This is a genomic window from Enterobacter cloacae complex sp. 677-3DZ2D5B, assembly GCF_004136695.1.
GTDB classification, from domain to species: Bacteria; Pseudomonadota; Gammaproteobacteria; order Enterobacterales; family Enterobacteriaceae; genus Enterobacter; species Enterobacter hormaechei_C.
On record NZ_QFLS01000022.1, the window covers coordinates 1 to 55,167 of the forward strand.

Sequence of the window (55,167 nt, forward strand, 5' to 3'; positions counted from 1 at the left end):
TGGTGGCGCGAAAGAGCTGCTTCATGAATGGGGAAGCGTGGCCGCAATGGTACGCGGCATTAACGACGGCTCCATTGTCATCAACAAAGGTCGCTATAAGACGGCATTCAACAAGCTGGCAAAGAACGCCTTCAACGAGAAGACGGGCTGCCGGATGCTCGAAGCCTTTAAGCGCAACATGATGCTGATGAACCTTATCGACACAAAATTCCCACCCAGCGAAATCGAGTCGATTAAAGGCGCACGCGACATGAATGCCTTCGAACAGATGTGTTACGAGCTGAATTTCCGGTCGTTTCTGGAAGATCTGGAAGTGTTTGTTCTGCCATTTGAGAGGTACTGCTGATGCTGAAATCCATCATTAATGGCGGGGCAACTACGCCAACCATGCTGGCTAAAGAGATTGTCTTCTGCCACGGCGAGCACGCTGTGGTGGCGCTGCCGAACATTCTGGGCGCTGCTGGCATTTCTGCTACTGAGCGTGAGTTCGCGCTGGTCAGCGAGCAGGTCGTGAAGATCATCGCTCGCGTCGCCAAACACCTGAACCACGACGCAATCAAGTTTGACGAAGCCGCTGCTTCGAAGCGAATCAACGAATCAAAAGGAGCCTAATCATGGCAAAAGGCAAATCCGCACTGGCACTGGCGCTGAAAAAGAAAATCGGCAGCAATGACGAGATCCAGAAGGTCTCCCACTGGATTGACTCCGGTTTCCCTCCACTGAACAAAGCCATTTCCGGACGTTACGACGGTGGTTTTCCGTGTGGGCGTATCGTTGAAGTCTTCGGGCCACCAAGCGCCGGTAAAACCTTTTTGGCGACGGCTGCAATGGTGTCAGCACAGAAACAGGATGGTCTGGCCGTGTTCCTTGACCACGAAAACAGTTTCGACGTTGGTCTGGCGGTAGCGAACGGACTGAACGCCGACGAAGACGACGGTCAGTGGGTTTACAAACAGCCGGATACCTTCGAAGACTCGGTAGAGCTGATCGGCACAATCCTCAAACTGGTACGCGACGAAGAGCTTATCCCGGAAACAGCCCCTATCTGCATCGTTGCCGACTCTCTGGCGTCGATGGTTCCGAACTCGAAGGCTGAGAAGTTCGACAAGATGGCAGAAGGCACTGCGAAGGACAAAGATCAGCTGAACATGAACGACAACACGGCGCTGGCGCGCGCGACGAGTGCGAACTTCCCTACTCTGGCGCTTTGGGCGCGTAAGTACAACGCGTGCATCATCTTCTTGAACCAGGTACGTACCAAAATTGGCGTGATGTTTGGCGATCCGACTACGTCTCCGGGTGGCGACTCTCCGAAGTTCTACGCGTCGGTGCGCATCCGTCTGGGCGCATCCGTTATGAAAGATGGCAAAGAGAAGATCGGACAGGACGTTGGCGCCGAGTGCATTAAAAACAAAGTCGCACCTCCGTTTGGCAAATGCTCATGGAAATTCTACTTCGACCCGACTCGCGGGCTGGACGTCATCGAATCGCTGGTTGAGTACATGCTGGAGGAAGGATACCTGCCCAAGAACGCCAGCGGACGTGTGGAAATTGGCGATAAGAAATACACCAAATCGCAGATCGTCGAGATGTACCGCGAGAAGCCACTTCCGGAAATCATCGCAGCACTCCAGGCGATAGACGAACGGCGAGCGAAAGAGTCGTCCCCAGCAGAGACAGAAGAAGCGTAATCACAAGGCGTCCGTTGGACGCCTTTTTTATACTTGAAAATATATAAGTACTTACTTATCATTTCTACACCAAAACGACAAAAGGAAACACATGATCAAGGGTTATCTCATGGCTGTTTCAGCGGTGATATCAGTCTGCTTTATCTACGGTTTACTGGTTCCATCGCTTATCTCAGCTAAAAGCGATCTGGCCTTATTTATCGGACTTGCCATCGCTGTAGTCTTCCCGGTTGCCTTGTTAAAAGCTGGCCGCAGGTATATCAACTCACTCAATAAAACTAAGGAGAAGTAAGTAATGAAGAAAGGTTTACTGGCGGTGGTTTTGGCTGCTATTTGCACAATGGGTCTGACCGGCTGCGATCGCGTGGAACCGGGATACGTTGGCATTAAGGTAAACAAATTGGGTGAAGACAAAGGTATCGGTGAAGTTGTCGGCGTTGGCCGTCAGTGGACTGGTCTGAATACCGAGCTGTACACCTTCCCCACTTTCAAACAGATGAAAACCTACGATGAGCCGTTCACATTCCAGATGAGCGACGGTACAGCCATCGGCCACAAAATTGGTGTGGCATATCTGGTTAATCGCGACAAAGTAACTACCGTATTCCAGACCTATCGCAAAGGTGTTGATGACATTACCGACACTGATCTGCGCCAGAAGATTGCGGACTCACTGAACCGTCTGGCCAGCCGCATGACTACCGACACGTTCATCGACGGTGGCAAGGCGTCTCTGCTCGACAATGCGCTGAAAGACATTCAGGCAGAAATGTCACCGGTAGGTATTGAGGTTATTAGCCTGTCATGGGTGGGCAAACCAGACTACCCGGACACTGTCATCGAATCTATCAATGCCAAAGTGACCGCGAACCAGAAAACGCTCCAGCGCCAGCAGGAAGTTGAGCAGCGCAAGGCAGAAGCGAACATGCTGCGTGAACAAGCCGAAGGTGAAGCCGACGCTATCCGCAAGCGTGCTCAAGCAGAAGCTGATGCCATCAAGTTGCGCGGTGAAGCATTACGTCAGAACCCGAACGTCATGGAGCTGGAAGCCATCAACAAATGGAATGGTCAGTTGCCTCAGTACATGACTGAAGGGGCTAATACTCCGTTTATCGCGTTGAAGTAACAGCCTTTTCAAAGATACGGCGTCCACTTGGACGCCTTTTTTATTTCCGTATTATCACCAACAAGAAAACAAATTGGTTACTAATACGGAATTACCATCCGTAGAAGTACAAAGTGACAACGCCACATAGTTGTTCGGCAACGGATGAGAAGGAGATCGGGAATGAAAAATTACAGCGAGATGACGGACTTTGAGATTAACTGCCTAGTCGCGGAAGCCACCGGCCATCGACCGCTTATCTCACAATATGGCTGGAAAGGCTCACAGGAAGGCGATTACACCGCAGTGGTCGCCATCGGCCCGAACGGAGCCGGAACCTTCGACTGGTGTAACGATCCGGAAGATGCGTGGGACATTATTTACCGACACAGAATCGGCGTAATCCCCGCCAGACAGCCAGGTGAGTGGAGAGCGGCCCACAGAAAGGTGGATAGCTCAACGCCACAACATCTGATCCAGAACCCTAACCCTTTCAGAGCGGCAATGACCGTGTTCCTTTTAATGCAGGAGAAAAAGCGTGAAGAAACTGTATGACGCGGCCAACGCTGCGCTGGATGTCGTGGATACCGAAATTGCCCAGGGCTTCCCGGAGCCAGAATGGGCGACGCAGCTGCGTGAGGCAATTGCAGAGATGAACGCACCGGAACCTTCAGAAGATGAAGCCGACTGGCAGCGTTTCATCAGAATGTACGCGGAAGAGATTGGCCCGACGCCAACCGCTGAACAGGCCATGCTGCTCAAGTACTTCAAGGAGGCTGGAGAGAATCTGCCGGTTGATGATACACCGCACTGGTTTCACACCGCCTGGCGTAAGTTCGACGTGATCTACACCCGCGGTCTGGGAAGCAAAGATATGGTCGTCTGGCATCTGATGCACATTGATAAAGCTGTAGACCGCACGCTGGAGAAGTTCTTTCCTCCAGCCTGAACACAATGATTGTGCGCCGCATGGTGCACATTAATATAAATAAGTACTTACCAACAAGGAGAAAACACATGAAGATTTTGGTTCGCATTTCAGCCAGCACCGACTATGACGTTTACCCGTTGTTCATGGTCAAGAGTGATGGGCTGAACGATGAAGAAATTCAATCGGCAATTGAGCGCAATCTCGTTGAGTACACTGGCATGGATGCAGATTCTGTGTATGTCGATGATGACGGTGTTTGTTGGCACAACGGTAGTTGCTGGTACGTCGACGACACGATGCCGGTAAGCGATGAAGACGCGGCTCATCTTGAGCGTATCTTAGGCATCAGCACTTTTGAGTGATATTTACAGCAAACAATGTATAAGTTAGTATCTACCTATCATGAAAACTGTATTAGACACTTTATTACTTATTGTCTCGATAGCTTTTGTGCTCGATTGCATCTTCACCGGAGCAATCCGTAAAGCGCTGGCGCCTGTTAATGGCGCGATGGTTAATGCGCTGGCCGTAGTGCTGGTATTCGACTCAGCATTCGGCGTTATCAAAGGAGTCGTGGCATGAAGAAACTAGCCCTGGCTCTGGCGCTGCTCTCCCTCCCTGTATACGCGGACACGCACGTCTATGAGTGTGAGATGTCAGTGGCCGAAGTGAAAAACGACGTGATCCGCAATGTCGTCAAAGCCAGCTACGGCGCGATGGTTGTGGACAGCGGCGAACAGTTTTATGTTGTGCGCGATGATCGCGTCCTGTCTTCCCCCTATCTCACCAAACGTAACGGCAAACTGTCTGGCGTGGGTGAAGATAAGTTCGTTTACAACAAATCAGGTGATGTCTACGGCGTTCACGCGAAGAACGCCAGCTACCTTTTCGATGACTGCAAGGAGGTTGGTTGATGGCGGTTACACTGGCAGGTCTGGAAATCGAAAAAACAAGCGGCTACTGGCGTGCCAAAGGGTTTAAGCAACCCGGCGTGCTGGAGCGACTGGAACGTGAGGACGGTGTCATTGTCCACCAGCGTCGCGAATGGCGCATGTACGATCCGGAAACAGGTAAGCTCACGACGAAGGCCGGGACACTCTGGGGTCTGCTGAAGAAAATCCACTGACAACCCTAACCACTGCGGTGAGTAGCCAGCTCACCGCGTGCGTATCCGGCCCATAACCACTGTAGTGAGTAAAACGCCTGCCGTGACATCCGGTATCCACTGTAGTGAGTAAAGTGGCGATTATCGACGTCGCTATCCACTGTAGGGAGTAAACAGGCGTTCATCCGCAGCAAACAACCACTATAGAGAGTGATGGAATGCGTTCTCCAGCGGGTATCCACTATGGAGAGTAAACCTTCACTGTTTTCAGCGGATATCTACTCACTACAGTGGTTAGCAAATCCGGCCAACCGATTCTGCTCTCCACAGTGGATAGCCAATAACGACGGGAACAACGATAACCACTATAGAGAGTGGATTTAACAAGATACCCAGTGACCACTAACCTCGCAGCCCTTGTTTCATCTGGGTTTGTAACCACTAACATTTATTTCGTTATTTGAGCGCTACTGCCTACAGTGGTTACTCTTCGGTTGTTGTTACTCACTACAGTGGATAGCGGATTTCAGATAAACAAAAGGCTCACTACAGTGGATAGTGAGCCTTTCTACTCTCTACAGTGGTTGGGCTATTTGCGAGCTTTTGCCTTGCGTAGCTCTTCGAGAATCGCCAGTTCTTCCTTGCTCAACATGACCATCTCACCGTCTTTTTCTTCAGGAACAACATCGATGATGTCCTCCTGATCATCACCAGGCAAGCTATCTTCCTGCTCTTCTGGTTCTTCCGGCGCAGCTTTAGCTGGTGGCAATGCCGGGCGTAACTTCGGCCGCCTATAGTGGATGATGAAGTAGACCGAGCTGCCGCGCTTCACTTCGGTGTAATCGAGATAGCCGATCTCCCGCAGCTGCTCCATCGCCTTCCTGACTGTCGCGTTCTGGGTAATGGTGCGGCTGGTTAAGTTAAGTCTGGCGCGTAAGCGGGCCAACGAGATTGGTGCCGGGTCAGGTGGCAAACTTTCGATGAAGGTGTAGAGCGCCTGCGCGGATTCTTTTCTGGAGAGTTCGTTAATTGCCCGGAGTTGCAGAAGAACCTTTTTGTCGAACTGGTAAAGTTCGAAAATCTTAGGATCAGCCTGCAGCGAGACCGTGTCGTTCTTTGTGCTGTACTTTGCTGTCTGCACAAGGTGCGTCACGTAATACTCATCAGAGCCTTTACTGCGGAATGAGATAGTGTTTGTGGCAATACGAGTTAGAGAACTGTCCAGGCGCTTGCGTAACTTCGCGGACGATCTGGCCGTTGGTATGCCACAGAGCCTGACGAACTCGACGAACGGTAATGTGACAGTGTCGCCAACAACCTTGTGCTTGGCGAACGCGTGGATGATGCCTACCCACGTTTTGAAGTCGTTATCCATATCCAGACGAACGCCGGAGATCCTTATGTCCTCGTACCCTTCGGCTTTGGCCAGAGACAGCTGTTTGAGTTCAGCAGAGGCGTCCATAGAGACCATTTGCCCCTTTCTGCCCCTGGCGGTCGATTTCAGCGTCGGAACGAAGAGACCAAGACGCATCAGAGCAACGGGCTGAACTGTGTTGTTGGTGTTAGGAACTAACGTAACAACTTCACCGGTCTTTTTGTCTGTTTCTGAGAATGCTTCAACGATCGCTATGTTTTTATTGCCGTTTTCGCTCATTCCAAGTATCTCTTTTTATTCGACCGCTTTGGTGGCCTTTACTGATTACAGTGGATAGTAGCACTCATCGCAGCGGTTATCCTACCGCCTATAGTGGTTTTTCTACTCTCTACAGTGGTTGGTTTACTCTTCATAGTGGCTGATCTTCTCTCTATAGTGGATATCGATCACCTCTAAAGCCATGTGGCACAACGGTTTGCGGGGTGCGGGGATCTTTTTGGGTCTTTGTGGGTCTCTTTGGTTCTCTTTGGGATCTGAATTACTGGATCGGGCCTGTGTATAAAAATCAGGTAATTGCAAAACCAGCCATCACTCCCCTTCTGGGGATAATGTGTGGTCGAAACAAACACGCCTGAACGCAAAACTTCCAACATCTCTATGAATATCAGCCACCTGCGTAGAAAAACAGGCACTGAGTTATCCAGTTAAGACAATGTCTCCTACTCACTACAGTGGATACCGACCACTCTCCAGAGAGGTTGTTTTGCTCTTCATAGCGGTTATTATGCTCTCTACAGAGGTTACTTTCCTCCCCATAGTGGATAGTAACCCCCTCTCAGGCCAGTAACCGCAACGGCTGGAGACGATCGGGGATCTCTTTTGATCTTCTGTAGGATCTCTCTGGGGATCTAATTATTGGATCGGTCCTGTGAATAATGGGTATAAGTAAAACAGGCATTTGCAAACATCGGTGCGCCTTGTCAGTTATCGTTGCCCCGGACAAAACTATTTGAATAAGAATTATGGATCTCAAACGCACGCGCTGGGTTCGCCGTCTTGAAGATGGCTCCTACACCATTGAATCGAACACTAGCCTGAACAAACAGAAGTTGCTCTGCGACCTGTGCGGCATTGCGTCGAAGTGCCCGATTAACGAAACCCGGCTCAAACTCCACGACGCCGGTGCGCACTTCCACCTGAACAGCTGCATACGTTACGTGCCACTGCTGGCATTTCGTAAACCGATCATCGGATTAGACGCACCCTACTTCAACACACTCCGCTCTGGTGTAACATGGCGAGACCGGGTCGAACCTGGCAAGCTCGTCTGTCTGGTTGAAGCTGATACTGGAAATATCATCCGGTTCGGGAGAGTCGATAAGGTCTACTCCGGCCCGGTGGATGAGATGCTGCGGAAACACAGCCGGTTTAACCATCTCTGCATGGGTGGAGAGAAGATCGAGAAGGTTGGCGAAGTGATCCGCAAATCCTACGGACACTTCCTGAACGACGACAGCCTTCTCACGGCCATCTACATTCGCCATGTCGATCGGGAGTTCGATACGGAGTATCACAGTGCTGAAGAGTTGAATCTTGTCGACCCTCGCCCAAAAGCTGGGGTAATCGACATCAGCGTAGCGCGTCAGAAGCCCCCTGAGACGTTTTAAACGTAAACTCATGGTTTTACCGGGGCATAAAATATGGTGTCTTAGAAAGACACTGAGAGCTTTAGGGATTAATACATGAGTGAATTTTATTCAAGGGCAGCAACTGTGGCAGACATGCCATTTATCATGGGTGAGTTCGAAGACGGCGCACGCAAGGGTCACTTCTACGAAGAGATCCTCACATCAAAGGGGGGTAAAACCTTTGAGAAGCAGACCAGGCTGGCCATCCAGACGAACGAGCAGGGCTAATCTGGTTCTGTGCCGCACTCGATCCAACCGGTACGCCACGACTTGAACTCCGTGCCGCCAGTATCGTCAAAGAGCTGCGCGGGAAAGGCTATGGGTCACTGCTGGTGTCCGACATGATCGATTCAAACCCGAGCCAGCCGATGATGGCGAAGTGCTACGTCAAATCCTCGCAAATGGCCGACATGTTAAAACGCAGAGGTTTTCACCTTTTCGACACGTCACCCAAAGGCACGCAGATGCTGTTTCGCGATCCAAAGTAAAAAGCACCCCATATGAGGTGCTTCTGAAGAATTAATCGCAAGTTGTTTTGCCAGTGCCGTCTGGGTATACGATGGATTCGCACGACTTGCCGTCCAAGAAGCTGTAGCTGCGAATAGTGCCGTCCGGATCGCGTTCTGTGTAGGACTCCAGCTTCTTCGGATCAGCGTTCTTACGGCGCACTTCTTTCAGCTCATATTGGGCCTTGTACATCTCCTTGTAGGCTTCCTCTATGCGCTTCATCTTGATCTCCTTTGCCTCTTTGCTGCCGAGATAAGCGGCCATTTCAAGATCACAGTTGAAACGGATTTTTGGGAATGAAGGCGCGTATTTACCCATGACTTTGGTTAAATCATTGTCGTTGGAGACATAATAGGCATGGCTTCCACACAATTTGTCGGCTCTGTCCTGGGCAATAGCTACGCTTGAAGTGGAATAAATATCAACGTACCCGCCAGCTGACTTTTCATCTTGAGGCGGTTTTGGCACGCATCCGATCAGAGCAATGGCCATCGTCCCTATAATTACGTGTTTCACCGTCCGTTCTCCTTTTTCGTTTGGTTGTCATCAATGAGTGACTGCGATTATAGAGTGGCTTGTAACATTTAGAAATCTATGCTGCTCCATAAAATAGGTACTCACTTACTTATATATTTTGTCATAATCATGTGCCTGTATATTTTCTTCTGTGCCGTGTTGTCTGGGTTGTTCGCCTCTCATACACGCTTAAAATCTGTATCAAAATAACCACAAAGGAAAAGACACATGACATTGCCATACGGGGTGATATCAGATCCCCATTATCATCGTTGGGATGCTTTTGCGACAACAAACGCTGACGGGCTGAACTCTCGACTGGAGATCCAACTGGACGCCACGAAAGAAGCAGCCAAAGCTATGAAAGCTGCGGGCTGTAAGTACATGCTGGTGGCTGGTGATACTTTCCATGTTCGTGGTGCTATATCACCTTCCGTCCTACATTTCGTGACTGAAACTTACGAGTGGATCATCAAAGAGTTGGGCCTCGAAGTGGTTATGCTGGCCGGCAACCACGACCTCGAAACCAACGATTCCGTATACAGCGCCAATGCAGCGGCCTCTCTGCGCTCAATCGGTGTGGAAATTGTCTGCGGCAAACGTCCTCACTCCATCAAAATGGGCGACGTAACCGTCCACCTGATTAGCTGGCGTAACAACCACGCAGAGCTTATCAGCGACCTCAAAACACTGCGTTCCGGGCTGGATGGCGACAACCACGATGTTGTTGTGCATACCTCGATCAACAAAGCGATCCCCACCATGCCTGATGTCGGCATCGACGCACAGGAACTGAAAGATATCGGCTTCCGTTTGTTGCTGTCCGGACACTACCACAACCACAAAGAAGTGCTGCCTGGAGTGGTTAGCATCGGGGCGCTGACGCACCAGAATTGGGGCGATGTTGGCTCGCTGGCTGGCTTCATGATCGTCAACCCTGACGGCACATTCACCCACCACGAAACCTCCGCACCCAAGTTCGTCAACCTTGAGGACGATGTGGAAGACGACCAAATTCGCGGTAACTACGTGCGCTTCCGTGCCGTTGTGGAGAGCGATGAAGAGGGCATCAAAATCCAGAACGTCCTGAAAACAATGGGCGCGAAGGGTGTCGTCTGCAACTTCATCCGCAAGGCATCGATGATGGAAGGCACTGCCAGTACTGCGGAGACCAGCAAAATAGACAGCCTGGGCGAGTCCGTCGCGGCGTACTGCAAGATTGTTCACGACACTGACGGCGGCTTCGACCTGAGCAAGCTGGACATGCTGTGTCAGGAGATCCTGACCGAAGCGGAGAGTGCGGAGGCAATGTGAGTACGAGCCATTCTGGGAGCTTTCGGGACTTCATCTCCACGATGAAAAGACTTGAACGAGGCCAGACGGTGATGTTCCACAAGCCCTACCCACCCAACGGAAACCCTGTGGCGTTTTATCTGGGAAGACTGAGCAAACAAGGCGTACTGAAACGCCGATCTTTCCCATCCCACACGGAGTTTCAACTGCGAAAAGGCCAGCATTTTAATCAAAAAGTTAGAGGCAGTGTATGAAATTTCTAAAGCTCCAGGTTGAGAACTTCATGGCGTTAGCCAGCGCCGAAGTTGAGTTAGACCAACGCGGTCTGGTGCTCATTCAGGGTGTTAACAGTGGCGACTCTTCCGCTGCCAGCAATGGCGCGGGCAAATCGACTTTGATGAACAGCCTGATGTGGTGTCTGTATGGCGAAACTGCGCATGGCGTCAAAGGTGACGACGTGCTCTCTACAGGCCACGAGAAAAACTGTCGCGTGATGGTGACTGTTGAGGATGAAGGAAAGCGTTACGCCATCATTCGCCACCGCAAACACAAAGAGTTCAAGAACCGGCTGATCGTCCGTGGCGAAGACGGTGATATGACCAAAGGCAAAGACACACTGACGCAGGAGTTCGTTGAACGCCTGATTGGTGCATCGAAAGAGGTGTTCATGGCGTCCATCTACGCCAGTCAGGAAGCAATGCCTGATCTGCCGGGTATGTCCGACAAGAACCTCAAAACCATCGTTGAAGAAGCCGCTGGCGTCGACCGGTTAACGCGAGCCTATGCCATTGCTCGCGAGCGTGCTAATGCAGCTGCCGCACGCATGGATGTTACCAAATCCAAAATGGACGCCTGTCTCACGCTTATCGAGACCGCGCAGTCAGAGATTGAGGCGGCCAAAGCGTCCTCTGATAGTTGGGAGCGCGATCGCGGCGAACGTCTGGACAAGGCCCGCGTCGATTTGGCTGGCGCGGAGGTAACGCTGTCCGAAGTCGTGATGGAAATTCGCTCGCTGCCGGAACAGATCCGGGATACGGAAAACGCGATTGCTGGCGAACGCAGCAAGCTGGCCTCCAAAGAAGAGCATGACGCCAAACTGCTGAAGGTGCGCGGTGCGATTACGGAGATCCGCTCAAGCATCCGCACTTCAGAAGCGGCACAGAACGAGTCCATGAACCGTGCTCGCTCGTTTAAAAGCAAAGCAGAAGAGGTCAACACAAAGGTCGGAGCACCTTGTGTTACGTGCGGAAAGCCCTACTGCGAAGAAGATTTGTCCACCGTGAAGGAGAGTTTCATTGAACAAGCGCGTAATGAGATCGGCCAGGCGCAGGCATCAGCAGCGGCAGTGGCTCAACACAAAGCTCGTCTTGAGAAAGCGCTCGGCATCGAGTCTGCACTGGTCGCAGCCACACCCGACGTCTCAGAAATCATCGCCAGAATCGAACGCCTGACCAATGAGCTAAGTGCGCTGCGTCATCGCGAACGTGAAGTTGTGGCCGTCGAAGCGATGGTGGCGCGGGCGCGTGCCGACATGAATCGCATTATGGCAGAGGTAAACCCATTTCTGGCCGTTATTAAACGTCATGAAGACAACCTTGCAGCCAATAAATCTAATCATTCAGTACTTAAAAATGAGTTAAAGAGTATTCAGGAGCAGGCTCTGTTGCTGGAGAAAGCTCGCCAGGTTTACTCCCCAGCTGGTGTGCGTTCACACATCCTGACCTCTGTTACGCCTTTCCTGAACATCAGAACTGCGGAGTATCTCAACACGCTGTCGGACGGCAACATCGTTGCCGAATGGTCGACAATGGAGACAACGAAGAAAGGCGAGTATCGCGACAAATTCAATATCAGCGTAACCAAAACAGGCTCCAGCAAATCCTTCCAGACGTTGTCTGGTGGCGAGAAGCGTAAGGTACGCATTGCGTGCTCTCTTGCCTTGCAGGATCTGGTTGCCAGTCGCGCCAGTAAGAATATTGAGTTGTTTATCGGCGATGAAATTGACGACGCGCTCGACACAGCCGGTCTGGAGCGTCTCATGGGGATTCTGGAAGCCAAAGCGCGTGAACGCGGCACAGTGATGATCATCTCCCACAAAGAGATGAAATCGTGGTTCCGGGAAACCATCACAGTCGAAGTCAAAGAGGGTCGCAGCTATGTCGTTTAACTTGAGCCGAACGCAGTTTTTGCAGATGTTTGCCGTGATGCAGTCTATAAAGCTGATAAACCACCATACGGCAAAAGCAGCTGCGCCTGCACTTTTGTGGAAAAACGAAAACATCAATGACGACCAGTTCTCGGTATTAACCAGTCTGCTGTCATCGACTCCGTTGATGCCGAGTTTGTCTATGCTGCCGTCAGGAAGCACTGCGCCGATCCTTATTAATCCATTTACGGAAGGTGGATATCTCCCACATTCTGGGCCGGGGTTCGTTGTGATTCCTGAAACCGGAACGCTGAACATCCAAGAAAATGCGCTCTTCAATGCGATGGAGACGCACATCAGCACCGCATTCACTAATCTGATTCGACACGCTAACGCACGCGCGGATCACGTTGCAATGCCGGGTGCTGCTTTCGCCAGCTTATCTGTTGACTATGACCGGCACGCGCCAATTTCAAAGCGGGCGAAACTCTGCTTTTACGAGGAGGGATGTGAAGTAGCGATTATTGAAGTACTTCTCCCCCATGTATTCAGCGCGAATGAAACGGCTGCACGCCATCTAATCGACATCATGCGGCATTTCATAGGCCAGAGCATGATCGATGCGGACATTGCTGCAGGCGTTCTAACCAATGATAGCATTCACGTTGTTAGCGACATTCCGAAGCCGCCAACTCGCGAGCCGGAAAAGACACTTGAACAGAAACTAATGGAATGCCCAACCTGGGCTACGTGGTAAGGAGACCAAAAATGAGTAAAACCATTCGTGTGGTCGGCGTCGACCCTTCAATGAGCAACTTTGGCCTGGCGATTGGCACGCTGGATCTGGAAACGGATAAGCTGGACATTTATGGCCTGACATTGGTGGAAACCAAAGCTGGCGGCAACAAGAAGACGGTTCGCGTAAACAGCGACGATCTGCGCCGCGCCAACGAAATCTGGCGTACAGCCAAGCCCATAATCGAACAGGCCCATATGGTGTTTTGTGAACTTCCGGTTGGTAGCCAGTCCAGTCGCGCACAAACCTCATACGGCATCTGTATTGGCGTACTGGCGTGCGTGGATAAGCCACTGATACAGGTCACGCCAAACGAGATTAAGCACTATGTCGGGAATAAGCTGACCACGTCGAAGGAAGAGATCATTCAGTGGGCTACGCAGAAGCAGCCAAACGCCCCGTGGTTGCGCCGTAAGCAATCTGGTAAGGAAGTGCTGGTGAATAAAAACGAGCACCTTGCGGACGCTGTCGCGTCGATTTACACCGGTATGCAAACTGATCAATTCCGTCAGGTTCGCGATGTTCTTGCAGGATTTTATAAGTCGGCAATTGATAGGTAAGTGCTTATCTATTAACATGAGGCCACTATATTTAGTGGCCTTTTTTATTGGGTGATACATGATAAGCATCGTAAAACGTAACGGTTCCACAGAGCCGTTGTCAGAGGAAAAATACAACCGCGTTGTGATGTGGGGAGTCGAAAACATTCGCAACGTTAGCGCGTCTGCTGTCGCTATGGGCGCCGCTGCCAGCATTTTCGACGGAATGACCACCTGCCAGCTGCATGAAGCGCTGGTGAAGTCCGCTGCCGATCTGATCTCTCCGGAAACCCCGAACTACTCGCAGGTTGCCGCGCGACTGAGCCTGTTCAAGATCCGCAAGGACGCCTTCGGGCAGTATGACTACCCGAATTTCTACAATCACATCGTCAGCAACGTCAGCCGTGGCGTTTACGATGAAGACCTTCTCAAGTACTACTCTCAGGAAGAAATTGCCGAGCTGGGCGTGTACATCAAGCCTAAGCGCGACGAATACTTCGGCTATGCCGCCACCGTGCAGCTGGCGAGCAAGTATCTCGTTCAAAACCGTGTAACTGGCGCTATCTACGAAGGGCCACAGCAACTCTATATGCTGGTCGGCATGTGCCTGTTCCAGAATTGGGAAGATGGCTGCGCTGGTAAGACGCGTCTGGAGATGGTTAAAGGCTTCTACGATGTGACCAGTACATTCAAGCTGTCTCTGCCAACGCCAATTATGGCCGGCGTGCGCACCCCTACTCGTCAGTTCTCCAGCTGCGTGCTGATTGAAGCTGCTGATAGTCTGAAAGGGATTAGCGCTGCGTCTTCCGCAATCATTGACTACGTGTCACGTCGCGCGGGCATTGGTATTGGCTTTGGGCGTCTGCGTGCGCTGGGAAGTGAGATCCGCAATGGCGAGGCCACCCACACTGGCGTTATTCCATTCCTGAAACACTTCCAGACGGCGGTGAAATCCTGCTCTCAGGGCGGTGTTCGCGGCGGCGCTGCTACAGCGTTCTATCCGATCTGGCATCTGGAAGTTGAAAGTCTGCTGGTGCTGAAAAACAACCGTGGCATTGAAGAGAACCGCGTTCGTCATCTCGACTATGGCGTGATGATTAACCGTCTGATGTATCGCCGCCTGGTGCGCAACGAAAACATTACGCTGTTCAGCCCACACGATGTGCCGGGCCTGTACGACGCGTTCTTTGTTGATCAGGACAAGTTCGAAGAGCTGTACCTGAAGTACGAAGCCGACGAGAGCATCCGTAAGAAATCTATCCCGGCCGTCGACCTGTTCTCTACGCTGATGCAGGAGCGTGCCTCTACTGGTCGTGTTTACATTGCCAACGTCGACCACATGAACGATCACGGCGCATTCGTTCCGGAAATTGCACCGGTACACCAGTCCAATCTCTGCATGGAGATCACGCTACCGACCAAGCCACTGGCGTTCACTGACGATCCGAACGGGGAAATCGCGCTTTGCACTCTGTCTGCGTTTAACCTGGGCGCGATCCGCACGTTGGACTCACTGAAAGACGTGGCGTTCTACGCTGTGGCGGCACTGGACTCTCTGCTCGACTATCAGGACTACCCGATGGCTGCTGCAGAAATCCCGGCTAAAGCACGTCGTAGCCTGGGCATTGGCGTGACCAACTTTGCCTACTATCTGGCGAAGAACGCCTTTAACTACTCTGACGCTGCGGGCAACCAGCTGGTGCATGAGACCTTCGAAGCCATTCAGTACTACCTGCTCGATGCGAGCTGCCGACTGGCCGAAGCGAAAGGTGCATGTGACTGGTTCTCCCACACCAAATATGCACAGGGCCAGCTGCCAGTCGACCACTATCGCAAAACGCTGGATACCAACCCGGAGACCTCTTTCGAGCTGAAAATGCCGTGGGAAGAGCTGCGTGGACGTATCCGTGAGCATGGTCTGCGTAACTCCACTCTGACCGCTCAAATGCCGTGCGAGACGTCCAGTCAGATCACCAACTCCACCAATGGTATTGAGCCGCCCCGCGGCCCTGTGTCAGTGAAGTCTTCCAAAGACGGCATCGTGAAGATGGTCGTTCCGGACTTCGCGCAACTGAAAGACCAGTACGAGTACCTGTGGGATATGCCTGATAACCGCGGCTATCTGACTAAGGTGGCCATCATTCAGAAGTTCTTCGATCAGGCCATCTCTGCGAACACCAACTACGACCCGACTCGCTTCCCTGGCGACAAGGTTCCAATGATGAAGCTGCTGGAAGATCTGCTGTTTGCGTATCAGCAAGGTGTGAAGACGCTTTATTACCACAACACGCGTGATGGCGCTGGTAAGCGTGATGACGACGATCAGGTGTCAGAACCTTCCGCTGCGGAGGTTGTTGAGCCAGAAGATGAGTGCGATGGCGCGTGCAAAATCTGATGAGCGTGGGGAGAAATCCCCACCTTTTCATTTAGTTGAGTATCTTGTTTAAACCCATAAGATAACAATTTGTTTAAAGCCACTCGATAACATTCAGAGGGAAACACATGACTTATTCTACTTTCCGTTTGGGCGCTAACGACGCAACGAAGGAACCTATGTTCCTCGGCCAGTCTGTCAACGTAGCACGCTACGATCAGCAAAAGTACCGTGACTTCGAAAAGCTGATTGAGAAACAACTCTCGTTCTTCTGGCGCCCTGAAGAAGTCGACATTACCACTGACCGCATCGACTTCAATACCAAGCTGCAAGAGCACGAACGCCATATTTTTCTGAGCAACCTGCGTTACCAGACGCTGTTGGATTCCGTTCAGGGTCGCAGTCCAAACGCAACACTACTGCCGCTGATCTCCATTCCTGAGCTGGAGACATGGGTTGAGACCTGGTCGTTCTCTGAGACGATTCACAGCCGCAGCTATACCCACATTATCCGCGGTATGGTGGATGACCCGAGCATCGTTTTCGACGGCATCGTCACGGACGAAGAGATCATCAGCCGGGCTGTAAGCATCTCAAGCGAATATGACAGGCTGTACGAAATGTCCTGCGCTCGCCAGCATCTTGGCGAAGACGAATTTGAACGGCTGTATGTCAGCGAGTTTGATGGCAAGCCCTACCCTCTCCAGCGCCAGCTGTTCCGAACACTGGTGTCGGTGAATGCACTGGAGGCGATTCGCTTCTACGTGAGCTTTGCGTGTACGTTCGCCTTTGGTGAGCGGAAGCTGCTGGAGGGCAACACGAAGATCATGCGCTTTATCGCGCGTGACGAGGCTTTGCATTGCGAAGGTACTGAACGCATGATCCGCTTTATGCGTACCGGTCGTGAAGGTCTGATGTGGAAGATGATTGCCGCAGAAGAAGATAGCTTCATCTATCAGACCATGATGGACGTGGCCGGGCAGGAAATGCGCTGGGCTGACTATCTGTTTAAAGACGGCTCAATGATTGGCTTGAATGCCGACATCCTCAAAAGCTATGTGAAATACCGCACCAACCTGGCAATGCGTCGTCTTGGGCTGCGACCGCTGTTCCCGGAAATCAAAGACGATCCACTGGTATGGATGAACAAATGGCTGCTGTCAGACACCCTGCAGATCGCTCCGCAGGAAGCTGAACAAAGCAACTACCTCGTTGGCCAGATTGACTCCGCTGTCGATCGCTCCGGCCTGAGCCAGTTCGCAGACCTTTAAGCCGAGTTTAACCACTTTGTGGCCTGGCGCTGCTGGGTCACAATTGACGTATCAAATGAAGTCCAAAGGAAAGAAAGAAGACATTAAATTTACGAAACTGACCGATCATCTGAAACTTGCCGCAGACAAACTCGTGGGATTTAAGCCAGAGCCTTACGAGTTGAATCCCGGTTTTGGCAAGGCAACGGAAAGCATCTACCTGATGGTTGACCAGTTCCACACACTGTTTCAGCACCCACGCCGTGCCATTCCAGATCCGGCACTACTGCGTCTGCGTGCCAAGCTGATCCACGAAGAAGCTGTTACCGAGGGCATCACGGCAGCTAAAAACGGGGACATGACGGCGCTGCTGGATGCGATGGCTGACTTCCTTTACGTGGGCGTCGGCACAATGGTGGCCATCAAAGGCGGTATCTCTACAGGCATGAGCTACTACACCCAAGAGCAGAGTGTTGATCGCTTCATCCACACCATCATGGTTCCAGGCAACACGGTCTTTGACGACATGGCCATCCCGTTTGAAGAAGCAAAAGAAGCTGCATTAATGCTGAATGCGCTGGCTGACAAACTCGAAGCGAAGCCGATTAGCGATTCCGAATTGGTGCAGGAGCTGCGCCGCGTGATGAATAAAATCTACGTTGCCTGCATGATGACCTACCGCCTGGCTGATTTTCTCGGTATCGATATTGTTGAGCTGGTGGCAGAAATCCATCGTTCCAACATGACCAAGCTGTGGCCGGCTGACGCCGAAGAGCGTCGTGTGGCGGTAGAGAATTGCAAATACGACAAGGAAGATCTGGGCTTCCGCCACGCTGAAGGGACTGACATGATGATTGGCTTCAGAGTTTCTGATGGCAAGATCCTCAAATCCCCAACCTACAGCGATGTGGATCTGACTCGCTTTGTTGAGAAGGCGAAGTCCTCATCTCTTTACGAGATGCTAAAAAATAATTGTAAGTGAGCACCTATCATTATATATTGCCTGAGCGTGTTTTATTGTCCAAGTTCTTAATTGCTCATTGCAATGGTGGCCTAAGAGCCACCATTTTTTTTACTCCCCTCCTAGCCTTACACACTTCTGACAGATAAACTTGTATAAAATAATATGTATGTACTTACTTATCTTGTGTGAGGTTGATTTTGTCTATCCTACTGAATCGAGACTTTACGAACGGTCAGTTTGCCAGTGGTTCGTATGCCAAAGTGGTTGAAACGGTGCTCAACACTGGCGTTCACGCGGGTGATCGTACCGGAACCGGCACAAAAAGCGTTTCATATGTCCCTTCCTACTACATGCTGACGGGCGGCTCTGTTCCACTTATCTCCGGAAAAGCCGTCAACCTGAAGCCGTTACTGGTTGAGCTGGAGTGGTATCTCAAAGGAACGGGCAACATCCAGTTCCTGAAAGACAATGGCGTCAAAATCTGGGATGCCTGGGCTGATCAAAATGGCGATTTAGGCCCGGTCTATGGCAAACAATGGCGTCGGTGGGAAGATACCCGCATCGTGAGCCATAGCGAGTATTTGAGCAAAATCGACACGTTCCGTGAGCGCGGGTACAAGGTCGAGGGGTATCTGGGCGTAAGTGAAGATCGCGTTGTGTTGTCCCGTGAAATCGACCAGCTACAGCGTATCGTTCACACGCTTCGCACCAACCCGACAGATCGTCGCATCCTGCTGAATGCCTGGAATGTTGGCGAACTGGAAGATATGAAGCTGCCGCCATGCCATTTCGTGTTTTCACTGTGGAGTCGCGAGCTGGACTTTGAGACTCGACTGACGATGGCCACCGACATTGGCATCCAGCACAACCGCCACGGCCACGAATCCATTTACACCCAGATGCTGTGTCTTCTGGAAAGAGATGGCGGCATTACTGAGAACATGCTGGACGAGCTGGGCATCCCGAAACGCATTCTGAACTCATGTCTGGTGCAGCGCAGCGTCGATACCTTTGTTGGTATGCCGTTCAACATCGCCGGTTACGGCATTCTCACCCACTTCCTCGCGAAGATCACCGGCCACATGGCTGGCGCATTCGTGCATTTTGGCTTTGACGTTCATCTCTACGACAACCACATGGAAGGCGTTGAGGAGCTGATGAAGCGCGAGCCGCCCAAAGAGTCCGACCCGGTTGTCATTTTTCCGCATGAATGGGCCGAACTGGACGACTTCAAATGGGAAGGTGTGCAGGTGTGCGGCTACAGCCCTCTTCCGTGGATCAAGGTTCCAGTGGCGGTGTGATATGGCCAGAGGGATGTATGTGTTGTGTGAAATTGAAGGTGTGCTGGCGAGAGCCAGCCATCGCAAAGCAGTGTCTGATGCGGATGCAGGCGCTCTCATTGCCGGTGATGAACTCATCTTTCCCACCAGCCGCATGTTGCGTGGTTTTGCTCGCTCCGGTGCTGAAGTGGTGCTTATCAGTAGTCGTCCGGAAGCGCTCGAAGGCCCAACCAAACGCTGGCTGAAGGACTTCGGCATTGATTATGACTGGCTCCACCTTGTTCCGCGCGGTGTCAGTTTTGAAACCCATATCAAGCGCACGCTGGCAGAGCACAAAGGTGACTTACTTATCGCCGCACTGGTTCATGATCCGCGTCTGCGTTCTGCGCTGGCAGATTCTCACCAGCGACCAACCATCTATGAGGTAAGCCAATGAAGATGATTGCAGCTGTCGGCCGCAACTATGAAATCGGCATTGGCAACGAACTTCCCTGGCGTTGCCCGACCGATCTGAAACTGTTCAAACAACTCACCAAAAACGCCACTGTCGTGATGGGACGCAAGACGATGGAAAGTCTCAAGCGCCCGCTGCCAGAGCGCCATAACCTCGTTTTGACGCGCTCTCGTGGGTATATCCCCAATGGGTTATACCCCGCTGGCATCGATGATGTTTTGAGACTGCCAGATCCGGTCTGGGTGATTGGTGGCGGGCAGATTTACTCGCTCTTTATGCCACACGTAGAAGAGATCTGGCTGTCGCATATTGGCGTGGATGTGCCTGGCGCGGATGCGTTCTTCCCGGCGCCAATGATGCGTTCTTTAGGGTTCGTACCAGTCGAAACGGCTTATACCCAACGTGCAAATGAGGATGAGCCTGGCTTTTTGCAGATCGTATACAGAAGGTCGTAATGGATTACCGGATTGGAATCACTGGCGCACAGGGCAGTGGAAAAACAACCCTGGCAAGGTACATCGATGCGCATTATGGCATTCCGTATGTGGATGCCGGCGTTGGCAAGCTGATGAGCAGTCTGGGGGTGAAGGTTGGCGAGCGTTTTCCCCTTTACGAACGTCTTCAGGTTCAGATGGAGATTGCCAGACACATCGAGATGATCACCCGCGGCGTTGAAGGTTTTGTTATCGACCGCACGCCAGCCGATGTCATGGCTTATACGCTTGACCTGGTCGGCCAGACCAACGAAGACCGCTGCATCGAGCTGGCTCTCGACATTGAGCAGTTTTGCCACAAAGCGGCCATTTCCAACTTCAATGCTATCGCGGGTCTTCGCCCGGGCGTTGAGCTTTCCAGCAAAGATCTCGCGCGTCCCCAGCGAGGATCGCTTGACCGTCTCTATGTTGCTCGCATCGATGCACTTATGTGCGGTGAGCTGACGAAAATCAACACGCTTCCCCAAACCGGCGATCTGCAGGTGTTCGTTATTTCTGAAAAGTGCCGCACGGTTGAAGCGCGAGCCAGATCGGTATTGCGAGTGCTGGACAGAGCCGCTGAAAACATCGAGCGCCGTATAACAGGACGAGTGACCTTCCACTGAATGTTGCTCCCCTGTTGGGCAGTGTGACAATAAGACACGCGAAATGAATCGAGGAAAAACAGAATGATAGACGAACTTCCCCTCTCGGATGAATTAGATCGTAAAGCGATTGAAGCACTGATCCGCATTGCCGACGAACAATCCCGCTCTTTGATGAGTGAACGTGAAGCACGTCTGGCTATCCGCGCAGTGTTTGAGTCCGTTCAAGGGCTTGTTGGGGAAGAGGTTGGCGAAGCCATCAATGTGGCGATGTCGCAGTTCAATGGCGGCACCAAGCGCCCTCTGTTTCCTATGCACCTCAAACTCTCAGGCGGTACGGTTCTGTACGTGTCCGTTTGCCTGGAGACCAACCAAATCCAGATCCTTAACACATCAACGGGCGAATGGCGCGAGCCGGTCGTCTGCGAAAGTGGCGAGGACGCACTGAAAAAGGCTGCTCAGTTTGTGCGTGGCGCACTGCTGAAAGGCGCGAAGAAGCTGTAAGGAGTACGAATGACCACGATTGTCGGTGGCGTCGATATTGAGTCCACAGGGCTGGACTTCACATCCGGCCACAAAATTATCGAAATCGCGATAACCCGTTATGAACTGGAAACCCAGAAGCACATCGACAGCCTTGAGATGCGCTTCAACCCGCGTCGCAGTATCGATCCGAAGGCGCAGGCAGTGCATGGCATTTCACTGGAAGATCTGGCGACGGAACCGCTACTGGCTGACCACGCAGGCAAGATTGCTGCGTACATGGGCGCATGTAGCGCGTTAGTCGCCCATAACGGAGAGGCTTTTGACCTTCCGTTCATTCGCCACGAGTTCGGTAGCTATGGGGTGAAATTGCCAGATATCCCTCTGGTTGACTCCATGCTGGATGGCTTGTGGGCTACCGAGGATGGGAAGCGCCCACGCCTGGAAGAGCTGGCGTTCTCACTTGGGTTCACTTACGACCGTGAGAAGGCCCACAGCGCTCTCTACGATACTGACCTGATGATGCAGTGTTTCTTCAAAGCCCGAGAGAAATACGGCTTCTTCAAACTCCCATTCGAAAGCGCCTGATGGCGCTTTTTCTTTGCCTTCAGTTCTTCTAACTGCCTGTAATTATGACTTTTCCGCCTGATAGGTTTTGCCAGAATACGCTCAACCAAAACGCGGAAACGCACCAACGAAAACATAAGGAGTTAAAAATGAGCGCAGTTACAAACACTGTTAAAAACGATGACCTGGACGAACTGACTGCAATGTTGCAATCTCTCGACGAACCAGTGCAGAAAGCTGCGAAAATGAGCGGTGTCGACGAGATCGACGATCTTCTCTCTGGTCTGGATGATGCAATCGCAAAACCAGTCGAGGCGGTGGCGGATGAAGTCATGAATGCCAGCTCTACCGGCGATCTGAGTAGCGTTCTGGAAGAGCTTGAGATTGAGCACGAATCGGTGAAGGTCGAGGAACCAGAGCGTGACCTTGTTGCGGAGATAGTGAACGAGCCAGCGCCTGAACTTGACGCTCGAAGTACTGAGACTACCGGTACAGATCCAACCCCTTTACCTTCAGTGGCGTCAGAGCCTAAACCTGAAGAAGAGCAGCCAAAACGCCAGAAGGCAAAATCAGAGCGTACCCCGGCCAAACCTCGCTTCACGCTGGAAGGTAAGGACGAATCGTTCTATGCGACAGCCGGTCTGGAAAGTGAGAGCTTTACTGCCGCATTCGAAGGGGCGCCAGTCAAAGCGAAAGACAAGATCTTAAACCTTTTGAACTGGTTTAGTGGTGGGCCGCAAATCAGCGTCTACACGGTAATCGCAATGCGCCATATCCTTGACGCGAACACGGCGACCAGCAATAGCATTAAACTGGCGCTAATGAGCAACCCGGAGAAACCATATCCGCTCAACACCGCTTCGACTCAGGCTGGCCAGATGATGGCTGTGTTTCCAGCTACTGGCATTGCCACCAGGGAAGGTGGAAATCTAACCCTTAATAAAGAGTCGCCGATCGTCAAAAAATTCATAGCGGAGTATTCCATTGGATGATGTTCCCCTACCCGATCTAAAGCCCCCTGACAGCTTTAGGACGCTGGGTAAGCTCATTGCATACCCAGCATCGATAAAACGCGCCAGAGAGCTTCCCGTTTGCGAATCTGGCGCGTTCTTCTTTGTTTGCTATCCGTTTGATTAAATGAAAAAATAGGTAAGTATTTACCTATCAGAGCAAGATAATGATCGCAGCCGAAAAAATCAAAAAGCGAGAGCGTGATGCCTCTCTTCGCGACCTTTGGCGCACACCGCAGTGGTTGTTTGTCGCCATCCAACGTTACATAGGCGTAAAGTTCGATGTGGACGTCGCCTGCAACAAAGATAACGCTCTCCTGCCGAACTTTATCGGTGTTGAGCGTGATGCGCTCAAGTGCAGCTGGGGAGAACCTGGCACTGTGGCGTTCCTTAACCCGCCCTACTCCAAAATCACCCCCTGGATAGACGCAGCCATCCGCGAGCAGGCGCGTGGAGTGACGACGGTCATGTTGATACCACAATCCCTCGATACGCAGTGGTAGGAGCGTGCGGCTGAATGCGCCAACGAAACCGTCATCTTGTCTGGCGGCCGCGTGGCGTTCGTTGAGCCAGATGTTGAACTTGGGCTGGTGGAGGTGAACATCAACTCTGGTGGCAGCATGTTGCTTATCTTCCGTGGCTACTGTCAGGAAGCTGGGCACACCATCAGCAAGATACCGCTGGCGGTGATGAAAAAGCTGGGTGGTTATGATCCTGCCAATGTTGTCAGGAAGAAGAGACCACGTAAAAAGGCAGCGTAAACACCAGTCTGGGAGTTAGTTTGAGAACCTGCTTCCGTATATATAAATAACTAAGTACTAATTATTAATATATACAGACGCAGGCTTTTTAAGACGTGATTTCCAAACAACTCCCAGACCGTTTTACACCTCCAGAACCCACTGGAACCCCTCTTCAGACGCTCTAGAATCGATTTTATGAACCACAGTAAGGAAAACTATCATGGTATACCCGACGAACGTCGTAGCGCTCGTTGAGAGCGATTTTCTGGCCAAAGTGCGCGACATGATGAAAGATCGCGATAAGGCTTTCAGTCTCTACGAATGGTCGCTCAAATGTCTTCATTCAGGCGAGCACAAAGAGCTGGTGGAGCAGCTGTTAGGGGAACTCATCAATGAGGTGTTTGCCCTGAACGTCCAGCTTCATGGTCGAGAAAATAATCAATCGAATAATCGGTAAGTACTTACCATTTAAAACGCAGATCGCCAGTGATAAAATCTACCCGCTTTCCGGATTGATTCCGGCAGCTCGACCTGATGGGTGGGGGATAGCGTCACTGGCGTCAGGTTTAAAAAAGCTCACTACCAGCGTAGAACCGGCACCGTTTAGGGGTTGGGGAAGGGGGAACCAAAGTGAGCAGAGAGAAGGGTCACTTTATGATTGTCGAGTCTGGAGTGTTTCGAGAGGTTGAATCCAGTACTCCCCTTCATAAAGGGTGGGAAGATCTCGGTTCTGGGGTGCTGTCATCCATAACTTCCCAAGCCTAAGCTGGCAGTAGACTTAGGTCATAACTTTTCAGGTTATGTAACGACCAGGTTGGTGAGGAAATTTTGTACTCACCTCCCTGGGAAAGTATTACCTGAAAAGACAACCTCTCACTTCGTTCGAGGTGAACTTCACTCACTTCGTTCGTTCAGTTCAGGTTTTATTAAAACCTGTTCTGGGAAGTAAGTTTTTCTTTTCTAAAAATTTTTAATATTTACACGCACGCGTGCGCACACGCGCGAGGAAAAAAATCGTCGCGGCGCGCGATTTTGGAGCCAAAATGACGACCAAGACCCCAGCCCGGCAACATACTGGCTGCCGCACGAAGTCCAAAGCCAGATACCAAACCCACCAGCAATCCCGTACCAACTTCAAAACCCCCGTAGTCGAGTTCAATCCCCAGCTCAAAACCGTAAAAGTATTCAGTGATGGCTCTTGCCTCAAAAATCCGGGCGGGCCGGGCGGTTACGGCATCGTTCTCCAGTATCGAGGCGAAGAGCGCGAGCTTTCTGAGGGCTTCCACAGCACGACCAACAATCGGATGGAGATGATGGGCGCCCTGATTGCGCTGGAGCGTCTGAAGTACCCCTGCAACGTGATCCTGCATTCCGACAGCCAGTATTTAAAAAACGGCATGACGCTCTGGATGAAAGGCTGGAAGCGTAACGGATGGATCACGTCTGAGAAGAAGCCAGTCAAAAACGTCGATCTCTGGTAACGTCTCGATTCGGCCGCCAGCCGTCACAATGTCCGCTGGAAGTGGGTTAAAGGTCATGCCGGTCATCGCGAGAACGAAATGTGTGACCGCCTGGCGAAGATCGCCGCCTACTCCGCAGCTGATATGCCTCACAAGCGAGACATTGGATTTTTGTCATAAAATGATAAGTAAGTATTTACCTATAATTTTAAATCAGGTATCTTACCGTTCGTCAGGATGACGAAGTACCGGTAGGTACTGTTCCAGGATGGAACGCCAAAAGGCGGCTGGCTTGGCCAGCCGCAACTCTTTCTGACACTGAATGGAATCCAAATGGCACGTCAAACGCCTTTCACTTCTTTCAATAAACGTCCCCGTTCAATTCGCCTGGTTCTGGCCGAGCTGTTTAGCGGTCGTGTTTCTGCACGCCTTGCGGAACTGGAAGAACGAGTGTTTGAGCTGGAGAAGCGCATTGATGCGCAAGCTACCGCCATAGCAAATCTGGGTGCGACAGTAGGTATGGGGAAGGTGCGTGATTCCGTCGCCTCTCGTGTGTTGCGTGAATCCCAAGCACACAAGGACAGTTCTCATGGAAAATTTTCAACGAAATCGACTGAAGCCAATGGCCTACGGAGTAATTTTAGCAACCCTGTCAGCGGTAGCCGTGCCAGCCGGTCAGAGTCTGTTGATACCGGACACAACTACTTCCACCACAACCTTGCAGACGACACCCCTGCCAGAACGACCTCCTGTCTCTCTGGATGGGATGCTGCTGGACACGATTCTAGCTCGACCTGCAACTCCGGATCTTCCTTCTGCTGTGACTGAGGCTATTGCATGAAATGGAGCTTCCTCAATACCCTAATAATATGGATTGAATATTGTATTTTACTTATGACGGCTGGACTTTGTAATTTGTTTTTTATTGAGTTTTCATCTTCGTAAAACTTTCGATAAAAACGCAGGCTATAATATCTTATTAGCCTGCGTTGTGATTTACTTACACTTGTTATTTAAATAGCTTCTAATATATAGATCAAGCAACTTGCTTAGCTGTTTGTTAACTTCATCATGTTTTTGAGGGCTACGCATTTTAGAAAGATGTCGCTCAAGAAATTTTGAAGGCAACTTTATAACCAATTTGTTATGGTTGTCATAAAGTTCTTTTACCCAGATTAGCTCTTTATGTTTTTCTAAGTTTTCAGAGTGATCCCTATTTATAATGAAAGCTAGCCTACCATAATCTTTAAATAAATATGAATTTACTTGTCTATATTCATCAGCACCTAACGTTTTGTAGTTTTTGATTTCGAATACAACTTGTCGAGATTGGTAATCAGTCAATATCCTTTTCCAGACAGGTGTGTCGGCAAGGTTTGTTGCAATAATGTCTCGCTGCTGTAGACCATTTTTGTTTGAATGGAGTTCAATATTGGTCAAATTCGTCGCAAACAATATTTTAATAGCTTTCAAAGCCCATGCTTCAAAATCAACAGCCCCTTCCTTACCTTCTGGGATATTATTTAATTCTTGAAGAAGAGCACCGATCCGTTGTTTTCGTTGTTCTTCTGATACGGAGCTAACTTCGATATCGTATTCATCGTGGATATCGTCAGCTGTTTCAGGAGTAATGTCTGACTCATGAACACTTAATGCAAGCCAATAGCAAGGATGTAGCAGAAGCTTGGAGCCTGGTGTAAACTCTTTTTCTGGTTCTTTTCCATCATGACAAAACACATATGATGAGGACTGCTGATTGTATAATCCAAAAAAACCAACACTATACAAACGTTGGATCACCTGAACAGGACCTTCAAACAAAAGGATGTCCTGTAATTTCATTTTGTCATTAACTTCTTTTATATCAAATGATTGGCTTATTATTTCAGAGGCTTCCGCGATGGTAAAATCTGGTCTTTTATTGCCAAAAAGCGATGTAAATATATCTAGTGCAGGGAATACATTTTCATATTCTTTTAGTAAATCGTTAAGCCTGTTTTGAGATATTGTGTTTGCAGTGGCTTTTATGTCATCAATTATTATTTTTGTGCGATCGTGAGTTGCGGCCCTCAGGAAAGCATCATTTAATAATACCAAAATATCTCTCGGTCTATATAATGTAAGCTTAAGTGCTTCTTTAAAACCCGTATTTGACTGTAATTCATTAGCGGTGTACGCATTCCAAACTCGCGTGTTATTTTCTATGGTTGAGTTAAATGCAACTCTCATTCTGTTACAAACCAAATTGAAGAGATTGTATTCGTCCCAATGTAATCTTAATACCTGTCCTTCAATGTTTCTGGTAAAATCAGGGTCCATTTTAGATATGGCTCTATGGATATTGTCTCTAACGAAAGCAAATGCGATAACTTTTTCTTGCAAATTTTGTTTTATATCAATAACAGACTGAATGAAACCGTCAACGATAGCAACCCCTAAATCATCTGGAGTGTATCCTTCATCTAGCCTGTCAGCAAAAATAACGAATTGATGGTTTGATTTTGAAATAGCTTCGAATAAAACCTCTTCTAGTAAATCTAATTCAAAATTATCTGATAAATCTGATATTCTTGTAGCCGGTTTAACATCTTTTCCAGTATCAAGGATAGATATTAATTTTTTCCTTATTTTACCACTTATGTTTTGTCTTTTAGCTCCCCAAGATAATAAGTGTTTCTCTACACTTTTATAGTCTAGATCATTTTTCATCCTATAGTGGCTTGCTATTTCGGAAAGTAATTCCATATAAATCGCATAGCGCCAAGCTAGTTTGCTTCCGGCTTTAATATGCAAATAATTTTCACCGAAAAGTGAGACAACATCTCTTAGACCAATAATTTGTTCTTCAATAGGGCTAATGGTCATCACATGCGTTTTAGGTTTTGCGTGCCAATGTTTTGACAGCATATGCACTAATGCACTTTTGCCAGTGCCTCTGCGACCTACAACTATGCATCGATCATACGACTCTAAAAGAGCTTTATAATCAGTTGTTTGCCAGAATGAGGCTTCAAGCATTTTGGCATCGTGTTCTGCTCTGATATCCCCTAGAACGTTACCTTTCATGTATTACCCTTTTAGCGTTAAAAGGAGGGGGCAATGGCCTTTGTAGACTTGAGTTCCATTTGCCTGATGCCATCCTCATCAAACTTCTTCCGTTTTCCCGAAGAGGGGGGAGATTAATGTATCATTTTTAACGGGTTACACAAGAATATGACTTCTTAATCTAGGAGCTGAGCGTTCTTCAGGAAAAAAATAAGCATGAATGACAGCGGTTGTAGCCTTAGATTTTAAGGTGGTTACGTTCTTAATTTATTGAATTACCAATTAACTTTGAACACTATCAATTTAGCGTCTCTAAGCGTCTCTACAACCCCTGTGAATACTGCTTTTACGCCTTTTCAACTTTGGGAAAATAACACCAATAAGAAAACAATTTGTTTAATGGTGTGATCATGAATACAGCCCTTTCCATCATTGACGCTATCACCCCAAACACTGATATCGACTACCGGCAGGAAATGAACGTCATCCACGAAATTGTGGCCGAGTGCGAGAAAGAGATCGCATTCATGCATCAGGTTCACGACTTCGTTTATGGCGACGAACGCCACAACATGATTAACCGCCTGCTGCGACTCAACCACCGGCCGGATGACGAGCGCACACGCTTTAACAGAGCCTGGCTGGACAAGGTCGACCTTGAATGGGTGAAACAGAATATCTGGGCCGAGTACTGGAAGAAGGTCACGGATATGACAAACGTTCTGCTGATCATGCCAGCTTCCCGCCGCGACGAGTGGCGTGAGCAGTTTATCGAGGGCAAGCAGGAGACCATCAGGACTGACAGAACCGGCTACCAGATGAAGGTTAAGGAGTTCGTTGGTGTGCCGGAGTTCAAAGCAGAAACGGTCATCCCAACGATGCTCAATCTGCTGAATGACAGGCACAAATATCTCTCTGAGCGCGTGTATGGCTTGTTTAAAGCGCTGAGTCCTGCCCACAAGACCAATAAGACGAACGGCTTTAGCGAGCGTCTGATCATCGCCAACTGCATTTCCGAGTTCTGGCGGGACAGCGTCAGCGTGAACTACCGGAAAGAGGACTACATCGACGACCTGCGCGTCATGCTTCATTTCTTCGCACACAAAGAGTTCATCACCATCAACCGCACAACTGAGATGCTTTCAGCTGCGTACCGGGCAAACGACTGCCAGACCGGTGACTGGATGAATGTCGACGGAAACCTGATGCGCGTGAAGATGTTCAAGAACGGCAACGTTCACTTTGAAATACATCCTGACGTGGCCTGGAAGCTGAATGAGGTGCTGGCTTACAGTATGCCTGCAGCAATCCCGGCGCCATGCCGTACTGCACCCAAAACACGGGCACCAAAAGAGTTCGGGTTAATCCAGAAGACGATCTCCGAGCCGGTTCGTACCGCGCTGCGCGACGGGCGATTCAGCAAAGACAAAGGCGTCTGGTACTTCTCTGATTCCAACCTACAGAAGTCACAGGTGGAAGAGCTTGAGCGCACACTGAACTTCATTGGCGGCGTGCAGGAGAAAAAGCACTGGCAGTTCCCGTATGAGATCGGCCATACGCTCAATACGATTGTGGCCACCGGCTTAATACCGGATACAAAATCACACCAGTTCTACCCTACCCCACGTTTGATAGCGGAGTACGTTGCCAGAGCCATCGAGCTGAAGCCAGGTGAGAAGCTGCTGGAGCCTGAAGCCGGGCGCGGAGATCTGCTGGCCTGCATCGACGCCAATCCGGAAGACGTTACCTGCATAGAAGTCGCACCTCTCTTCGCTGATATCCTGCTTGGCAAGGGGTACACAAATACGGTCTGCTGTGACTTCATGAAGTGGTCTGAGGACAACGCAGGTTATCAGTTCGACAAAATCGTCATGAACCCGCCCTACTCTCTTGGCCGTCACAGAGAGCATACGCTGGCCGCGCTGGAGCATCTTAAAGTCGGCGGGCGACTGGTGGCTGTACTGCCGGGTGATGCGCCAGCTCTGAACTGGGTGTCGCTGGATAATTACGTTTATGCCAAAGGGAAGTCGTTTACTGACGAGTTTGAAGACACCGGAATCACTGTCAGCGTATACGTTTTCAAACGTGTAAAATGATAGGTAAATGCTTACCTAATTTATGTAAGAATAGAGCCACTTTATCAGAGGTAAACACATGAGCGAAAAATCGAGAATTACATTCGCCAGCGTTGATCAGGCGAAGCTGCCATTTAATTTAGTGCTACAGGGGAACGCAGGAAAGCCTGCCGGAACCATCAAAATCGACAAGGAGCTTGTGACGTTCGAAGGTAACTTTGATGAATCGGCGCAGGTTTTTATCGAATATCTGGCACGCCGTTGGAGCCAGCAGTGGAGAGACCTAGAGAAACGCGCCAATGAGTTTGACCGGTTCATGGGCGCAATGGACACAGCAAAAGAGGCTCTGGCTGCCGGCACTCCGTTAGATCTGGAGTCGCTTTTCAAAGGAGAGATGGCCTCTGCGATGTTCGCCACCATGTTCGCAGGTGAGTTCGTCCGCAGCGGCGCCAGAAATTACCTTGAGCTGGGGTACAACGTTCCTGAAATGGGCGAGTTTACCGTCACCATCCAGCGCAAAGAAGGTAAGACGCCAGGCGAACGTATCGCTGAACTTGAGGCCGTTGTGGATCAGCGTAACGGCGAGTGCGTCCGTTTGATCAACGAACGTGATGCGCTGCGCGAAGAGCAGCTAAACAAAGGCTCGAACACACGCGCGGCCGCAGACATCTACTTCCAGTTGGTTGAGGAATGCCAGATCCCGCTAGGCGGCTCTTTGGTTGAGTACGTTCGCGAATTGCAGGATAAAGCAGAGAGGTGCGCGTCATGAATGACCTGCTTGTCGAGCGAGTCTCCGCTTTTGTTAAGTCCCCGCTGGACAATCCTCTCACCCGCGGTGAGCAGATGGAGCTGGCAAGGTGGTTTCTGCATATCCATGAGCAGATGGAAGTTTTTAAACAGTTGCCGGATCTGCCCATTACAGACGGCCATGTTCAGCAGGTGATTAACAGTCATGAAAAAGGCTGGGCGATGATTGTGCCGTGCAAAATTACCTACGAGCTGGCTAAGGAAGTGCAGGCTAACAGAGCAAGGAGTAAGGAAGAGTAACTATAAAGTTGGGTAATGCCGTTTCGCTGTTTTTTACAGCATTACTGGAAGGTTTCAATTATCGCTTTTGTCCGGTCTGGGATAATGCGCTGGATACGCTTATTGAGGAAGGAACGCTGCTTGAGGTGCGAAATGGGATCGCGCTGTTTGAGCGTGACGCCCAGCTATATGAAGTGTTCGTCGGGGCTGGCTTCAACCACTTTGGGCATCTTATTAGCTTGAATACCAAAGCCATCGACGAGAGCGTCATGCGCCGTCCGTCGTTCCGTGTAATGGATAAGCTGCAACGTCATGTAAATGCCGAATTACTCCGCGTAGCCAAAGAAAAAGAACGAGAGCTACAGGCGATGATTGGATCGCTTATCGCTGAGTAAATGAAGGCCACTATTGTGGCCTTTAACAATTTGTTTTCTACCTTTTCTTATCTGTGAAAATAACTACATCCAGAAAACAACGGAGTTAAGAATGTCCCGTATTTCCAAAGCCCATATGTTTGCCGCTGGCGCTCATGGCGGCGTTGGCCAGAAAAGAAAATATACCGGTGAAGACTACATCAACCACCCGGTTGCTGTCCGCGAGATTGTTGCCTGGCATGGTGGAACCGTAGAGATGCAGATCGCGGCGCTTCTGCATGATGTGGTTGAAGACACCCATGTCACCATAGAGATGGTTCGTGAGCACTTCGGTGAGCGCGTAGCCGAAATGGTTCTGGCTCTTACCAACATTGCCAGACCAGAAGACGGCAATCGAATACAGCGTTTCATCATCAACGTCCGGGAGCTGCAGCAAAGCCTCGACATGCAGACGTGCATGATCAAGCTGGCTGACCTGCTGGACAATACCTCTTCTATTGTGAGTCGCGACCCTGAGTTTTCAGCCATCTACCTCGCAGAGAAAGAGCTGATGCTGGCCGTACTCTTTGACGGCAAGGAGATTGGTGCCGATGCCGGTGTTGTCGAGTACCTGGAGAAAAAAGGCATAGAGCATTCGTTGCTGATAAACGCCCGGGCGATGGTGACGAAAGGCATTGCCAGTCTGCAACTGGTACACACCAAACGTTATGAAAAACACAAAGCGCTGATCTGGGGCGCGTGGGAGGCTGCATGAAGGTCGAGAAATTAGATGTTCTTTCCTTTGTGCTGACGGATCTGGAACGTCTCGACCCGGTACGCGTAATGATTGAAAACTACGAGCCGGGTAAGGGAAGAGTCACCATAACCTGCTATGGGAAAGCGTGGACTGCCGCCTGGTTTGCGATGGGCGGTGATGATGTTCAGACATTTATTAAGCGAGTGAGTGATGATTACTTGATTGGATGCCTCGCCCCTCAACTGCGAAGTACGGTCGACGATGACAACGACGCAAATCTGATTTTCGTAAAGTCCGAAATCATAAAGTTGCGCAGAGAGAGGGAAATCGACGCAGAAACGGCCAGAAATGTGTGGGACGAAGCTGAAAAAGCTGATGACGTAAAAGAGAGTTGCTGCTGTTTCGGAGTAGGTAACGAACTGCTGAGTTTGTTTGGCGATGATCCGTGGTATGCAGGCTGGCCAACGGTGCCAAATCCAGCATACCAATACCTTGAGCGTATTGTCAGAGCGGTACGTGATGGACTGAAAGTGCTTGACGATCAGTCGAGAGAAGCAGTCGGTTAAGTGATATAGTCAGGCGCTTTTGTATTTTTGGAGTGAATATGAAAAATATCCTACTGGCATCATTGTTGGTGGCATCGCCGGTCTCATTTGCAGCCAGCTTTGACTGCCAAAAGGCTTCGACAGAAATCGAACACAAAATCTGTGACAACGAACGCCTGTCAAAATTAGACGAACAACTTAGCGCAACCTATTCCAGCGCGCTCAAGGCTAACCCAGAAAATGCAGACACCCTAAAGACGGTTCAACGTCAGTGGATAAATATGCGTGGAAAACTCACTGATGATAAGGCTCTTGAGCTGGCTTATCTTATCCAAATTAATGGACTCAAGGGGTTGGATGGTTCGGCCAGCACAGCGGTGGTCAATGAGACACCGAAGCCGGTGCAGAAGCAGCCTGAAGTTCAGGAAAAGACAAGCAAGGCAGACGCAAAGCAGGCTAAGAGCGGTGATGAGCTAACTCTGGAGTCATTCCGAGCTAAGTATATTGAAGTTGACGGTGAATACTACAGCACGACATCCCTTCCCAGAGGGAGTTCGTTCTTATTCACCTGCGCCAGTCGCATTGCCGATGACCAAGTTAATGTCTGGAAGAAGTACGCAGCAAAAGAGGGCAAGATCGACCTTTTCTTTGAGCTTGAGACTCGAATACACACCGCGATGCTGAATGCCAATTTTCAGAAGCTGAATAGTGATTTAACTAAAACAGGCATTTGCGATCTGATTACCGCTGTTCCGTAAGCCAGATAAGGCCACTATTTGTGGCCTTAAACAATTTGTTTTATAGGTGGTGAAATTAATGGAACCCCAGGCGAACTAAATCCATTGGGCAGAACAGACCCTCCACACCTTCGATAGACACGCAGTCAGAACGGCGTAATTGTTCTTCTGATTTGCCTTCTCCGCAGATTTCCTTGATGACTCCCGTTGCACCATTCGTTGCCACCATCACTCGGCTGCCGGTAGTGATAGCGTTACGGTTGCGATCATAGGTCTTCATCGTTTCCTCCTTTCACTTGGGTCAAATCAGGTTTCAAAAATTGCCGCTTTTCATGTATGTGCGGTTTGCAAAATCTCAAGTTCCGAAACAAATTGTTTTCACCACCTTGTTATTCAATTAACCAGTAAAGTTGACCAGTACCGTAAAAAATACTACTGTTTATACATACAGTGCTGAGGGTGAACAATGGGTAGCAAGAATTCCAAATATGTGATCGTCTATAGGGGCGAAGCACTCGAGCACTTAATACCTGGACAGTTCGTTTTCTTCCAACGTAAAAAAGAATACGGCGATGGATTCTGGCTTGGTAAAACGCATGAGGACGGGTTCGAGTTTGTGCTGGAACAACCCACTTCACTTAGTTACGGGCTTGCGTATCTGATCAGTCTGTCTAGTGTTGAAGCCAGACATATGGAGTTTGTGGACGACATAGATGATTTTAAATTGACCTAATTACCCCTTAAACATTTTGTTTTCAGTATTTTGTTATCTGAGATAATAACGCATATAAGAAAACAATTTGTTTAAGGAGTTGGTATGTTGAAGCTCACGGAAGTCTACAAAACGGCAGTGATCAGCACCGCTCATGTAACGGCAGCGGATTCAGAACGGCTACCCATTGCCTGCTTCGACCCACTTACTGATCGCGGGTTGAATTGGGTACACGGTACACAGTACGGCTGGATTGTTCGTGCTGGAATGCGAGGGAATGACTGGAAAGAAGAGCTGCGTGAGTATGGCATTTCCGAAGAGACGATCTCTAACATACAGACCATAGTGGATGCCGGCTTTGACGCGGTTCACTTCGATTGCGACGCCGAGCTGGTGGACGGATTACCTGGCTGGGACTGGTAAGCCTTTTTTTTTGTCGTGGACAGATCGGCTCTCCATGTGAGATACCAGATATCAGAGCCGATCTCATAAGGGACATTTTCTGCATGGAACTATTCCAGTACCTTCAGTCGCTATACCCGCAGCTGACCCCAAATAACAGCAAAATTCATTTAGCCAGCACCAACGAATATAAAGAAAACCCGATACAGGAGTTCGTGAAAGAGACGTTCGACGACTGGCAATGCCTGCAGAAGCTGAAAAGCTTCAATCGTACCTACGTTGTCTCTCTTATTCAGACTGAAGATAAGGCGCGATTTCTCTATGCTGGCACCTATCTCAACGTTGGGTGTTCTCTGACAGCATCACATGCAGTACCTGGCCGGAACGAAGACTACTATCTCTATCAACTGACACCTGTTCCTGAACTGGATGAATATCGTGGACGTTTGTATGTCAGTGCGGAGCGTCCTCGCAGATCTATTTTGAACGGCGAAACTCTTGCCGGAAAACTGCGAGTCGTTGAGATTGCGCCATCCTGTCTATCATTTGGCGAGTTTCCCGGCTACAAAGACGTAGTTCTGGACAGAGCCAGTCTCGGAACCATCATTCGGCAGGAGTTAAAGTCGTGGAGAACTGCACTGAGTATTGTCAAAGGCATCTACCTGCTGACTGATGTTGATGGCGAGAAGTTGTATGTTGGCCAGGCAAACGGCAAAGGCGGAATATGGGGAAGATGGAAGACCTACTTTAAAACGGGTCACGGCGGGAATGCTGGCCTGATTGAAGCGTTTGGAACCGGCGATGAGGAAAGGCTCAAGAATGTCACGTTCTCTATTCTGGAAATCATGGACATTAACAGTGACGCCTGCGAGATAAACCGACGAGAATCACACTGGAAACGCATACTGCTTTCTCGTTCAGTAGGACACAATAGGAATTGAGTTATTGTCGAAATTGTAGCGTTTATTTGTTTACACATATAAGAAAACAAATAAATAACAAGAGCTATAATATCTTGGCTAAGTAGTTGATCGGCCCCCTTAGTCAACCGATTACTGGAACGAGACATTTAAGAGGACAATATGACGGATACAGCTTTTTCGAAATCGTTACAAAAGGAAGTCGACCCCGAGCAGTACTTGGCACTTAAAAATTTAGATGATAGCTCAGTTCATGCTGTCGCTCGTGAAGACATCATCTGTCCAATTTGCAAAGTCGGAGGTGGCTCGTTTGTTAGAGCCTCTAGGAATGATGGTTATCACAAGAAGGCGCATTTCAGATTTACTGGTGAAGCTGGCCAAGGCCACCATCCATCATGTGACTTCTACGGAGATAGGTTAACATCTGAGGTAAGGCAGCACCTTGTCACATTCACGAAAGATCGAACAAAGTATTCGCAGGTAATACGAAAACTGGTATGCGCCGGCATACAGGAAGGGATTTTTACGCAAGAAAAAATGTGGCAGATGAGGGAATGGTTCTTCAATAAGCGTAAGGACTCCACATTTGAAATATGGCTGGAAAAGGGTCATTTGGATTGGCTTGACTATATTAGCGGGTTACGTGAATCATATTTGGCATGGACAAACCCGGATATTATGCCTTTCTCACCCATTCAGGCTACTGTGCCTGGTTTTTCTTGGCCTCGTGCAATTGACAAAGAGGTGCTAAGAGTTCACATCAAGACTCTCCAGCAATTGCGTAAAATTTCAGTATCCCATAGAGACATTTCGGCAATCTTAGAACACATAGATAATAATCGTGGCCGTGCAATTCTCGACCCATCGCTTTTGGAAGATGAGATAAATAAGACTTACAAGCTTACTGGGTTTGTGATGAGCAATTACATTGAGTTTAAGACAAAAACGGTTAGCGACAGAGCATATGGAGAGGCTAAGTTTCTGGCATTTGCCGCACTGCTGTTATTCGTGTCTGATTGGGATCTCAACATTGCTATTGGTAAGTTTTCCAAGATTGCCAGAGTGAAGGAGGTTGATGACATGCTGGCTGGTAATTTCATTGGTCTTAACCCTTACTTCCGGTACGACGTGGCTAAAGCTGTGAAGAAATTGCAGGATAACTGGCCGATTGAATACCAAGAGTTGGAACATTGGGATGTAGAAAAATCTATGCGTGAGGCATATGAAAAGTGGTGTTCGACAGAGCCAGAATTCGCTCCACCTCTTTTACCCGACCTGTATGTTACCCAACACGAGAAAGAAGTCGCACGAGACGAGGAAATCAGGCAGTGGATTAAGAACGGAGATGTTTGAGCACAACTAGCTTAATCAATCCGTTGACATTGGCGGTCACAAATTGAGGATTTCTATAAGAGTCCGTTGATCGCCACTTTCCCCACCTCTCCAACCTACCCCAACCCAGGCGTGACAGGGCATTTAAGCAGTTACACCCATAAGAAAACAAATAAATAACATATCAACGAAAAGTCAACGCTTTTCCCTGATTTGGTCTAAAAAATTGACGTTTTCGCACGCCATCTCTTATATCCAAAATCCTGCGCACCAGAATCCATCTCCCTGCGACCAAAACGCCAAAAACGACTCGTGATACCACCCCAAAACAGACACACTCAGAAGCGCTCCCGTTGCGTTATATTGGACGTCTAAACAAGTTGTTTTCATGCACAAGAAAACAAGTTAACCACACCCACAGGAAACCCAGAGACGCCACTGCCCACAATCCCGGAAACACCCACCTCTTCCTGTCAGGCTACCGAAAAGACCCACCTCTTTGCCCCAGGCTACAGACCACCCACCTAATCTTCCCAGGCAACCGAGAACGCAGCTCGCGAATGCAAACCCCTACACGCCATTACCCAATACACGGAGAAGAACAACCAGAACGAAACCCCGGACAAACCCAGACCAGAACAGGAACCGTCGCCATCTCGCTTACCCACCATTACCCCGGAAGAGAACGCAAATTCCTGAATTGCAGGGAACGCCTTTACTTCATATGCGGAGAACAGCAAAAGCGCCCTACTGCCATTACCCACACTTCCACCATTTCACGTAAACGGAGAGAAAAGCGCACCTGCCATTACTCAATACACGGAGAAGAAAACTCACCAAAACGACGAGAACAACCCAGACGAAAACACAAAGAAGAACCACCTCAAGAAGAACAAAACCACATACGCCGGTAGAGAGAACAAACCACCCATTTCGCCCAAAGGAATACTCGCCGTATAGAGCGTTATCAGGGGGAAGGTTTGCACGTCCACAGGAGAGAAAATCCGTAGAGATTTAACTGGAGGTATAAGTGGGAAGAGGGAGAGGGGTATCGCTACTTTCTCCGTAGAAATTCAAGCCATAGTTTTCATCCCTCGTAATGTCTCTCTCCACCCCTTCGGTCAACCTTCGGGACATCCAGGGAAAAGGCCATGTCCCTTTTCAGAAACGGGAGCGTCGCAGCAGGGAAACGGCTGGAGATTTTCAGGGAAACGGTGGGAATCCCGCTATACGAACCGGGAAAAGGCTGGCTGCCGGTCGGGAAACGGGTACATCCCGGTACAGAGCGAGGGACGGCTGCGGGAGCGGTGCGGGAAATCCTCGGGAGTGCGCCTTACTCTTCGCTCGCCTGAAAATCGCGGGGGAGTGTCGTTCCCTCTCGTGCAGCTGCTGAACTCCATTCTGCCAGACCATCCTCGGGTCTCAAGCGATTTCAGTAGGTTTTCGGGGGAGTTTTCTTCTGTTTCTTCTCTTCTCGCAACCTGCGGGCCAATTGCTTGATTTCTTCATCTCGTGCTTTTTGTTTCTTGCCAAGTGGTGTTTTGGAATGTCTCCATCCGCGCCATGAGCAGTAAACGATTGTGAAAACAATAAGCACGGCATCCCACGAAAGAAAGCCATTTTTGTAGAGCCAGTCGACCATTATATACCCCCATTAGATTGCTTAGGTTGTACAACTTATGAGTCGCTTCAGCAATGTAAAAATAGTTGCTGCCCTTGATATTATTCTTTTTCGCCTATGTCTTATTGCGATAATAACACCAACAAGAAAACAACGTGTTTAGGCAAATGAGAAACACATGTACAAGCATCTGAATATCAGCATCACTCTCTGTGGCGAGGAAGCGTCATCCGAGTGTGAGATCTCCCTCGATGACGTTATCCGTTCCCTGGATGTTGCTGGTCGCGTGGCGACGCTCATCTCTGAAGGACGCAGAGAGGGGACGTTTGATTTCCATATCGAGGACAACCCAATGTCCGTCGCGTGGAACTGCACGACGTCAGAAACGAAGTGAGGGTGAAGAGATGATTAAGATGCCTGTGATGGTTGAGGTGTGGAGCGTGGATTCCTTGGCTGAGTGCCTGGATGCTGTGGGGCCGGAGTTGTACCGCAAGTTGTGGTCGTTCGTCCCGGCTGAAGGGGAATCACCCAAAGGGAAGGATATCTGGCATCTGCTCAGTGAAGATGAACAGCGGGAGCTGGTGGACGCGGTACACATCGAGTTCCCGGACGACGAAGATTAAGCGTGAGGCCACCGTGCTGGTGGCTTTTTGCTGTTTGCAACCTCCGGGGCAGCGTAGCACCGTAACGCTATGCTTTGTAGCCGTTTTCTCGCTGGTATTATTTACACCAACAAGAAAACAAGTTGTTTACGGAGTGAATTATGAAGAACGCGATGATCACCAAACTGAGCGCGGGCCAGCCACGTAAAGAAAAACCAACCGTAATGAGCCAACTGACCCTGCTCGATATCATCGCCAACGGCACTGCCATTCGCCTGTTCAAAGAGACGCTGGTCTCGTTCGACAATGGTTACCGCACGCGTTACGTAATGAGTGTGCGTCGCCAGAGTGGAAGAGGGTGGATGGCAAAACAGATCATCTGGCCAGAAGGAGAGCTGGAACAGGCGCTACTGGAGGCGAACAAAGTAGCCCAGCAAGAAATCCAGCGTGCCTCTCTCCTGGCGACAGCCTGACATGTGCAAAAGCGATTAGTCGTCCCTACGACAGCCCCGTCCATCCTTCGGGGCTTTTTTGCTTACCTGTATTGTAAGTACTTACCTATGACAATAATATAATCAGGTCAACAACAGGGAGACCAAAAATGACTGTAATTCGTGAAAACCTGGTTCTTGATTTGTACTATGCGTCAGAAACAACCTCAGGCGGAAAAGTTGCAAAACTGACCGCTATTCTGCGTGACAGCACGAACGGGACTGAAGTGCTCACCACCACCCTGATCCGCACCGGGACAGAAGAGGATTGGGTGTACACCGTAGGCTTCCAGAGCATCAGCGACGCATCCGAACCAATGCTGCTGAAACTGGAAACGTATTTCCGCGGCGTAGACAAAGAGATGTTTGAGAAGATGATGGTGAAAGCAGACGAGCTGTACACCTCCTACTTGAACCCGAGCAACACCTGGCTTGGACAATACGGTCTGCGCATCGTGTCCAACGAACCGGTTGAAAACTACATCCCGGAAAGCGTATTCGCTTAATCCCTCCAATGGCGCGTACCCCGCGCCATTTTCTTATCCCCGATAACAAAATGTTTTTTGCCTTATCCACATTGCGATAATTACACCAACAAGAAAACAAGATGTTTACGCATGGAGGATATGCACATGACCGATTTCACTATCTCCCCTAAAGCTGAAAACGTATGGCTGGAATCCTGGCTCGACCTGTCGCCGGAAGAACAGCAGGAAATGGATCACGTTGAACAGGACGAACAATATGATGCCCGCTTCTTCCGCTTTGAGGACAGCGTTTATGATATTGCCGACTTCATGCGCGATGACCGCTTCCCGGACTGGCACGCAGGCTACCCATTAAATGCCTTCGCCATGCTGATGATCCGCGTGGATGGCTCCGGCGATACCATCGACGTCGGTCTGCTCCACTAAGAGAACGAGGCCACCCATGCCGGTGGCCTTAAATGACCATCCTGTTTCCCGCAGGCTAAAAACACCCACCTCTTGTCGCCAGGCTACCGAACAACCCTCCGACTCCCTGCCGGCCACCAGCTGCCGGAACAGAACGCTTGGACGCCTTATGCGCGTAGCGATAATTAAACCAACAAGAAAACAAGTTGTTTAAAGGATTATCACCATGAACTTTATCGCTACTGTTAACACCCCTGCGCATGGCCATATTTCTGTGACGTTCTCTGATAACGAGAAAAGCGTGCTGGGCGCCTGGCGTGACAATGTAACCATCGAGCTGTCCGGGAAAGAGAAACAGCAGATCACCAATGACATTATCTGCAACCGTCGCCATAAACGCGTATTTGAAAAAGCGTATGTCTCCACTTCGGGATTTGGCGTATTCATCTTCCCGGTACGCAGCGGTCGCTTCTGCCAGTCAAAACTCATCGAGTTCGCCACGCAGATCGCGCTATGGGTTAAAACAGAATCCGGGTTCGACTTCAGCGAACAGGAAGCAGTGGGGGAGGGGATGCGTATCGCCAACAATGCCATCAAGTGCAAAAACGTCACCTACGAAGCAGGAATCGACTCGTGGAGTGTCTCGTGCGGGGAATACGTGAAAGAGGTGTACGGAAAGAACCGCATTCACATCCTGACTGGCAAGTAAGAGGGGAGGGGCTGGAAACGCCCCTTTCTTTTCGTCCACCAGCTGCCGCAGGGATATTCAGAAACGGCCAGAGGGCTGTCCGGGGAACCGAAGGGAAACGGCCAGGGAATTTTCGGGAAACGGCTGGGTTTGCCTTTATGTAGAAAACAGAGCGGGAGAAGTCCAGAATCCTGCCAGAAAATATCGCAGGGGCGCTGGGGTAACGCTGGTGGAGTTTCAGCCCCTGAGCCATCCAGATAGCTTTCGCTATGTGATTATGTGAATCCGTGGGTAAACCACTGCAAGCGCGTACACGTCGCGCCAACGTGCCAATGATACGCGAGCGCCCACGGATAGCGCCAACATTGCCGACACGTCCCGAAGGATAGCGCGGATCACGTCGCCAGCTATCGCCAGACGATCACGCCCACGACACGACAAAATAAACCACGCGCTAAAACGCTGTAAAACGCGCTATAACGTGTTTTTTATTGTGGGTAATGGGTATGACCACCACACATAAAAACGCGTTAAATTGGCGCGTTTATGGCGCTTATTTTGGGTCTGTTTTGGCTGACTTCAGACAATAAAAAACGCGCCAACAATGGCGCGTTATGATGTGCGGATCTTGAAACGAAAAAAGCGCCCACTATGGGCGCTATTGCTTAAATGCTGTTTTGCAGTTTTCCGATCATTTCAGACAAGCGCAAATATTCACGTTTGCGTTTACAGTCTCTTTTGCTGTTAAGCAAATCAGAAAACGTAAAATTTAATTTGTCACGTTGCGCTTTTAAGTCGCCGATTAATTCAAGTTTATAAGCGCGATATTTTGCGCGATATTCCGCGCGGATCTGGTCATAACTAATCATGATTTTTATCCTTAAAACTAGCGCCCATAGTGGGCGCTATATCCATCTAATTACGCTTTGAAAGCATCAGCCAGATAGTTATAAAAATCATTCTTGATAAAGCGATATTGTTGCGATCCGTTTTTAGCAGCGCCCATTCCTTTGATTTTCTCGACCAGTCCGAGACGTTCACACAAATTGATAAGCTGATTGGCTTGAGTGTAGCCAGCGTCTAATTTAATCTCACATGCTTTTTTAGCTTCATTCATTAAATCGAATACAGCGCCATTTGTGAATGTCTCCATTTCATCATTAATCATTTCGATTAATGCGAATACGCGAGATCCGGACATATCAGCGACGGAATAAACGCATTTACCAGACTTGATAGATTTAACCAGATAAACCAATTTTTCGAGTGAATAGCTATTGGTCATAGCTTCGCGGAAAAACACTTCTGGCGCTTGTTTGCTTGCTTTAATCGCGTAGTAAAAGACACCAGCTAATTTCTCATCATTAACAGCGTTTAAAACGTTGTTGGTGAAGTATGCAAGTTTGGTAGTCGCTGCAAGCATGTTAGCTTTATCTGCTTTTGTGTGCGTACCATTCTGATAATGATTGTTATAAGTCTGAGTAGCGTTGTTGGCTGCAACTTGCAATTCATTAGCGATAACTACAGCAGCGTCGATGATGGATTTTTTAGAGATAGCAACGTTAGACATGATATTAATCCTTATGTAATATTGATAACTTAATTTGTTATTTGTTTATCGTTAGCGTGTTCGCTTTCGATGTGACTAATTATCGATATACAGAAATTAAAATCAAGAGTTTTTTACGCGGGAACGAAAAAAATTTTTCTTCAATAAAAATCAAAGTTTTAGAAATAAAACGCGTTTTCTCGAAGGTGTTGCCTAAATAAATTCCCTATTCGGTCAATCACCCTTATATATTTAAAACGGAATAGGGATTAGGGGAAATAAATATAACGGGAAGTGACACATAAAATAATAACCGGACTTAGCCGGTTATTACCCTTATAGATTTAAAACGGTAAAATCCGTTCGACCCAATCGAACATGACGACTGTCTTCCGACCGTCCCCCATGTTGAGCGTGACCTGGCAAGCGTCAACGCCTGAAGACACACCCTCAATTTCACGGCCATCCGCCATGTAGACCCTTATAGACTTCTGCATCTCATGAGCCTGGCGACAAATTTTGAAGAAATCACGGCGAGATGGCCGATTGTCCACATAGTCTGGGTGTACCGTTGTCCGACCCGTGAAATCGTGCGCAATGCCTTCTGTCACACCTGATTCAATCGTACTGATTCGCTCAAGTGGGAGCCTTATACGATTTTCTTTGTCGAACGGGGCAGGGCAAAGGTCGACTTTGTTGCGCGACGACATGAGACCCTGAACGTACATGCAGAACACCTGACCATCTTCCATCGTGACCCTTACAGGAATGAGAGACTTACGCCAGAACATCAGCGCCTTCTCCACGTTGGTGTAATCGCGCGGCCAGACTTCTGCAGGAATCCCGTAGGTGATGTCAGTAATATTCGTCATATCGTCACAGTGTCGTTGGTAGGATATCGATGTCACCTGCGTTGCTGGTGAACACCCGGAAGACTTTCGTCTCGCCAGCTTTGGTGATGGTCTCGCGTTCCTGACGAGCAGGGTTCAGTGCGCACAGCCCGGCGCCTTCCAGTGAAGCGCCAACAATCCATTGCCCGGCATCAAGATGGAACGTCGCTTTTTCACCGGTCTCAAGTTTCGCAACCGTCTCACCATTGATGAAGATGGATGCGTCACAGCCCGCACCTATCATACCTTTGTCCCTCATAACCACCAGCGTGGTTGGTGCAGACGTCTGGTATTTGAAAACTCTGGCCTGCGGAGCCGGTTTTGCATCAGCTACAGACACAGGGCGGGATGAACATGCACTCAGGAGTAAAACGGGGATGGTAATCAGTGGAAGTAGAACGTGTTTCATGGCTTGAACTAAATCCTTATCACTTCAACGAACAAGGCGTCTTGCGACGCCCTTAATGCTTAATCGAGACGTTTGAGAATATCGGCCAGATCTTCTTTGGTCATGCCAGAGGATTCGTAAATCTTCATGACCTTTTCACGGGCCTTTGCAGAAGCCTCTAATGACGTAGCTGCCTTATCAAAATCAGCCATCGTCATGTTGGACAGCACCAGATTGATGATGTCTGCCTTTGACAGCTTAATATTGCGTTCACGCAGTCGATTCTGAAAGGTTTCCAGCTTGTCGTTTGCTTTTTCGGTTAACTGAACCTGGCAGTGTATAGCGCGTTTCTCGCTCATGCTTACTCTCTATTCAAAACAGTGAAATCGAATGTGCTACCCACCGGCAAAACGCCCTCGGCAAACCCAGGCGTCGTGTCGATAATGTGCTTCCGCTCATATGAATGCGACATGAGATATTTGTTGCTCACGTCGATAAAGTCGGTAATAAAGCACACGTTAGCCTGATTCTTTTTGGCTCGAAGACCGCGACCAACACGTTGGCGCATCTCAACTTCGGCTTTGCCGCCACCACCCAGAATCACCGCCCCTACGCTTGGAACGTCGACACCAACATCCAGAATGGTTGAACCAATCAGAACATCTATCTTGCCTGCCGCCAGACTGTTGAGCTTTGCTTGTCGGGTAGTCTGGTTTGATTCTCCGTAGATGAAATCGACCTTCAGGCCGCTTTCCTTCATCATTTCCATCAAAATCTGACCATGACGCTTCAAACGAACCAGCGTCATACAGTTCAGACCGTGACTTTTGTACATTAACGCTTCGCGCACAATAGCCTCGTTGCGGCCCAGATTGTAAACGATGCCTAACTGATAGGCTTTCTGGTAAGCCGTACTCATTCCAACCCGAAAGTTCAGGTGTTTCGAAGCAAGTTCAGCCCTAATCCGCACCTCGTCTGGAGTGTACGCGATTTTATGATATAGAAAGTATGGTTTCGCTAAAATACCTCGATCGATCAAATATTTCTCCGTTACCTTTATCTCAATGCGGCCGGCAACGGCCATGAGACGCATATTTGCCTCGGTCGAGTCCTTCATGAACGGCGTAGCTGTCAGCGCCAGACGGTAATCGGCATTGATGCACAACCGGGCGATATCGTAGAAGTTTGAACCAGATGATTCGTGTGCCTCTTCCAGAATCAGCAGAGAAACGCTGGACAGAAAGCGCTTAACCAGTTCCCGGCGCTTCAGGTGGTACTGTTTTTTCTCCGGTGATGCGTCGCGCGGTGGCTCTTCGAGAAAACTGGCCAGGGTCTGCACCGTGGCAACGTTGATATGGCGCGAGACCTGGAACTCACCAGATCCAATCACCCCAACTTTCTGGCCTTTCAGCCACGGCTCGCCATTCTCCGCGCGGTAATCGATGGATTTCTGGAAGTTCTCTGCCATCTGGAACATCAGAACCGAGCGCGTGGTTAAAAACAGCGTCATACGACCAATGCGAGCAGCTGCCTTACACGCTACGTTCGATTTACCGCCACCCGTCGCAATCTGGGCAATCATCATCCCTTCGCGCACCAGTGTTTCCACAGTCTGATCCTGATACGCATAGTCCGGGTTATACGGGAATGGGTTAACTACCGGGTTCGGCTTGCCCAGCGCGGGGGCTTTTTCCTTGCGCACATGCACGCATTTGATGCCAGCTTTCAGAAGGTTGGCCGCTACTGGCTTCGCAAACCCAGCCGGGAACGCGTTTTTGCTCCAGTTGAACATCGTGCTGGTTCCTTTCCAGTCACCAGCCTCCACTTCATAGCTCAACATCTCCTGAACGAGCCGTTTCACGTTGTCATCAGCGCCAGAAATCAGCGCATTGACTGCATTCGATACAATCCGAACTGTCATAAACCTCTTTCCTTCGTGCCTTTTGTATGGTAATTGGCTATTATAGTAAGTAAGTACTTATACAATGGATTGTATCAGAATTATGGATGTGAAAATTACGATTCTGCAGGTGGAAGTCGCGAACCTGCGTCCGAATCCCTGGAATACCAACTCCGTTGGGGCGCAAAACTTCGAAAAACTGAAAGGCTCTATCGAAAAATTGGGCTTTTTTAAGCCAATTCTGGCGCGGGAGCTGGACGGGGGCGTTTTTGAGATCCTCGGTGGCGAACACCGCTGGCGTGCCGCGATGGAGCAGGGCATTTCAACGGTTCCCGTCATCTCCGTGGGCAAAATTAACGACCTGGTGGCCAAACAGATGTCCCTCGTCGATAACGAGCGCTACGGCGAAGACGATCAGGTCGCTTTGCAGCGCTTAATCGAAGAAATCCAGTCTGAAATCGACTACCGGTTGTCCGATATCGCCCCGTATGACGACGAAATGGCGGCAACACTCGCCAAAGCGTCCGTTATCGATCTTGAGGCGCTGGAAGCGCTCTCCCGTGGCGATGACGAGCCGGTCGATGAGGACAAACGCGAGAAAACCGAGCGAGTCGGCGCTGAACACCAGACGATGCGCTTCAAAGTGACGTTTGATGCGTCAGATCGCGTCGCCGACACCATCAAAACCATCATCAAAGAGCAGGGAATCAATACCGGTAACGAAATGGAGAACGCCGGGGAAGCCCTGGTGTGGCTGGTCGACTACTACAAGGAGCGTATGTAATGACCAAAAACTTTGAAATCGTCTATCGAAACCCGGCAGAACTCATCCCGTATGAGATGAACGCCAAAAAACATGACGAACAGCAGATCCGCGACCTGGCGGCCGCCATCAAAAAGCGCGGTTTTGACCAGCCGATCACGGTCGACAAGCATGACGTCATCATTACTGGCCACGGTCGTCGCGAGGCGGCTCTTCTGGCTGGTCTGGAGCGTGTGCCGGTCATCGTTCGCGACGATCTGAGCGAAGAAGAAGTGAAGGCGAAGCGTCTGGAAGACAACCGCCTGGCCAGTATTGACTACGACGCCATCAAATTGCAGCAGGAACTGGAATCCCTAGTGCTGGGAGAGGTCGAGGTCTTCGGTTTTGAAGAGCGCGAGCTGAACGTGCTTGTTGGTAGCATGACCGAAGAGATGGAAACCGGCTCTCTGGTGCTCGATCTGGGCGAAGAGACGGAACGCCAGAAAGAAGAGCACACCGAGATCAGTCGCGAAGTGGCCTCTGAAGAAGTCCGCGTCATCGACGTATTGGGCTTTAAAACGCTCCCTGCTGGCTCTGCCATTGTGGTTGGGGATTTGCTTGCCCACATGGAAGAAATCACGGGAGAGAGCGGGGTAGACGCTTTCGTGGCGTATGCGGAGAAAGTTTCTTCTGGGGAGCTGGCTGCATGAGCAAATACACCATCAACGTATCGTTTCAGACCCGCGTGAACAAAACCACGCGCACGCTGGAGATTGCCGAATCGTTCGGTCTTGGCCTGGACGAAAAAGAGTGGACGCTTTACGACAATCTGGAGCTGGAAGTGAAGCAGGGCGATGTGGTGTACATCACCGGCCAATCCGGTTCCGGTAAATCCGTTGTGCTGCGCGAGCTGCAACGCCAGATGAAGGATGAAGGGCTTTCTGTAGCCTCCATCGATGACTTTGCCTTCGACAATGAGGTTAACGTCATTGACCAGCTGGGCAAAACCACCAGCGAAGCTCTGGGGCTGCTGTCTATGGCCGGATTGAATGACGCCTATCTCTTTGTGCGCAAGCCATCCGAGATGTCTGATGGTCAGAAATACCGTCTCAAGATCGCCAAGCTGATCGAGTCAGGCGCCAAAGTCTGGGCAGCCGACGAATTTGGCGCTGTTCTCGACCGTGTAACCGCTCAGGTTGTGGCGTCGAACCTCCAGCGTGCCGCCCGAAAGGTTGGTGCGACGGTAATGGTGGCGACGACCCACGAAGACCTGAAGAACGCGCTGCGCCCGGATATGCAGATCACCAAGCACTACAAAGAACGCGTGAAGGTCGAATATGCCTGATTTGAAGATCGTAGAGCTGAAGCCATCTAAAGAGGCTGACAACAACAACGTTGAAGTCATCCGCCTGCTTGAAGAAGCACTCCAGTACGCCAGAGAAGGCAAAAGCCAGAGCCTGGCGCTGCTGATGATCAACAACGACGGCAGTGTTCTGGATTGCTGGCATAACGGTGGGCGTCCATACGTCATGGTTGGGGCGATGGAATCGCTTCGCCTGGACTTCATCAATGCCAATATCGAGCGCAGGTGATCGACATGACAGACATCATCATCAAACGCTACCGCCCGGAAGAGTTCCCGCGTCATCTGGACTTTCTGGAGCATATGACCGTTACCAAAGGCACGGTTGAAGACTGGCACGCGCTGAAGTCGCTGCACTACAAGACGGATGGTAAGCCGTTCGCGCCAACGTATTATCGCTGCGAACTGGACGACCGGCTGGTGGGCGTCGTGGTTATGGCTTACCCGAAACTGCTGCTGGCGCCTCGCCATCGCATGTTTCCTAAGCTGAAGCCAACCACCAATACCACCGTGGCCAACCAGTATTGGGGCCGGTACGTGAACAACAACTTTGCGGTGATCAGCCGTTCCGTTGTGGACACTCAGTACCGCGGCGTCGGCGTCTCCTATCGAATGATTAACCTGGTTAGCAGGATGCACGACCGGCCAATCATCGAGATCCAGTCATCGATGAGCAAATACAACCCGTTTGCCATGAAAGCAGGGTTCCAGTTCATCCGTCCGGAGCGTCCGAAGAGCTATGAGAGTGCGTTGCGCGTCTTCCAGCGTCATTTCCGTTCCGACCCTGGCGACAACGAAGCGATCGTCAAAGAGCTGTTCGCCATGAGTGAGTCTCGCCGTCGTCGTGCGCTGCGTGATCTGGTCGCTGACTACCACAAGAACAGTTCCCTGGCCAAAGCCGGGCGTAATCGTGGCACGACGATTCAGGACATTGCCGACAGCCTGGTGGACGAGGCCAGCATCGTGAAGCTGCTCAAGGACATTCACAACCTGAGCTTCACGTCTCCGCTGTATGGTGTGTACCGAAACCCGGACTTTGGTCGTCAGTTGCCGGATACGCTGCCACTGCTGGCATTCGACAAACAGCCTTTGAATAAACCTCTTGAAATTGCATTACCGGCATAAGGATTTGCCATGACGTTGACCGACAAACAAAAAGACATCATCAAAACCATCAATTTAGGCCATGAGCGTGGGCATCTGCTCGATCTGGACGAGCTGCTTGAAGTGCTGCCGTACAAAACGACCAAACAGAGTATGCAGTTCTCTATCCGCGCACTGGTAAAAAAGGGGCTGGTGGAGAAAGGAATGTGCCGCCAGCGCGGTGATTCCGGCTACCACCGTCGCACGCTGGGACTGACCACGTTAGGTCGTGCCAGAGCCAAATTACTGGTGATGTAAGTCGGTCTGGGAGCCAGTTTGAGAGCCTGCTTCCGTATATATATAAATACTAAGTGACTTATTAAATATATACGGAAGCAGGTTCTGAATACTCCCCAGCCCGGTTTTAAACACCCAGAAAACAAATTGGTTAGGCACAGAATTAAACAAGTTGTTTAGGAGCGCAAGGATGCGCTCTGAGTGTTTTAGAGGGATCTATGACTGTAGAAAAAGACGAGAGCAAAACTCGCCTGACACCAGCTGAGTGGGCAGAAGCCGAAGCGAAGTGGACTTCCGGCGAATACACACTCTCCAAGCTGGAGGAGGAGTACGGCATTCGTCGTGAAACGCTCTCCAGACATTTCAAAAAGCGTGGATTAGAGAAAGGCGCGGACTCCGTTGGGAAGATGGTGCGCGAGTCGCTCAAATCCGACGCAGAGCTGCGTGCGAAGGCGCGCGCAGAGAAAATCGAAGAGCGCCGGACTCGTTACGACGATTGGGCATTCGCACTCGGTCGGATGGTGATGCATGAGGTGGCCACAGCCAAGAAGGACGGCAAGCCACTCGCAACCATCGAAGATGACCTGAAGAGTCTCCAGCGTGCCAGCGGCACACTCGCTAAGTGCTTCGAAATATCCTCGAAAGCGCTCGGTATGGATCGCGCTGAGAACGAAGAAGACGAAATCCCGAACCTGGTATTTGGCGAACTTACGCCTTCCCAGGTGGCGCAGCTGCGTAAGGAAGATGATGAGCCGGATCTGATTGATGACGATCTGCTTGAGTCACTCGAAGAGGAAGCACTGAGCGAAGCAGAGGGCGATTCTGACGCGTCTGGTGATGAAAGTGATGGGAGCGTCTAACTATGGCCATCCCGTCATCTCTGAGTCTCGTACAGCTGCATTCTGGGCAGATGCAAGTCTTCCAGTCGCCACATCGTTTCAAAGTGGTGTGTGCGGGTCGACGCTGGGGTAAATCCCGGTTGTCGATCTCCACCATCATCCGCGCGGCAGCCAAAGAGAAGAAGCAACGTGTCTGGTACGTCGCACCGACTTACCAGATGGCTCGCCAAATCTTGTGGGATGACCTGCAGGAAGTTCTGCCGCGCAAATGGGTTCGTAAGAAAAACGACACCACGATGACCATCGTGCTGAAGAACGGCTCTGAAATCGCGCTGAAAGGTGCGGATAAGCCCGATACGCTTCGTGGTGTGGCACTGCACTTTGTGGTGCTCGATGAATTTCAGGATATGAAGCCGGACACCTGGTACAAGGTACTGCGTCCGACACTGTCCTCTACCCGTGGCGGTGCGCTGATCATCGGTACGCCAAAAGGCTTCTCCGAGTTCCATAAGCTGTGGACTATCGGTCAGAACAAAGATTTGCAACGCAAAGGGCAGTGGAAGAGCTGGCAGTTCGTTACGGCTGATTCTCCGTTCGTTCCGAGCGCGGAAATCGAAGCGGCGAAGAACGATATGGACCCTAAATCGTTCGCACAGGAATACCTGGCCAGCTTCGAAAACATGTCCGGACGCGTTTACTACCCGTTCGACCGCAATGTGCATGTGAAGCCACTCCAGTTCAATCCGAAACTGCCGATCTGGGTTGGTCAGGACTTCAACATCGACCCTATGTCATCGGTCATCCTGCAGCCGCAGCCAAATGGTGAGTTGTGGGCCGTAGACGAGGTTGTGCTGTTCTCTTCCAACACGGCTGAAGTGTGTGATGAGCTGGAGCGTCGTTTCTGGCGCTGGAAGTCTCAGGTCACTATCTTCCCTGACCCGGCAGGTGCGTATCGCCAGCACGCACGCGGTGAATCGGACGTCGATATCTTCAAGGAAAAAGGTTTCCTTCGAGTCGATTATCCGAAGAAGCACCCGCCGATCGCAGACCGTGTTAACGCAGTGAACCGCATGTTGATGAGTGCCTCGGGCGAAACCCGGTTGTACATCGATCCGAAGTGCAAACACCTCATCGACTCGCTGGAGAAGGTGATCTACAAGCCAGGCTCACGCGATATGGATAAGACTGGCGGCATCGAACACAGTGCGGATGCGTTGGGTTATCCGGTTCATCGTAGGTATCCGGTGAAAAATCGTGTTATTCTTGGTGGATCTAGATAGGTAAGTACCTACCTAAGCGGAAAGGAAAAGCAAATGGAATTGACTGACAAGCAAATCAAAGACCTTGTGGCACGACGCCACCCTGAATATGAGAAGAAAAAAGAACATTGGGACTTCCTCGCCAGCACCTACGCTGGCGGGCGTGCCTGGTTCAACGACAATATCTTCCGTTACTTCAAAGAGGGTGATCAGGAGTTCAAAGAGCGCCTGGAACGCGCTTATCGCTTCAACCACACTCGTGAAGTGGTAAACCTCATCAACAAATACCTCTTCAAAGAGGTCATTCACCGCAACGTTGATGAAGCACCGGAGCAGATCCGCAATTTCTGGAAGCGAGCCACACGCCAGAACACCTCCATCGATGCGTTTATGGCGGCTATCGATCTGCAATCATCCATTTATGGCCGTATCTGGGTTGTCGTGGACAGCACCATGAACGTCGATGTTGAGTCTGTTGCAGACGAGAAGAAAAATGATGCGCGTGCCTACGCTTACTGGATTTCGCCGCAGCAGCTGCTTGATGTTGCTTGGGATGAAGACGGCAATATGTTGTGGGCGCTGATTGTTGAAATCGCGCGCGACGACGAAGATCCGTTCACTTCAACCGGGCAGGAATACCAGCGTTATCGTCTGTGGACGCAAAACGAGTGGTATCTCTTCCGTGAAGAAGTGAAGAAAGGTTCCGGAAATAGCGGTCGTCGTCAGGCCAAAGTCGTTCTGGAGGATAGCGGCCAGCACAATCTGGGCGTGGTGCCGGTGTTTCCGGTGGACTGCATTGGCGAAAGCGAGTCTCCGTATTTCAGCCCGTCGTTGATTGACGATATCGCCTATCTTGACCGCGCCGTGGCCAACTACCTGTCGAACCTTGACGCGATTATTCAGGATCAGACATTCAGCCAGCTGGCGATCCCGGTTCAGTCACTGCTGCCGGGCGATGAAAACCACACCAAAGTGCTCGAAATGGGGACAAAACGCGTCTTCACCTTCGACTCTGAGAGCGGTAATCAGCCATTCTACCTGTCTCCAGACCCGAAACAGGCTCAGATGATCATCACCACGATTAAGACGGTGATTAACGAGATCTACCATTCCGTTGGTGTGGCAGGTGAGCGAACCAAGCAGGATAACGCACAGGGCATCGATAACTCTTCGGGCGCAGCGAAGATGTACGACTTCCAGCGCGTTAACAGTCTGCTGGTGACAAAAGCAGAGCGCCTCGAAAGGGCAGAGCGCCAGATGATGCAGCTGGCAGCGAAATGGATGGGTGTCGAACTGGATGAAGACCACTCTCTGATCGCGTACCCGGAAAGTTTCGACATTCGCGGTCTGACTGACGAATTTGCCGTTGCTGAGAAACTGTCTCTGCTCCAGGCGCCTGATTCTGTTCGTCGTCATCAGATGGAAATGCTCATCGAGAAGGTCTTCCCGAACATTTCCGAGGCGATGCAAAAGGAATTTCAAAAAGATCTCTTGAAATTTCCTCCAAAAAATGATCTTAATACCCTTGAAAATAAGTCAGTACTTACTTATGATCGAGATGCAGCCCAAGAAAGCGGGCAAGATCAACCCCGAGGGAATGGGGACTCATCTACTCAAGAGACCGAGTGATAAGTAACGAAAAGGAATTTCTATGAATCTGTGGCAAATGCTTATGGCCAATGGTGGCCTGATGGATGTAGCTGAAGCGCATGAGCGCGGAGGTGCTGGTGGCGGTGCTCCTGCTGGAGACAATGAGCAGGGCAATCAAGACCCAGGCAAACAGGGCGAGCAAAAAGAGCAACCGAAGGGTGACGACGACGAGTATGCCGGTATGACTCAGGAAGAGTTGCTGGCAGAACTGCGTAAGTCCAAGAAAGCCGGTGCTGACCTGCTGAAAGAGAACATGAAGCGCAAGGAGAAAGAGCGCACATTGGCCGATCAGCTGGCTCAGTACGGTGATATTGACCCGGCGCGTGCTCGCCAGCTTCTCGAAGCTGAACAAGCCGCAGAAACCGCACGTAGGGAGGCGGAGCAGGCTGAACTGGAACGCCGTGGTGAGTTCGATGCTGTGAAAAAGCAGATGATCGAAGCGCACCAGGCTGAACTGGCACAGCGCGACGAACGCTACTCCACTCTGGAGAGCGAGAACGCCGCACTGAAGGCTCAACTGGTCGAAATGACTGTTGGCGCTTCCTTCAGCGGCTCTGCCTTCCTGCGTGACAAAGTTCTGATGACTCCGGCTAAGGCTCGCGTTATCTACGGCTCTCATTTCGAAGTGGGTGAAGACGGTAGTGTTGTGGGCTTTGATAAGCCAGCCGGTCAGAAAGAACGTGCAGTTCTGGTTGACGGTGAAGGCAAACCGTTACCGTTCGAATCCGCGATTGAGCGCATTCTGCGTGCAGATCCGGAAGCTGACGCACTGTTGCGCAGCGAAGCCAAGCAGGGTGCTGGTTCCAATAGCAAACCGACCCACAAAGTAAACCAGCCGAAGAGCAAGTCGACTATGGATAAGTTGACCTCCGGTCTGGGGAAAATCGGACTCAAGTAACATCTTAAATCATAGGGAAATGAAAGATGCCATTACTGCGTGATGAAGCTGAAAAGCTGTCTAACAACGAACTTGAGCAGGGTGTGATCGAGACCATCATCGATCGCGATGACCTGTTCGCTGTTCTGCCTTTCATGAAGATTAATTCTAAGGCATACCTCTACAACCGCGAAGCTACCCTGAGCGAAGCAACCTTCATCGATGTGAACGACACCATCACCGAAGGCGCTGCAACCTTCACCGAACATGTTGCGAAGCTGCGTATCCTGGCAGGCGACGTAGACGTCGACAAATTCCTGGCGACCACTATGTCCGACACCAACAACCAGCTGGCAATCCAGGTTCGTCAGAAGGTGAAAGGTCTGGCTCGCGCATTCCGCCGCAACCTGATTCTGGGCGACTCCAGCACCAACAACAAAGCGTTCGACGGTATTCCGAAGCTGATGCACGACGATCAGAAGATCGACATCGAAGGCGCTTCCATGACCTTCTCCATGTTCGACGAGCTGGTCGACGCGGTGAAAGATCTGGGCGCAGACTGCATCATGATGCGTTCCGAGCACCTGCGTGCTTACCGCGCTCTGCTGCGTACCGTTAGCCTCGGCCCGTCCGAAATCATGATGGAAAACTTCGGCCGTCCGATGCTGTGCCACAACGGTGTACCGTTCATCGTGAACGACTTCATCCCGACTGACGCGGGCAAAGCAAGCATCTACTGCCTGCACCTGTCCGAAGAGAACGGTGTGACTGGTCTG

General features: G+C 50.3%; 69 protein-coding genes and 4 pseudogenes (1 of these 73 only partly in view). 62 read left to right on the top strand and 11 right to left on the bottom strand.

All coding sequences use genetic code 11. The annotated features are described in order from the left end of the window. The 11 genes and pseudogenes from DD597_RS23020 to DD597_RS23070 form a co-directional block, all read left to right on the top strand. Positions 1 to 346: pseudogene (locus DD597_RS23020) on the top strand (exonuclease); the annotation flags it as partial. Then, the gene (locus tag DD597_RS23025; protein ID WP_000920226.1) at positions 346 to 612 is read left to right on the top strand and encodes a hypothetical protein; all 267 of its coding nucleotides are present in this window, start codon (positions 346 to 348) and stop codon (positions 610 to 612) included. The pseudogene DD597_RS23020 and the gene DD597_RS23025, both read left to right, overlap by 1 nt. Positions 613 to 614: 2 nt before the next feature. Continuing rightward, positions 615 to 1,691 carry a recombinase gene (locus tag DD597_RS23030; protein ID WP_001051805.1) on the top strand — a complete coding sequence of 359 codons (1,077 nt, stop codon included), beginning with the start codon at positions 615 to 617 and terminating at the stop codon, positions 1,689 to 1,691. Between the two features lie 91 nt (positions 1,692 to 1,782). Continuing rightward, positions 1,783 to 1,983 carry a hypothetical protein gene (locus tag DD597_RS23035; RefSeq protein WP_000589750.1) on the top strand — a complete coding sequence of 67 codons (201 nt, stop codon included), beginning with the start codon at positions 1,783 to 1,785 and terminating at the stop codon, positions 1,981 to 1,983. Positions 1,984 to 1,986: 3 nt separating this feature from the next. Continuing rightward, a complete protein-coding gene (locus DD597_RS23040; RefSeq protein ID WP_059306406.1) occupies positions 1,987 to 2,817 on the top strand; it encodes an SPFH domain-containing protein in 831 nt (276 codons plus the stop codon). Between the two features lie 162 nt (positions 2,818 to 2,979). Next, a complete protein-coding gene (locus DD597_RS23045; RefSeq protein ID WP_004110046.1) occupies positions 2,980 to 3,351 on the top strand; it encodes a DUF2591 domain-containing protein in 372 nt (123 codons plus the stop codon). Further along, positions 3,335 to 3,745: a hypothetical protein gene (locus tag DD597_RS23050; protein WP_063162170.1), complete on the top strand. Its 411-nt coding sequence runs from the start codon at positions 3,335 to 3,337 to the stop codon at positions 3,743 to 3,745. Before DD597_RS23045 ends, DD597_RS23050 begins: the two co-directional genes overlap by 17 nt. Before the next feature lie 68 nt (positions 3,746 to 3,813). Next, the gene (locus DD597_RS23055) at positions 3,814 to 4,089 is read left to right on the top strand and encodes a hypothetical protein (RefSeq protein ID WP_040110285.1); all 276 of its coding nucleotides are present in this window, start codon (positions 3,814 to 3,816) and stop codon (positions 4,087 to 4,089) included. A gap of 40 nt (positions 4,090 to 4,129) precedes the next feature. Continuing rightward, positions 4,130 to 4,309 (top strand): hypothetical protein, encoded by a 180-nt coding sequence (locus DD597_RS23060; RefSeq protein ID WP_004110036.1) that lies wholly within the window; start codon positions 4,130 to 4,132, stop codon positions 4,307 to 4,309. Continuing rightward, complete coding sequence (locus DD597_RS23065; protein ID WP_004110033.1) at positions 4,306 to 4,641, top strand: hypothetical protein; 336 nt, start codon at positions 4,306 to 4,308, stop codon at positions 4,639 to 4,641. Before DD597_RS23060 ends, DD597_RS23065 begins: the two co-directional genes overlap by 4 nt. Further along, a complete protein-coding gene (locus DD597_RS23070) occupies positions 4,641 to 4,853 on the top strand; it encodes a hypothetical protein (RefSeq protein WP_006812558.1) in 213 nt (70 codons plus the stop codon). Before DD597_RS23065 ends, DD597_RS23070 begins: the two co-directional genes overlap by 1 nt. Positions 4,854 to 5,421: 568 nt before the next feature. Here DD597_RS23070 and repA read toward each other — a convergent pair. Beyond that, entirely contained in the window at positions 5,422 to 6,486 is a 1,065-nt protein-coding gene (gene repA / locus DD597_RS23080) for a replication protein RepA (protein WP_040110284.1), read from the bottom strand. A 743-nt stretch (positions 6,487 to 7,229) separates the two neighbouring features. Between repA and DD597_RS23085 the strand changes: the two genes are divergently transcribed. The 3 genes from DD597_RS23085 (at position 7,230) to DD597_RS25250 (ending at position 8,383) form a co-directional block, all read left to right on the top strand. Beyond that, the gene (locus tag DD597_RS23085) at positions 7,230 to 7,874 is read left to right on the top strand and encodes a hypothetical protein (protein WP_022649908.1); all 645 of its coding nucleotides are present in this window, start codon (positions 7,230 to 7,232) and stop codon (positions 7,872 to 7,874) included. A 105-nt stretch (positions 7,875 to 7,979) separates the two neighbouring features. Next, complete coding sequence (locus DD597_RS25245) at positions 7,980 to 8,123, top strand: hypothetical protein (protein WP_255571353.1); 144 nt, start codon at positions 7,980 to 7,982, stop codon at positions 8,121 to 8,123. 113 nt (positions 8,124 to 8,236) lie between these two features. Beyond that, complete coding sequence (locus DD597_RS25250; RefSeq protein ID WP_237764247.1) at positions 8,237 to 8,383, top strand: hypothetical protein; 147 nt, start codon at positions 8,237 to 8,239, stop codon at positions 8,381 to 8,383. A 31-nt stretch (positions 8,384 to 8,414) separates the two neighbouring features. Here DD597_RS25250 and DD597_RS23095 read toward each other — a convergent pair whose 3' ends face one another. Next, positions 8,415 to 8,918 (bottom strand): hypothetical protein, encoded by a 504-nt coding sequence (locus DD597_RS23095; RefSeq protein ID WP_129256606.1) that lies wholly within the window; start codon positions 8,916 to 8,918, stop codon positions 8,415 to 8,417. Positions 8,919 to 9,146: 228 nt separating this feature from the next. Between DD597_RS23095 and DD597_RS23100 the strand changes: the two genes are divergently transcribed. The 19 genes and pseudogenes from DD597_RS23100 (at position 9,147) to DD597_RS23190 (ending at position 26,183) form a co-directional block, all read left to right on the top strand. Next, positions 9,147 to 10,232: an exonuclease SbcCD subunit D gene (locus DD597_RS23100; protein WP_006812554.1), complete on the top strand. Its 1,086-nt coding sequence runs from the start codon at positions 9,147 to 9,149 to the stop codon at positions 10,230 to 10,232. Continuing rightward, on the top strand, positions 10,229 to 10,465 hold the full coding sequence (locus DD597_RS25255; protein WP_129256607.1) for a hypothetical protein: 237 nt from the start codon (positions 10,229 to 10,231) through the stop codon (positions 10,463 to 10,465). The genes DD597_RS23100 and DD597_RS25255 overlap by 4 nt, the downstream gene beginning before the upstream one ends. Then, on the top strand, positions 10,462 to 12,378 hold the full coding sequence (locus tag DD597_RS23110; RefSeq protein WP_129256608.1) for an AAA family ATPase: 1,917 nt from the start codon (positions 10,462 to 10,464) through the stop codon (positions 12,376 to 12,378). The genes DD597_RS25255 and DD597_RS23110 overlap by 4 nt, the downstream gene beginning before the upstream one ends. Next, the gene (locus DD597_RS23115) at positions 12,368 to 13,114 is read left to right on the top strand and encodes a hypothetical protein (RefSeq protein WP_129256609.1); all 747 of its coding nucleotides are present in this window, start codon (positions 12,368 to 12,370) and stop codon (positions 13,112 to 13,114) included. The genes DD597_RS23110 and DD597_RS23115 overlap by 11 nt, the downstream gene beginning before the upstream one ends. Positions 13,115 to 13,125: 11 nt before the next feature. Continuing rightward, positions 13,126 to 13,713 (top strand): hypothetical protein, encoded by a 588-nt coding sequence (locus DD597_RS23120; RefSeq protein WP_129256610.1) that lies wholly within the window; start codon positions 13,126 to 13,128, stop codon positions 13,711 to 13,713. 58 nt (positions 13,714 to 13,771) lie between these two features. Then, a complete protein-coding gene (gene nrdA / locus DD597_RS23125) occupies positions 13,772 to 16,087 on the top strand; it encodes a class 1a ribonucleoside-diphosphate reductase subunit alpha (protein ID WP_129256611.1) in 2,316 nt (771 codons plus the stop codon). Between the two features lie 107 nt (positions 16,088 to 16,194). Continuing rightward, entirely contained in the window at positions 16,195 to 17,337 is a 1,143-nt protein-coding gene (gene nrdB / locus DD597_RS23130; RefSeq protein ID WP_129256612.1) for a class Ia ribonucleoside-diphosphate reductase subunit beta, read from the top strand. Positions 17,338 to 17,419: 82 nt separating this feature from the next. Next, a complete protein-coding gene (locus DD597_RS23135; protein WP_105625575.1) occupies positions 17,420 to 18,298 on the top strand; it encodes a phosphoribosyl-ATP pyrophosphohydrolase in 879 nt (292 codons plus the stop codon). A 179-nt stretch (positions 18,299 to 18,477) separates the two neighbouring features. Beyond that, complete coding sequence (locus tag DD597_RS23140) at positions 18,478 to 19,581, top strand: thymidylate synthase (protein ID WP_165298158.1); 1,104 nt, start codon at positions 18,478 to 18,480, stop codon at positions 19,579 to 19,581. A gap of 19 nt (positions 19,582 to 19,600) precedes the next feature. After that, the gene (locus tag DD597_RS23145; RefSeq protein ID WP_160859100.1) at positions 19,601 to 19,996 is read left to right on the top strand and encodes a hypothetical protein; all 396 of its coding nucleotides are present in this window, start codon (positions 19,601 to 19,603) and stop codon (positions 19,994 to 19,996) included. Further along, entirely contained in the window at positions 19,993 to 20,469 is a 477-nt protein-coding gene (gene dfrA51 / locus DD597_RS23150; protein ID WP_129256614.1) for a trimethoprim-resistant dihydrofolate reductase DfrA51, read from the top strand. The genes DD597_RS23145 and dfrA51 overlap by 4 nt, the downstream gene beginning before the upstream one ends. Then, a complete protein-coding gene (locus DD597_RS23155; RefSeq protein ID WP_047722246.1) occupies positions 20,469 to 21,113 on the top strand; it encodes an AAA family ATPase in 645 nt (214 codons plus the stop codon). The genes dfrA51 and DD597_RS23155 overlap by 1 nt, the downstream gene beginning before the upstream one ends. Before the next feature lie 63 nt (positions 21,114 to 21,176). Further along, positions 21,177 to 21,596 (top strand): hypothetical protein, encoded by a 420-nt coding sequence (locus DD597_RS23160; RefSeq protein ID WP_004109992.1) that lies wholly within the window; start codon positions 21,177 to 21,179, stop codon positions 21,594 to 21,596. A gap of 9 nt (positions 21,597 to 21,605) precedes the next feature. Continuing rightward, complete coding sequence (locus tag DD597_RS23165; protein ID WP_000208226.1) at positions 21,606 to 22,163, top strand: 3'-5' exonuclease; 558 nt, start codon at positions 21,606 to 21,608, stop codon at positions 22,161 to 22,163. 128 nt (positions 22,164 to 22,291) lie between these two features. After that, entirely contained in the window at positions 22,292 to 23,134 is an 843-nt protein-coding gene (locus DD597_RS23170; RefSeq protein WP_040110271.1) for a hypothetical protein, read from the top strand. 185 nt (positions 23,135 to 23,319) lie between these two features. Then, positions 23,320 to 23,913: pseudogene (locus DD597_RS23175) on the top strand (phage N-6-adenine-methyltransferase). Between the two features lie 202 nt (positions 23,914 to 24,115). Continuing rightward, on the top strand, positions 24,116 to 24,352 hold the full coding sequence (locus DD597_RS23180; protein ID WP_040110270.1) for a hypothetical protein: 237 nt from the start codon (positions 24,116 to 24,118) through the stop codon (positions 24,350 to 24,352). 586 nt (positions 24,353 to 24,938) lie between these two features. After that, positions 24,939 to 25,535, top strand: a pseudogene (gene rnhA, locus DD597_RS23185) (ribonuclease HI). A gap of 153 nt (positions 25,536 to 25,688) precedes the next feature. Continuing rightward, on the top strand, positions 25,689 to 26,183 hold the full coding sequence (locus tag DD597_RS23190; RefSeq protein ID WP_129256616.1) for a hypothetical protein: 495 nt from the start codon (positions 25,689 to 25,691) through the stop codon (positions 26,181 to 26,183). 168 nt (positions 26,184 to 26,351) lie between these two features. Here the strand turns inward: DD597_RS23190 and DD597_RS23195 are convergent, their stop codons facing one another. Next, positions 26,352 to 28,421, bottom strand: a complete 2,070-nt coding sequence (locus DD597_RS23195) for a P-loop ATPase, Sll1717 family (RefSeq protein WP_101740084.1) — start codon at positions 28,419 to 28,421, stop codon at positions 26,352 to 26,354. A gap of 389 nt (positions 28,422 to 28,810) precedes the next feature. Here DD597_RS23195 and DD597_RS23200 point away from each other — a divergent pair, with 389 nt between their 5' ends. The 7 genes from DD597_RS23200 (at position 28,811) to DD597_RS23230 (ending at position 33,914) form a co-directional block, all read left to right on the top strand. Beyond that, positions 28,811 to 30,496, top strand: a complete 1,686-nt coding sequence (locus DD597_RS23200) for a DUF4942 domain-containing protein (RefSeq protein WP_165298160.1) — start codon at positions 28,811 to 28,813, stop codon at positions 30,494 to 30,496. Positions 30,497 to 30,554: 58 nt separating this feature from the next. Further along, a complete protein-coding gene (locus DD597_RS23205) occupies positions 30,555 to 31,244 on the top strand; it encodes a hypothetical protein (protein WP_129256618.1) in 690 nt (229 codons plus the stop codon). Beyond that, complete coding sequence (locus tag DD597_RS23210; protein ID WP_006812541.1) at positions 31,241 to 31,522, top strand: hypothetical protein; 282 nt, start codon at positions 31,241 to 31,243, stop codon at positions 31,520 to 31,522. Before DD597_RS23205 ends, DD597_RS23210 begins: the two co-directional genes overlap by 4 nt. An 8-nt stretch (positions 31,523 to 31,530) precedes the next feature. Continuing rightward, a complete protein-coding gene (locus tag DD597_RS23215; protein ID WP_233336212.1) occupies positions 31,531 to 31,896 on the top strand; it encodes a hypothetical protein in 366 nt (121 codons plus the stop codon). Positions 31,897 to 31,987: 91 nt separating this feature from the next. Further along, the gene (locus DD597_RS23220) at positions 31,988 to 32,629 is read left to right on the top strand and encodes an HD domain-containing protein (RefSeq protein WP_129256619.1); all 642 of its coding nucleotides are present in this window, start codon (positions 31,988 to 31,990) and stop codon (positions 32,627 to 32,629) included. Next, complete coding sequence (locus DD597_RS23225) at positions 32,626 to 33,177, top strand: hypothetical protein (RefSeq protein WP_129256620.1); 552 nt, start codon at positions 32,626 to 32,628, stop codon at positions 33,175 to 33,177. Before DD597_RS23220 ends, DD597_RS23225 begins: the two co-directional genes overlap by 4 nt. A gap of 38 nt (positions 33,178 to 33,215) precedes the next feature. Beyond that, positions 33,216 to 33,914 carry a lysozyme inhibitor LprI family protein gene (locus DD597_RS23230; RefSeq protein ID WP_072105590.1) on the top strand — a complete coding sequence of 233 codons (699 nt, stop codon included), beginning with the start codon at positions 33,216 to 33,218 and terminating at the stop codon, positions 33,912 to 33,914. A gap of 55 nt (positions 33,915 to 33,969) precedes the next feature. Here DD597_RS23230 and ydfZ read toward each other — a convergent pair whose 3' ends face one another. After that, entirely contained in the window at positions 33,970 to 34,173 is a 204-nt protein-coding gene (gene ydfZ / locus DD597_RS23235) for a putative selenium delivery protein YdfZ (RefSeq protein ID WP_006812537.1), read from the bottom strand. Positions 34,174 to 34,359: 186 nt separating this feature from the next. Here ydfZ and DD597_RS23240 point away from each other — a divergent pair, with 186 nt between their 5' ends. The 5 genes from DD597_RS23240 to DD597_RS23265 all read left to right on the top strand — a co-directional run bounded on the left by DD597_RS23240 (position 34,360) and on the right by DD597_RS23265 (position 38,611). Beyond that, complete coding sequence (locus tag DD597_RS23240; RefSeq protein WP_006812536.1) at positions 34,360 to 34,626, top strand: hypothetical protein; 267 nt, start codon at positions 34,360 to 34,362, stop codon at positions 34,624 to 34,626. Between the two features lie 84 nt (positions 34,627 to 34,710). Then, the gene (locus DD597_RS23245) at positions 34,711 to 35,028 is read left to right on the top strand and encodes a hypothetical protein (protein ID WP_006812535.1); all 318 of its coding nucleotides are present in this window, start codon (positions 34,711 to 34,713) and stop codon (positions 35,026 to 35,028) included. Positions 35,029 to 35,111: 83 nt separating this feature from the next. Further along, the gene (locus DD597_RS23250) at positions 35,112 to 35,948 is read left to right on the top strand and encodes a GIY-YIG nuclease family protein (RefSeq protein ID WP_006812534.1); all 837 of its coding nucleotides are present in this window, start codon (positions 35,112 to 35,114) and stop codon (positions 35,946 to 35,948) included. A 141-nt stretch (positions 35,949 to 36,089) separates the two neighbouring features. Beyond that, positions 36,090 to 37,280 (top strand): hypothetical protein, encoded by a 1,191-nt coding sequence (locus tag DD597_RS23255; protein WP_129256621.1) that lies wholly within the window; start codon positions 36,090 to 36,092, stop codon positions 37,278 to 37,280. 1,130 nt (positions 37,281 to 38,410) lie between these two features. Further along, positions 38,411 to 38,611, top strand: coding sequence for a hypothetical protein (locus tag DD597_RS23265; protein ID WP_063136831.1), 201 nt, complete (start codon positions 38,411 to 38,413; stop codon positions 38,609 to 38,611). 80 nt (positions 38,612 to 38,691) lie between these two features. On the opposite strand, the gene DD597_RS23270 is transcribed toward DD597_RS23265, so the two are convergent. Beyond that, positions 38,692 to 38,901, bottom strand: a complete 210-nt coding sequence (locus DD597_RS23270; protein WP_048231961.1) for a hypothetical protein — start codon at positions 38,899 to 38,901, stop codon at positions 38,692 to 38,694. A gap of 157 nt (positions 38,902 to 39,058) precedes the next feature. Here DD597_RS23270 and DD597_RS23275 point away from each other — a divergent pair, with 157 nt between their 5' ends. The 6 genes from DD597_RS23275 (at position 39,059) to DD597_RS23305 (ending at position 41,575) form a co-directional block, all read left to right on the top strand. Continuing rightward, positions 39,059 to 39,274 carry a hypothetical protein gene (locus DD597_RS23275; protein WP_129256622.1) on the top strand — a complete coding sequence of 72 codons (216 nt, stop codon included), beginning with the start codon at positions 39,059 to 39,061 and terminating at the stop codon, positions 39,272 to 39,274. Between the two features lie 13 nt (positions 39,275 to 39,287). Continuing rightward, on the top strand, positions 39,288 to 39,503 hold the full coding sequence (locus DD597_RS23280; protein ID WP_160859106.1) for a hypothetical protein: 216 nt from the start codon (positions 39,288 to 39,290) through the stop codon (positions 39,501 to 39,503). A 140-nt stretch (positions 39,504 to 39,643) separates the two neighbouring features. Next, entirely contained in the window at positions 39,644 to 39,955 is a 312-nt protein-coding gene (locus tag DD597_RS23285) for a hypothetical protein (protein ID WP_129256623.1), read from the top strand. 128 nt (positions 39,956 to 40,083) lie between these two features. Beyond that, positions 40,084 to 40,479, top strand: a complete 396-nt coding sequence (locus DD597_RS23290; RefSeq protein WP_006812529.1) for a hypothetical protein — start codon at positions 40,084 to 40,086, stop codon at positions 40,477 to 40,479. 126 nt (positions 40,480 to 40,605) lie between these two features. Then, complete coding sequence (locus tag DD597_RS23295; protein WP_058652473.1) at positions 40,606 to 40,887, top strand: hypothetical protein; 282 nt, start codon at positions 40,606 to 40,608, stop codon at positions 40,885 to 40,887. Between the two features lie 205 nt (positions 40,888 to 41,092). Continuing rightward, complete coding sequence (locus DD597_RS23305; protein WP_006812526.1) at positions 41,093 to 41,575, top strand: hypothetical protein; 483 nt, start codon at positions 41,093 to 41,095, stop codon at positions 41,573 to 41,575. A 644-nt stretch (positions 41,576 to 42,219) separates the two neighbouring features. Here the strand turns inward: DD597_RS23305 and DD597_RS23315 are convergent. The 6 genes from DD597_RS23315 to DD597_RS23340 all read right to left on the bottom strand — a co-directional run bounded on the left by DD597_RS23315 (position 42,220) and on the right by DD597_RS23340 (position 46,302). Then, the gene (locus DD597_RS23315; protein WP_006812525.1) at positions 42,220 to 42,423 is read right to left on the bottom strand and encodes a hypothetical protein; all 204 of its coding nucleotides are present in this window, start codon (positions 42,421 to 42,423) and stop codon (positions 42,220 to 42,222) included. A gap of 50 nt (positions 42,424 to 42,473) precedes the next feature. Next, positions 42,474 to 43,124, bottom strand: coding sequence for a hypothetical protein (locus DD597_RS23320; protein ID WP_040110254.1), 651 nt, complete (start codon positions 43,122 to 43,124; stop codon positions 42,474 to 42,476). A 323-nt stretch (positions 43,125 to 43,447) separates the two neighbouring features. Further along, on the bottom strand, positions 43,448 to 43,975 hold the full coding sequence (locus tag DD597_RS23325; RefSeq protein ID WP_006812523.1) for a transcriptional regulator: 528 nt from the start codon (positions 43,973 to 43,975) through the stop codon (positions 43,448 to 43,450). A 4-nt stretch (positions 43,976 to 43,979) separates the two neighbouring features. Next, positions 43,980 to 44,402, bottom strand: coding sequence for a hypothetical protein (locus DD597_RS23330; RefSeq protein ID WP_000683475.1), 423 nt, complete (start codon positions 44,400 to 44,402; stop codon positions 43,980 to 43,982). A 59-nt stretch (positions 44,403 to 44,461) separates the two neighbouring features. Continuing rightward, complete coding sequence (locus DD597_RS23335) at positions 44,462 to 44,740, bottom strand: hypothetical protein (RefSeq protein WP_001291547.1); 279 nt, start codon at positions 44,738 to 44,740, stop codon at positions 44,462 to 44,464. A gap of 2 nt (positions 44,741 to 44,742) precedes the next feature. Then, on the bottom strand, positions 44,743 to 46,302 hold the full coding sequence (locus DD597_RS23340; protein WP_006812522.1) for a DEAD/DEAH box helicase: 1,560 nt from the start codon (positions 46,300 to 46,302) through the stop codon (positions 44,743 to 44,745). 59 nt (positions 46,303 to 46,361) lie between these two features. On the opposite strand from DD597_RS23340, the pseudogene DD597_RS23345 reads away from it, so the two are divergent. The 11 genes and pseudogenes from DD597_RS23345 to DD597_RS23395 all read left to right on the top strand — a co-directional run. Next, positions 46,362 to 47,065: pseudogene (locus tag DD597_RS23345) on the top strand (ParB/RepB/Spo0J family partition protein). Then, complete coding sequence (locus tag DD597_RS23350) at positions 47,065 to 47,733, top strand: ParB/Srx family N-terminal domain-containing protein (RefSeq protein ID WP_040110316.1); 669 nt, start codon at positions 47,065 to 47,067, stop codon at positions 47,731 to 47,733. The pseudogene DD597_RS23345 and the gene DD597_RS23350 overlap by 1 nt, the downstream one beginning before the upstream one ends. Then, positions 47,730 to 48,368 (top strand): ATP-binding cassette domain-containing protein, encoded by a 639-nt coding sequence (locus DD597_RS23355; RefSeq protein ID WP_016051719.1) that lies wholly within the window; start codon positions 47,730 to 47,732, stop codon positions 48,366 to 48,368. The genes DD597_RS23350 and DD597_RS23355 overlap by 4 nt, the downstream gene beginning before the upstream one ends. Further along, entirely contained in the window at positions 48,361 to 48,615 is a 255-nt protein-coding gene (locus DD597_RS23360) for a hypothetical protein (protein ID WP_001113021.1), read from the top strand. The genes DD597_RS23355 and DD597_RS23360 overlap by 8 nt, the downstream gene beginning before the upstream one ends. Before the next feature lie 5 nt (positions 48,616 to 48,620). After that, a complete protein-coding gene (locus tag DD597_RS23365) occupies positions 48,621 to 49,511 on the top strand; it encodes a hypothetical protein (RefSeq protein ID WP_058652471.1) in 891 nt (296 codons plus the stop codon). Positions 49,512 to 49,520: 9 nt separating this feature from the next. Next, positions 49,521 to 49,787, top strand: coding sequence for a hypothetical protein (locus tag DD597_RS23370; RefSeq protein WP_000176291.1), 267 nt, complete (start codon positions 49,521 to 49,523; stop codon positions 49,785 to 49,787). Positions 49,788 to 49,984: 197 nt separating this feature from the next. Beyond that, a complete protein-coding gene (locus DD597_RS23375) occupies positions 49,985 to 50,626 on the top strand; it encodes a hypothetical protein (protein ID WP_006812517.1) in 642 nt (213 codons plus the stop codon). A gap of 2 nt (positions 50,627 to 50,628) precedes the next feature. After that, the gene (locus DD597_RS23380) at positions 50,629 to 51,885 is read left to right on the top strand and encodes a phage terminase large subunit (RefSeq protein WP_002211787.1); all 1,257 of its coding nucleotides are present in this window, start codon (positions 50,629 to 50,631) and stop codon (positions 51,883 to 51,885) included. A gap of 33 nt (positions 51,886 to 51,918) precedes the next feature. Beyond that, positions 51,919 to 53,493: a phage portal protein gene (locus DD597_RS23385; protein ID WP_040110315.1), complete on the top strand. Its 1,575-nt coding sequence runs from the start codon at positions 51,919 to 51,921 to the stop codon at positions 53,491 to 53,493. Positions 53,494 to 53,515: 22 nt separating this feature from the next. Continuing rightward, on the top strand, positions 53,516 to 54,412 hold the full coding sequence (locus DD597_RS23390; protein WP_040110314.1) for a DUF6651 domain-containing protein: 897 nt from the start codon (positions 53,516 to 53,518) through the stop codon (positions 54,410 to 54,412). Positions 54,413 to 54,438: 26 nt separating this feature from the next. Next, positions 54,439 to 55,167, top strand: partial view of a major capsid protein gene (locus DD597_RS23395; protein WP_040110313.1) — the 5' portion only. Its footprint extends 147 nt past the window's final position; only the first 729 of its 876 coding nucleotides appear in the window; it begins with the start codon at positions 54,439 to 54,441; its stop codon lies off the right edge, out of view.

Coding starts and splice junctions, on each gene's coding strand:
- DD597_RS23025 (WP_000920226.1), top strand. CDS start 346: ATGCTGAAATCCATCATTAATGGCGGGGCAACTACGCCAACCATGCTG.
- DD597_RS23030 (WP_001051805.1), top strand. CDS start 615: ATGGCAAAAGGCAAATCCGCACTGGCACTGGCGCTGAAAAAGAAAATC.
- DD597_RS23035 (WP_000589750.1), top strand. CDS start 1,783: ATGATCAAGGGTTATCTCATGGCTGTTTCAGCGGTGATATCAGTCTGC.
- DD597_RS23040 (WP_059306406.1), top strand. CDS start 1,987: ATGAAGAAAGGTTTACTGGCGGTGGTTTTGGCTGCTATTTGCACAATG.
- DD597_RS23045 (WP_004110046.1), top strand. CDS start 2,980: ATGAAAAATTACAGCGAGATGACGGACTTTGAGATTAACTGCCTAGTC.
- DD597_RS23055 (WP_040110285.1), top strand. CDS start 3,814: ATGAAGATTTTGGTTCGCATTTCAGCCAGCACCGACTATGACGTTTAC.
- DD597_RS23060 (WP_004110036.1), top strand. CDS start 4,130: ATGAAAACTGTATTAGACACTTTATTACTTATTGTCTCGATAGCTTTT.
- DD597_RS23065 (WP_004110033.1), top strand. CDS start 4,306: ATGAAGAAACTAGCCCTGGCTCTGGCGCTGCTCTCCCTCCCTGTATAC.
- DD597_RS23070 (WP_006812558.1), top strand. CDS start 4,641: ATGGCGGTTACACTGGCAGGTCTGGAAATCGAAAAAACAAGCGGCTAC.
- repA (WP_040110284.1), bottom strand. CDS start 6,486: ATGAGCGAAAACGGCAATAAAAACATAGCGATCGTTGAAGCATTCTCA.
- DD597_RS23085 (WP_022649908.1), top strand. CDS start 7,230: ATGGATCTCAAACGCACGCGCTGGGTTCGCCGTCTTGAAGATGGCTCC.
- DD597_RS25250 (WP_237764247.1), top strand. CDS start 8,237: ATGATCGATTCAAACCCGAGCCAGCCGATGATGGCGAAGTGCTACGTC.
- DD597_RS23100 (WP_006812554.1), top strand. CDS start 9,147: ATGACATTGCCATACGGGGTGATATCAGATCCCCATTATCATCGTTGG.
- DD597_RS23110 (WP_129256608.1), top strand. CDS start 10,462: ATGAAATTTCTAAAGCTCCAGGTTGAGAACTTCATGGCGTTAGCCAGC.
- DD597_RS23115 (WP_129256609.1), top strand. CDS start 12,368: ATGTCGTTTAACTTGAGCCGAACGCAGTTTTTGCAGATGTTTGCCGTG.
- DD597_RS23120 (WP_129256610.1), top strand. CDS start 13,126: ATGAGTAAAACCATTCGTGTGGTCGGCGTCGACCCTTCAATGAGCAAC.
- nrdA (WP_129256611.1), top strand. CDS start 13,772: ATGATAAGCATCGTAAAACGTAACGGTTCCACAGAGCCGTTGTCAGAG.
- nrdB (WP_129256612.1), top strand. CDS start 16,195: ATGACTTATTCTACTTTCCGTTTGGGCGCTAACGACGCAACGAAGGAA.
- dfrA51 (WP_129256614.1), top strand. CDS start 19,993: ATGAAGATGATTGCAGCTGTCGGCCGCAACTATGAAATCGGCATTGGC.
- DD597_RS23155 (WP_047722246.1), top strand. CDS start 20,469: ATGGATTACCGGATTGGAATCACTGGCGCACAGGGCAGTGGAAAAACA.
- DD597_RS23160 (WP_004109992.1), top strand. CDS start 21,177: ATGATAGACGAACTTCCCCTCTCGGATGAATTAGATCGTAAAGCGATT.
- DD597_RS23165 (WP_000208226.1), top strand. CDS start 21,606: ATGACCACGATTGTCGGTGGCGTCGATATTGAGTCCACAGGGCTGGAC.
- DD597_RS23170 (WP_040110271.1), top strand. CDS start 22,292: ATGAGCGCAGTTACAAACACTGTTAAAAACGATGACCTGGACGAACTG.
- DD597_RS23180 (WP_040110270.1), top strand. CDS start 24,116: ATGGTATACCCGACGAACGTCGTAGCGCTCGTTGAGAGCGATTTTCTG.
- DD597_RS23190 (WP_129256616.1), top strand. CDS start 25,689: ATGGCACGTCAAACGCCTTTCACTTCTTTCAATAAACGTCCCCGTTCA.
- DD597_RS23195 (WP_101740084.1), bottom strand. CDS start 28,421: ATGAAAGGTAACGTTCTAGGGGATATCAGAGCAGAACACGATGCCAAA.
- DD597_RS23200 (WP_165298160.1), top strand. CDS start 28,811: ATGAATACAGCCCTTTCCATCATTGACGCTATCACCCCAAACACTGAT.
- DD597_RS23205 (WP_129256618.1), top strand. CDS start 30,555: ATGAGCGAAAAATCGAGAATTACATTCGCCAGCGTTGATCAGGCGAAG.
- DD597_RS23210 (WP_006812541.1), top strand. CDS start 31,241: ATGAATGACCTGCTTGTCGAGCGAGTCTCCGCTTTTGTTAAGTCCCCG.
- DD597_RS23220 (WP_129256619.1), top strand. CDS start 31,988: ATGTCCCGTATTTCCAAAGCCCATATGTTTGCCGCTGGCGCTCATGGC.
- DD597_RS23225 (WP_129256620.1), top strand. CDS start 32,626: ATGAAGGTCGAGAAATTAGATGTTCTTTCCTTTGTGCTGACGGATCTG.
- DD597_RS23230 (WP_072105590.1), top strand. CDS start 33,216: ATGAAAAATATCCTACTGGCATCATTGTTGGTGGCATCGCCGGTCTCA.
- ydfZ (WP_006812537.1), bottom strand. CDS start 34,173: ATGAAGACCTATGATCGCAACCGTAACGCTATCACTACCGGCAGCCGA.
- DD597_RS23240 (WP_006812536.1), top strand. CDS start 34,360: ATGGGTAGCAAGAATTCCAAATATGTGATCGTCTATAGGGGCGAAGCA.
- DD597_RS23245 (WP_006812535.1), top strand. CDS start 34,711: ATGTTGAAGCTCACGGAAGTCTACAAAACGGCAGTGATCAGCACCGCT.
- DD597_RS23250 (WP_006812534.1), top strand. CDS start 35,112: ATGGAACTATTCCAGTACCTTCAGTCGCTATACCCGCAGCTGACCCCA.
- DD597_RS23255 (WP_129256621.1), top strand. CDS start 36,090: ATGACGGATACAGCTTTTTCGAAATCGTTACAAAAGGAAGTCGACCCC.
- DD597_RS23265 (WP_063136831.1), top strand. CDS start 38,411: ATGTCCCTTTTCAGAAACGGGAGCGTCGCAGCAGGGAAACGGCTGGAG.
- DD597_RS23270 (WP_048231961.1), bottom strand. CDS start 38,901: ATGGTCGACTGGCTCTACAAAAATGGCTTTCTTTCGTGGGATGCCGTG.
- DD597_RS23275 (WP_129256622.1), top strand. CDS start 39,059: ATGTACAAGCATCTGAATATCAGCATCACTCTCTGTGGCGAGGAAGCG.
- DD597_RS23285 (WP_129256623.1), top strand. CDS start 39,644: ATGAAGAACGCGATGATCACCAAACTGAGCGCGGGCCAGCCACGTAAA.
- DD597_RS23290 (WP_006812529.1), top strand. CDS start 40,084: ATGACTGTAATTCGTGAAAACCTGGTTCTTGATTTGTACTATGCGTCA.
- DD597_RS23295 (WP_058652473.1), top strand. CDS start 40,606: ATGACCGATTTCACTATCTCCCCTAAAGCTGAAAACGTATGGCTGGAA.
- DD597_RS23305 (WP_006812526.1), top strand. CDS start 41,093: ATGAACTTTATCGCTACTGTTAACACCCCTGCGCATGGCCATATTTCT.
- DD597_RS23315 (WP_006812525.1), bottom strand. CDS start 42,423: ATGATTAGTTATGACCAGATCCGCGCGGAATATCGCGCAAAATATCGC.
- DD597_RS23320 (WP_040110254.1), bottom strand. CDS start 43,124: ATGTCTAACGTTGCTATCTCTAAAAAATCCATCATCGACGCTGCTGTA.
- DD597_RS23325 (WP_006812523.1), bottom strand. CDS start 43,975: ATGACGAATATTACTGACATCACCTACGGGATTCCTGCAGAAGTCTGG.
- DD597_RS23330 (WP_000683475.1), bottom strand. CDS start 44,402: ATGAAACACGTTCTACTTCCACTGATTACCATCCCCGTTTTACTCCTG.
- DD597_RS23335 (WP_001291547.1), bottom strand. CDS start 44,740: ATGAGCGAGAAACGCGCTATACACTGCCAGGTTCAGTTAACCGAAAAA.
- DD597_RS23340 (WP_006812522.1), bottom strand. CDS start 46,302: ATGACAGTTCGGATTGTATCGAATGCAGTCAATGCGCTGATTTCTGGC.
- DD597_RS23350 (WP_040110316.1), top strand. CDS start 47,065: ATGACCAAAAACTTTGAAATCGTCTATCGAAACCCGGCAGAACTCATC.
- DD597_RS23355 (WP_016051719.1), top strand. CDS start 47,730: ATGAGCAAATACACCATCAACGTATCGTTTCAGACCCGCGTGAACAAA.
- DD597_RS23360 (WP_001113021.1), top strand. CDS start 48,361: ATGCCTGATTTGAAGATCGTAGAGCTGAAGCCATCTAAAGAGGCTGAC.
- DD597_RS23365 (WP_058652471.1), top strand. CDS start 48,621: ATGACAGACATCATCATCAAACGCTACCGCCCGGAAGAGTTCCCGCGT.
- DD597_RS23370 (WP_000176291.1), top strand. CDS start 49,521: ATGACGTTGACCGACAAACAAAAAGACATCATCAAAACCATCAATTTA.
- DD597_RS23375 (WP_006812517.1), top strand. CDS start 49,985: ATGACTGTAGAAAAAGACGAGAGCAAAACTCGCCTGACACCAGCTGAG.
- DD597_RS23380 (WP_002211787.1), top strand. CDS start 50,629: ATGGCCATCCCGTCATCTCTGAGTCTCGTACAGCTGCATTCTGGGCAG.
- DD597_RS23385 (WP_040110315.1), top strand. CDS start 51,919: ATGGAATTGACTGACAAGCAAATCAAAGACCTTGTGGCACGACGCCAC.
- DD597_RS23390 (WP_040110314.1), top strand. CDS start 53,516: ATGAATCTGTGGCAAATGCTTATGGCCAATGGTGGCCTGATGGATGTA.